Consider the following 57,671-nt stretch of genomic DNA (forward strand, 5'->3'; position numbering starts at 1 on the left):
CATGTGTTGTTCGCACGCTCGCCTCGACCGCGGTCCCATCAAGATCAAGCCGCAGCGGCAGGGTATTGATGAACAGCCCCATGGCGCGGTCGCCACCCGCACCCCCATGCATGCGGCCGAACAGCACTGTGCCGAACACCACCTGCTCGCGGCCGCTGCTGCGCGCCACCACCTGACCCCAGGCCAGATGGCACAGGCTCGCCAGGCTCACCCCAAGCCGTCGCGCCTGGCTGCGCAGCCGCGCGTTCAGCTGCTGCGGCAGCATCCGCTGCGCCTCGCTGATCCCGCTGCCGTCGCCGCGCACCTCGCGCAAGCCGAACGGCGTGGTCGGCTCGTCGATGTCGGCCAGCCACCCCCGGAAGAACGCTTCATCCGCCTTGGCATCACCGCCGAGATGCGCCTGCGCCACCAGGTTGCGGAACGGCTGTGGCTCGGTCAGCTCATGCGCCCGCCCCTCCAGCTCGGCCCGGACCTCGGCATGCATCACCTCCAGTGTGGTGTGGTCCCCGATCAGATGATGCTGCAGCTCCAACAGCAGCCAGCGCGCGCTGCCGGGCTCGCGCGCGATCACAAACCGCAACAAGGGCGCTTGGCCAAGATCGATGCGGTGCTGGCGCGGATCAAACCGATCCTTAAGCTGCGCGGCGCCAGGACCAGCAGACGCGTCCAGCTCGACCTCGCTCACCTCCAGCGGTGCGTGGCGCCACACCACCTGGGCCGGGCGCGACAGGCCCTCCCAGACGAACGAGGTGCGCAGAATGTCGTGCCGATCCACCACCCGCTGGACCGCGGCAAGATAGCGGTCCAACACGCCACGGTCGGCAAACGCCATCTGCGACACCAGCAGGTACGGATCGCCCTTTGTCGCCAACAGATGATGGAACAGGATGCCGTCCTGCAGCGGCGACAAGCCATAAATGTCCTGGATGTTGCCGACCCCGCCGGGTACTGTGGCGAGGATCCGATCGATCTCGCCCTGCGTCAGCTCGATCAGCGGCAGCATCTCTGGCGTGATCACCGTACTCTGTTCGGTGATCCGGTTGGCCGGGACCGCCACCTCCTGATGACTGCCCAGGCTCACGGCCAGATCGGCCAGCACCGGCCTGGCGAACAGCGTCTGCACGTCAACCCCCAGCGACTGCCGCCGCAGACGCTCCATCAGTTGCACCGCCACCAGCGAGTGCCCGCCGAGTGCAAAGAAGTTGTCGTGGCGTCCGACCCGCTCAACACCCAGAAGCTCCGCCCAGATCTCGGCCAGCGCCGTCTCGATCTCGCCTTGCGGCGGCTCATAGGCGCGATGCGCATACGCCTCATCATCCGGCGCCGGCAGCGCCTTGCGGTCGAGCTTGCCGTTCACCGTCAGCGGCAGCGCCGCCAGCCGGACGAACGCCGATGGCACCATGTAGTCCGGCAGGTGCGCACTTAGGTGGGCGCGCAAGGCGCCGGCAAGCTCGCTTCCATCCAGCCCGTTCGAAGCTGCTTCCGGCGCGCACACCACATAGCCGACAAGACGCTTCTCGCCGCCGGGGCTCTCGTGCGCCACCACCACCGCCTCGCGCACCAACGCGTGCTCGCAAAGCCGCGCCGCGATCTCCCCCGGCTCGATCCGGAAGCCGCGGATCTTCACCTGGTCGTCGTTGCGGCCCAAAAACTCCAGATTGCCGTCCGGCAGATAGCGCGCCAGATCGCCGGTCTTGTACAGCCGGTCGCCGTCCACAAAGGGACTGGCGATGAACCGCTCCGCGGTCAGCTCGGGCCGGTTCAGGTAGCCCCGCGCCACCCCCGCCCCGCCGACGTAGAGCTCTCCCACCGCGCCAAACGGAACCGGCGCACCATGACCGTCAAGCAGATAGACCACCGAATTCCGGATTGGTCGTCCCAGTGGCACCCGTTGCTGGCCATCGAAGCCAGCAGGCACCGGGTAGCAGAGACTGAAGGTGGTGTTCTCTGTCGGGCCGTAGCCATTTGAGATCCGCAGCGTCGGATGTCGCTTCTGACATGCTCTGATGGAAGTGATTGAGACCTCTTCGCCCCCGACCAGCAGTTGCTGCAGCCCACTGGTGCTCCGCCCCTCCCCGACATAGACGTCGAACAACCGCGCAGTCATCCAAGCGATGGTGATGCCTTGGTCTTGGATGATCCGGGCCAGCGTTGCCGTCGAGAGATAGCGTTCAGGATAGAGCACAACACTGGCGCCGTTCGCGAAGGCTCCCCAGACTTCGAACGTGGTCGCATCGAATGTCGGCGAGGAAGCGTTGAGAAAAACGTCCTGCGGCGAGATCTCGACGAAATCGTTCCCCGCCACCAGACGCACCACTCCGCGATGCTCGACCATGACCCCCTTGGGGGTGCCTGTTGATCCCGAGGTGTAGATCACATAAGCGAGATGGCGTGAGGTGAGGCCAAGCGCGCGTGGGTCCGGATCCGACGCCGGCAGATTTACCCATTCCGGCGTCGCCGCCAGATCCACCACCGTCAGATCGAGTAGCGCATCGTCGCCCAGCGCCGATCGCCCCGCCGCATCGGCCAGCAGCACTCGCGGCGCCGCATCGTCGAGAATCTGCCGCAGCCGCGCCGGCGGATAGGCCGGGTCCAGCGGCAGATAGGCGCCCCCCGCTTTGAGGATCGCCAAAAGCCCGACCACCATCGCCACGCTGCGCGCAACGCAGATCGCCACCGGCTGGTCCAGCTTCACCCCGAGCCCGATCAGATGATGCGCCAGGCGGTTGGCCCGCGCATTGAGCTCGCGATAGCTTAGCCGCTCCTCCTCATGGACCACCGCCACCGCGTCCGGCGCACGGCGAACCTGTGCCTCGAACAGCTCGTGGATGCACAGGTCCGACGGATAGGCCGATGCCGTCCGGTTCAGCTCCTCCAGCAGATACGCGCGCTCAGCGGATGACAAGAGTTCAATCCGCCCCACCGGCTGCCGCGGATCAACCTTCACAGCACCCAACAAATTTTGCAAATGCTCGGTCATACGGTCGATCTGCTTGGGCTCCAAGCGACTTGCATCAAAGTGCCATCGAAAGCTCCCATCTCGAGCGCAAACCTCAAATGTTAACGCCTCACCAGGCAGGGCTGCCTCAGAAGTCGGGCTCGAAGCTAGGTCACCAGTGGCAGACTCCCCACTTACAGTAACCATCACGCCAACCGGCCAGGGGCGGCGCAATCGTAACGCCTCCATACCGAGCAACGTGGGGCAGCGCGCGATAAGATCCCGCGCGAAGCTATCCTGCTCCTTCAGCTGAGCGAATTCGGCCGCGACCGCCGTGCGCGCCTCTGCAAAATCATTGTCGAGATCGATGGTAATTGCCATCGGCACAACAGAAGCGACAAGCACCTCGAGCGCTTTCAAGCCCGCTCGCGATCCACTGGGTGCGGGAGTCCATCCCAATTGAAGCTCTACTTCTCCCGTGATGCGGGCTAGGTAGATCAGCCAAGCCGTTAGCAAGAATTCCGTGCGATCACTGGGAGACAACTCAGCCAAAGCACCTGGAATTCGCCACGAACTCGACTGCCATTGAGGTGCAGCCAAAGCTACTGAAGACGACAAAACAGAAAGCTGGGATGTTTTGAACTGCTCAAGCCGCCGTCGCCAAAAACTCTCACGATGCGCCAAAATTTCATGCGCAACCGTTATGCTCCGCGCCTCGTCATCGCTCAGAATCGGGAGGCGGTCGCCTACATGGGAATCAGAACGCCTCGCGAGTGCCTGCGCGTCCAGAGCCTTACCATCCAAGCTGCTAAACCAAACATCAACATCCTCTGTCCCTGTCGCCACACGCCAGTGGCTGGGGTGGATCTCAACTAGAGACCCCGCAGCAAAGCCCGAGCGCCGAGCCGTCACCTCCAAGCGCCTGACGGCGACAACGTCATCGCCAACGAGAGCCTTGGACAACCCCACTGGATTGGCATGATACGGGCCAAAGTCTAAGGCGCGCGTCATCGCTTCCAGATCTTGTGCGGATCGATCCCATCGCAGACAGCCCGCAGCATCTGGGCGTCGACCTCTCGGGAAAAACCTTCGGTCCGTTAGCGCTTGCGGAGGAGCACTAAGCTCTCCATTTGTTAAGCCAGTTAGAAGCTCGCGGAAGCCATCGATAGCAGCCTCATAACATTTGAGGTTCAGCGTCAGCGCCGTATCGCTCGTCGCAGTCAACACTTGGCGTTGGACGACCAGCTCACCAGTATCAACACCGTGATCGATACGATGCCACGTGATGCTATGTTCGGTCTCTCGGGCAAGAAGCGCCGAAGACGTCGCATGAGTTCCAGCATATCGCGGTAACGGACCGTCGTGGTAATTGAAAGCGCCTCTACGCGCTTGCCCAAACACATCTGCTGGCAATATGAACGGATTGGCAACGGAAAATATCCACTCGACTGGCTCGGCGTTGAGCAGCGCAGATAGCTCTTCAATGCTCGTCACACACAAGATATCGGCGAGAGCGGCCCAATCGCGGAATATGGCGTCGGCACACAGCGCCGCCCGGATCACGTGGCCCATCTCCATCACTAGCTGAGCACATCTAATAGCTAGCGTACCACCACCAACAAAGATGCAAGAGCCAACCGGCGAGGCCGCAGGTTGTTGCACATCCCAATCGCCCAATTCGGAATTCGACGAGGGCAAGATTCTCACCTCGTAATTTTCGTGCTCCGCATCCACGACAAAGCCCCCGCGTGTGCCACGAGTGCGGCAATCCACTTCCATAGTCCAGCGCTTAAGAACCCAAGCCGAGATAGTCCGCACAGGAGCTCGGAGAATCTGCGACAATCAGCGATTGGCCAACCGTCGTAACGGATCACCCCGCATTTCAAGCAATCGACGTGCCAATGACGTTCTGCGAGCGTTTCCTGAAGAAACAACGCGCGCCTCGCTCGGAATGCTGCCGTCGGACTTGGGACATCGACGTCCTGAACCAGACCAGCTCAGCACAACAATACAGACGTCAATGGCGACGATCAGCGCATGGGCGTCCGCAAAGGTCATCGAAAGCTCTGCAACAGCCGCCGTCATCACCGCACGTACAGCAGAATCTCCTTGGTACTTACGTTAAGTAACGGACGCGCCAATGATCTTCTGCGAGCTCATTCTGAAGAAAACAATTCGCTTCTCGCCGGGTCGGCAGAATTTTGCCGTCATGCCGTCGCGCTTGGGACATTAACGTCTTTGAACCGAACAGAGCTCAACACAACAGCACGCGCCGTCAACAGCGACGACCACTCAAAAGATCGATTGCCCGCAATCGCCTTCGAGCCAGAATGCTCGCCGCTGCTTTCTCCAGGTGGTCTGCTCGTCGAGTGAGAGAGTGTCGTGCGACAGGGATTCCGCTCGATGTTGCAAAGTTCGCCACGGATCGCGTTTTCGCAGACTGGCCGGTGCTCGGCACTAAGTAGCGCTTTCGCTTAATGCCCGCCGACTTCCGCTGGCACGGCCCTTGCTCGTGAGGCGACGAAAGCGACGAAGAACGGGTCCGCGGCGAATGTCGCAACCACAATTGACTCCTGATCTCTCACATCGGCGCATGCTGTTGACTTTTGGGTGCAGCGGCTTGGATGTGACTTCCGTGATTGAGGCACTCAGTCGAGACTGTGTCATTTTGATTCGTAACGTCTCACCGAGCGAGGCGGACGGCCTCGTATATCAAATTGCCGGTGAACTAGGATTGCAAAAAAAGCTAGAGCTGGAGGCCGGCTTTTCCGATTTTCTTGGTCACCGACGACGGATCAACAAATACTTCATGAGCGTTAATTCCCGGGATGATTATCAGTTTGTCACCCCGCATTCCGAAGGAGATAGGATATCTAATATGCAGTTGTCGTGCTTTTATTGTTTCGAGAATAGTAAAGACGGAGGAGAAACAATCTTATTGAACATCGACGACACAAGTGAAGCATGGGCACTTTTACGGGAAAAAACGACAAAAATACTACCCGGATCAACACCATTGTCTCGGGGCATGATCACTCGTGCGAAAGCACTTTATCGTCTGAGCTCGCCGGATGACTATTTGGTACCAGATGACCAAATAGTTGCCGAGGTGAAATCCGAGATCCCGGGCCTTTTGCTGGCGATTGTTATGGCAAGGCCGAAAAGAAGCTTTTCCGTTCTCCTAGGCCGCGATGTGAATGTTCTTTGGGATAACATTGGTAGTGTTGACCAAAGCTGTCTTCACTTTTTTGTTCGGATGTTGCAGGAGCGCGAACTTCTCAAGGCCCCACCGGACGGTTTTGAGTTGCACCAACTGGACCCCGTTAATGCAGGACGGAGCTGGTGTTCAGGCGCTGATTACGAGAAACTTTTTTGTGACGAGATTATTCTCAAGTTGAAACCAGGGGACCTTGTTATTCTGAACAACCTAACTTGGGCCCATGCGGTGAACAATTGGACATCGGGACCGGGCACACGAAGGATAGCCGTAGCATTGGCCTAGCCTAGTACCCACTTTTCCTGAAAATTGAGTCGCGCTTCAAGGGTGCATGAGCAGCATCCCTGAAGCGACAGCGACGCGCCGAGCCCGAAGGCTCGGCGCGCTCGAAGCAGGCGGAACACCGGATGCGCCAGCGGGCGCGGATCGTGGTGATGGCAGCGGACGGTGTGGCCACGCGCGCGATTGGCCGTGCGGTCGGCTGCACGACCGGCACGGCCTCGAATTGGCGAGTGCGCTACGCCTAGCGGCGGCTAGGCGGCCTCGACGAGACCGGCGATCGGGGCGCCGAGCCAAAGTACACCGCAGCGCCCGATAAGCGCATTCTGAGGCTGTTGGATCAATCGCCGCCAACAGGCTATGCCCGCTGGTCTGGACCACTGCTGGCCGCGGCGCTCGGCGATGTCGATGTGCAGCATGTCTGGCGCTTCCTGCGCGCCCCATCTTGTCGGACGAAATTCGCGGTGCGAGAGCAACGATCCGGAATTCGCTGCAAAGGCTGCTGACGTGGTTGGGCTGTACATGGCGCCGCCTGTCATCTGTCTCGATGAAAAGCTCTCGATCCCGGCACTGGAGCGTGCGCAGGGCTATCTGAAGTTCTCCAACGGCCGGGCTGACCCGCTGACCGGCCATAGCCGCGACTAGAGCGGTAGCCGATCAGGTTGCAAATAGCCGGCGGCAGCAAAATAGTTTGAGGATTCCGTTGGTGTATAGGTGCGATGATGCGTCCGATAGCGTCCCAGAGGCCGCCGACAGTGCGTTCGGCGGCCCTTCGCAAATTTGCTTTGAGCTTGGCGAAGGCGTTCTCGATCGGGTTGAGGTCGGGGCTATAGGGCGGAAGGTAGAGGAGCGTCGCGCCGGCAGCCTCGATCATCTCACGTATGCGCGGCCCTTTGTGGCTGGAGAGGTTGTCCATGATAACGATGGCGTCGGCTGGAAGCTCTGGGACGAGCACCTTTCCGACATAGGTCTCGAAGGCATCGCGGTTGATGGGACCATCAAGCACCCACTTCGCGATGATGCCGCGCATGGTGAGAGCGGCCACGCAGGTTGTCGTTTTCCAATGGCCGTGAGGAACGCTGGCCCGCAGGCGTTCGCCGCGCTGGCAGCGACCATGCGTTCGCGCCATGTTGGTCGATGCCCAGGTCTCGTCAATGAAGACGAGCCGATCCCGGTCGAGCTTGCCCTGGCCTTCACGCCAAGCCTCGCGTCGGGTCAAGACGTCCGGGCGATCTTGCTCTGTGGCATGGGCGGTCTTTTTTTACGCGTGATCTTGTGGCGCTCGAAGAAGCGGCGGATCGTGCCATAGCCGAACGACAGGCCTTTTTTGCTCAAGCCATCACGCAATTCCTCGATGGTGATATCGGGCGTTGCCTTCAGCAAAGCCATGATCGTCGCCCGATGGGCATCAATCCGATGCGATTTGCGATCTCCGCCCTGAGCTCTCGGCTGCGCATCGCCTTGTTCCCGCTCGCGCGTTCGCCAGCGGCTCACGCTCGCTGCACTTACCCCAAATCGCTCGGCAGCCTGCCGGCCCGAAACGCCGCTCGCAATACAGGCAAGCACACGTTCGCGAAGATCCATCGACAGCGGTTTGGCCATGCCCGCCGGCCTCCAGCCCCGGCGAACAGCTTGAATCACCAAAACGCTGATTTGTGAATCCCCGACGATTCAATCGGATCGGCCAACGCTCTAGGGCGCTGGCGGAGTTCATGTCTAGGACCGTCCGGGCGTTCCCTATTCGCTGGCACGTCAGACCCCAATACAGTGCGACTTGCTCGGAGCCAGAAGCATCCACAGAAGACAGACGCCTCCACGCCCGGCGAGATCATCCCGGAATGGTGGCGAAATCATCTCGCAGGCCGCAGCGCGTCGGTACACGCGCGGGAGATCGTCGGAATTCGCAGTTTCGCTGCCATGGGATGTTGGGGGCATCGAAACGAAGAACTCGGGGACTCCCAGCGCAAGCGCGTTCTTCAGTCACTTTGAGGGTGATAGATGAGATAAACGACGTGGCCGGATCCCAAGATCGCGTTACTTTGCCTGCTCCTCAACTCGGCCGTGTAGAGCTCACCGTTTATGGTGAACTCTATCCGCCGGTTCTGCGGGGTCGGAAGTAGGTTCCACGTGTTCAGTATGTACAACATGCCGCTGTGCGAGACCTCTCGGCCCCGCCCTTGATTGTCCCAGCGGCTGTGGTTCCAATCGTCGCCGAGAAAAGGTCCGATATCCGGTAAGTCCGCTCGGCAGCCATAGGCCCCTGATGATCCGGGAGACGACGAGCCGGCGCCCCGCACCGGCTGAGTATGGTCACTCAACTCGGACCGTGTGATTGGATTGAGATCAACCAGTGATTCAACACTGCCATAAACGTCTGAGGGAGCGCTGGCTGACGACGATGACGCAGGCTCCTGGAGCGGCTGACGGGATCTTTGGACTTCACTCATCTGGCTAGCGCGCGGGTGATGGATGAGTTGAACGTCGCTGCGTCCTCCCGGTCCCAACGTGGCCGAGTAAAGCTGACGCTCGATGGTGAACTGTGTTGGGCCGAACTGATTCGGCAAGAGACCGACGTTACCGAGTATGTCGATCAGGGCGTCCGAGGCAGGTTGGGAACGGTGGCTCCAGTTGTCGACCATATGTCCGATTTCCGCTAGCTCTTGAGGGGGCAATGATGGCCCGATGAACGACGGTGGTCTGGCGATACCACGCGCCGGCGCAGAGTGCGCATCGTCACGCAACTCAGACACTGTGGGCGCATTCGGATCAGGCACTGGCTCAAGGCCGCCGTAGATATTTGACGGCGCAGCCCTGGCAGACGACGATGGCTCGGGTTGTTGCACCTGTTCCCTAAGCCAGTCCCAATAGCTGGGCTGCGAGCCACGGTACGGCGTGGACGATGTCGGAGTGGGTTCTTGCATCTGCTCTCTGAACCAATCCCAAGCTCCCGTGCTCGGGGTAGCCGGCGTTGCCGGAAGCTCCTGATACGAACTGGGCTGCAGGCCACGGTGTGGTGTGGACGATGGAGTGGGTTCTTGCATCACTTCCGTAAACAAATCCCACGCTCCCGCGCTCGGGGTGGCTGGCGTTGCCGGAAGCTCCTGATACGAGCTGGGCTGCAGGCCAGGGTGTGGTGTGGACGATGGAGTGGGTTCTTGCATCTGCTCTCTGAACCAATCCCAAGCTCCCGTGCTCGGGGTAGCCGGCGTTGCCGGAAGCTCCTGATACGAGCTGGGCTGCAGGCCACGGTGTGGTGTGGACGATGGAGTGGGTTCTTGCATCACTTCCGTAAACAAATCCCACGCTCCCGCGCTCGGGGTGGCTGGCGTTGCCGGAAGCTCCTGATACGAGCTGGGCTGCAAGCCACGGTGTGGTGCGGACGATGACGGAGCTGGTTCTTGCATCACGTCCCTAAACCAATCCCACGCTCCCTCGCTCGGGGTAGCGGGCGTTGCCGCAAGCTCATCAAGCGAACTCGGCTGCGGAGCGCCTTGCCCGGCGAGCGAGCCCGCTTGTTCCGGTGGACCCAACCCCAGCGCTCGGTTCGCCTCGACAGCTTGTTGATATTGCCGGAGCCTTGGCAACGCCGTCCTGAGAAGATTGCGCAAGCGAACGTCATCGCCCGCAAACTCGTCGGCCTCGGCACGTAAAGCCTCTAGATTCTCAACTCGACCGGTGATTGAGGCCTTCTGTGTCGCCTGAAGCCAGGCGCTGAACTGGCGAAGTGCCCACAGGTTCACGCCGATTTTCGGGGCCACCTCGTTGAAGCCGAGAAAAAGCGCCTCGTCATCCGCGCTGGGGGAAACTTCCTGAGGCGGGAACGGCTGCGGCGCGTTGGCGCGTTGTCGGTAGTCCTGAAGAAGATTCCACGCGCGTGGAAACTCTCTAAGATACGAGCCCTTCCCAGAGTTAATATAGCGGTCTCGCTCCTCGGGGCCAGCCTGAGTAATGCTCACCCCGCGCTTGTTGAGCCACCTACCGAAGCTGTTAAGAGCCCTACGGTACTCCTGCATGGTTACCGCCGCAAAGCCGCGCTTAACGCCATCGTCACACGCAGCGTTGATGAGCGCCTCGTCCTCGGGGACAAGAGCCTCGACCCGCGGGCCGCCCCGCGGCAACGTCATCACCGACGCTCCGACTGCGGTGACGGGAGCCTCAACCGGCCGGCCGCCCCGCGTCAACGTTGTCACCGGCGCTCCGACTGTGAATTGCTCGAGCCTTGTCAACGCTGCCTCGATACGAGCGGCCAAGCGAACATCATTGGCCGCAAACTCGTTCCCCTCGGCACGCAATGCCTGAAGATTCTCTAGTTGGCTGCTGATTGGTGGCTTCTGCTTCGCCTGACGCCAGGCGCTGAAGTTGCGCAGTACCTCTAGATCCCTTCGGATCGTGCGATCGCTTGGTCCGCTTTTCTTGGCTTCCTCGCGGATCGTGCCATCGCTGGCTCGGCTTTTCTTTGATGCCTCGCGGAATCTAGAAAAAAGCTCCTCGTCCGGGCCATCGTTCTCGCGGCTTCGCTTGGACGGCACTTCAGTCGAACGGCCGAAGGGAGTATGGGGTATGTCTACGCTTTGGCGCGTGTTGCTGAATGAGTGGCCCTGAATGGGCGGCACCTGCATCGAACCGCCGACATCAGTGCGCCGATTCGCTTCACCTCCGTCTGCGGTTTGCCCATCAGGCGAACCCGCTTCTGCGGAGCTCTCATAAAACGCACTGTGCTGCAGCTCGCTCAGCTGCTGCTCAAACCTCGCTTGCTGGCTCGTATTGCCTGGTTCTTGCTCCTGCTGCTGCAGCGGGGCGTTGTACGCCTGAAACTCACCAGGGCTGAATGGGTTGATGTTGTTGCGGTCCACTCTAATCGTCCTTGAGAATGTCGATTGTGCGCAAATCCGCCAGCTCAGCTCGGACGTGTGCACGGCTCAAGGCGAGGGAGGTTTCAACAGCAAATCTCGTTGTCCAATCGAAAACAGCAACAACAAGAAATTGGCGCAGCTGCAAGCCGCGATCCTCCGATTACATCGAGCCCATCCGACTACACGGAGAACCGCGCGCTGCCACGTCCATTCCATTTGCGCTCACTAGGCCGCCTCGCCCTCGAGGTTCCGGTTCTCATTTTAGGATGGTTAGCTTTCTAGAAGCTGACGAGTTCTCAGGATGATTCAATTGTGCGGTTCTGCTTCGTCTGTACTGAAGAGCGGTGACAGCGAAAGGCATAACGGTACCCGCGACGAGCCAATGCTACTCGACGATGGGCCAATGCGCGATTATCTCGCCTGGCGACATATCTATGACGGGAGCTCGCTTTATCGATCAAGCTCCATCACCAATGGGCGCACCAAGTAAGTGTCGCGTCCTTGGACGCACCAAAGGCGATCTTTAGCTAGCGGAACGGCACCTCGACATTGTTTGCCGCTTTTGAGGTCGCCACCGGCAAGTTGACGGCCGCTCACAAGACGCGCCGGCGACGCGACCCGAGCGAATTCAACGGAAACCGGATCTCGGCCGTGTGGCGACAGAGGGATCAAAACCTCCGCGACCGCACTCGAGCAATACGCCCGCCAAGTCGAGTCGGCCGTACTTGTGATCCGCCGCTATTCGGTCGATCGCTCACGACATTCGCCCTGCCTCACTGCGGTCGAGCCGCGGCGCTTGCACTGCCCTGAATGTCACCTCAAAAGACGATGACGGCGTGCGCTCCGGCTGCGTGATCACGTCAACCTCACGCGACGTGACGTTATCAGTCCATCGGCCAAGCCTTGCCAGGCTGGTCCGGGCGCGGTCAGTCGCCGGCCTCTGAATGAACAAATCTGTCCACAGCATGGCGTCTCAGATAATGTAGCCGCCTGGCGAGCGATCACCGCGCGAAGTAGGCGATTTCCTGTGGCCTGCGCCACGTACGCATCCTGTCAGAATACAAGCGCGCTTCATGTCTGAAACTCGCCTCCAACTGACTTCGAAAGCCACATTGCGCCAAAGGACGCGAGCGTGCCCCTTCTACAGTGCTGGCCCAAATCCTGCACCGCCTCTCCGCGTCAGGGCGGCGGCAGCAAGATGGGAGTCGTGTTTGGGCCTCGATCTGTCGATCGACAATGTGGTTGCCGCACCGGAGGTCGTCCGTCTGGACCACGCTGGGGGACGGAAGACGCTCCTGCTTGCCACGGCCTCGCGCGGCTGACGGTTGCTTGCTCACCCTGAAGAGAGGCGTCAATACATGGTCGATGAATTGGATCTGCGAACCTTCACGCCACATCCGCAACGCGAGGCCGTGCTCGGCGAAGTCCACGCGCGCCCTTTCACGCGCCTTGTTTCGCCATTCAGCGTGATCCACTTGGCTTTTCTTGCGCAGGGTGAGGCGGCCACAAGCGATCGCTGCCGTTTTATCGATTTTTGCCTCGAGCGCAATCTTCCGCCGCCTGAGCAATCGGCGAAACTTCATCAGATTGTCATCGGGCCCGCTACGCTACGCTGGGAGCAGCATTCGGAATTCACAACATTCACCTGGATCTGGAGTAACACAAATGGTTCTCCCGCAGACCGATTTGACGAAGTTGATGGTACCGTCCTATCGCTGATCCGCGCGTTGCGTCAGACCGGACAGTTGCTAGTCGCGATCAGGCTAGAAGTGGAGCAGGACTCCTCGCCGACCAGGCGCGCCGAACAGGTTTTTGACAAGAACAGTCTGGCTATGGTTGCCACAAAGAGCGGCGCAGGCGTTGCCGCTTCAGACTTCCGCGTAGACGAAAAAGGCTTTACGAAAATCCTCGTCTGCGACCTCGGATTGACGTCGCACGATCTCGGAGCGCTGGTGCAACGGCTCCTGGAGATCGAGACCTACCGTCCACTGGCGCTGCTTGGCCTGTCGGCGGCCCTTGAGCTTGCACCTTCCGTTGATCGCATCGACCGCCGTCTTGTTGAGGCGCTCGAAAAAATGCAAAGCAGTGAGGGGCTGCAGTTCAACAACCATCTGCTTGCCGAGCTGACGGCGCTGGCGGCCTCCTTCGAAAAAGGCGCGACCGGCAGCCTGTTTCGCTTCGGCGCCAGCAGGGCCTACAACGAGCTGGTCCAATCGCGACTGTCCATCATTGAAGGCAACGATGTCTCGGGTTATCCAACCTGGTCGTCGTTTCTGGCGCGCCGCATGGCGCCCGCAATGCGAACCTGCGCGACCGTAGAGGATCGTCAGGCGGCTCTGTCGGTCAAGCTCGCGCGTGCCGCCGATCTGTTGCGAACCCGTGTCGACGTCGAAATCGAACGACAGCATCGTGACCTGTTGCAGGCTATCAACGAGCGCGCGAGACAGCAACTTCGGCTGCAGTGCACGGTCGAAGGATTGTCGGTTGGGGCGATAGGATATTATGTGGTCAGCTTATTTAGCTATCTTGCCAAGGGCGCGCATGATGTCGGACTGCGAGTAGAGCCCTCGTTCCTGACCGCAGCCTTCGTGCCGATCGCAATCGGCGTGATCTGGCTGGTGAGTTACAATGTCCGAAAGCGACACCTCAAGCACGACGACACGCCCTCGGTTGCTTGCGACTGAAGCTCCTTGAGGGAATCAGTGCGTCCATCCTGCGAAGCTCGCATGGTCGTGGTGCGACGCTGCCGCAAGATCGCGGCCGGCTCCTGCGCACCCACCATCCTGACCAGCGGCACGCACGATCTCCTGCTTAGCAACACGGTACGCGTTCATCGCAAGCTGCGGCAAAGCCATGTGGAGGCGCAGCTACAGGTCTTCGAAGGATAAAGATGCGCGGCTAGCACGTGATGCGGCGCGGCTGCGCGTGAAAGGCGATCGCAGCACCACCGGCGTGGACATAGTGCAGGAGACGCGCAATGCCAGGCGACGCGTTCCTCCTCGCGCGGGTGAAGCGTCCGGGGCCGGTGGTAGCCTAGAAAATGTCCTCCACGGATGCGGGAAACCGGTCGAACAGCCTTTCCGCAAGACCGTGTAGCTGCGCCAAACCGTTATTGGTCAGCGGCTCGAACCATTCGAGATAACGGCGCATCTGGCGCCGGGTCGAATACACCTCAAAGGAATCGGCGCCCGCGATATCGGTCAGCCGGTCCTGATGCTCGAGCGCCAGCTTTTCGATCCCCCCGGCGGCGGGAGCTATTTCGAGGCTCACCGCAGGAAGGATCTCGGGGAGCAGTGAGAGCAGGTAGAGCTCGAGCAGGTTCCCATGCGCCCAGCTGCGCGTCTTGTTCGAGCCGGTATTGAGGTCATAGAGCGACAAGAGCCGGGCCATCGTCCAAAGGGCCTGGGGGTTCTTCTCCTGTCGTCCGGCAATAGCATCGGGGGTGGCGGCGGACTGGTTCGCGAGTTCCGGGACGCGTTGAAGGACGAGATCGAGCGAGAGGTATTGAACGACCGCCCAGTGATTGGCGCGATCGAGCATGAACGAATTCCAGTAACAATCGCGAGCCTCGACCAGCAGCTTGCCGGATTCCGATCGGTATTCCTCCTGCTTGTCGCCGAAGTCGACGTGCCGGCTCGCGGCATACAGGATCTCCGCCTGGCGCTTGTCGCTGCTCGCCAGCAATCCGTAGATGCGCGCCTGCTGGTCGGGAATGCACGTCAACAGGGCCTTCAGCCGCTGCCGCGACCTTTCGATTCTCGTGTTGGCGGTCTTGAACACTTCGGTGCTCTCAGCCGTAGCGCTCCACTGCCTGGTTTTCCTGCCGATCCGGTCCGACAACCGGCGAGTCAATTCGTCGGCATAATTCATTGCGGCGTTGATGCTGCGCATGGCGCTTTCGATCTGAACGCCGGACAGCTCCTGCTCGAACCTCGGTGGCAGCGACGCGTAGACCGTCAGGGCCGCCCAATCGTGCCGTTCGCGAAATTGGCTGTAGAGCCGGCGGCGCAGATCATAGACCAGCGTGCGCGGGTCCTCGCCCCAAAGCAGCCCTTCATACAGCACCTCGACCAGACGTACCGAGCCGTCGAACGACAGCGGGAACTGCCCCGCCACGACCATCCCGATCCCGGCTTCGTGCAGGGCGTGCGCAACGCTCGAGCCGGCGCCGGCGACAGACCCGACATTGGCCGAATCGCAGCTTGCCAGCGTGACGACCGCGGGCTTTGCCAGCTTGCGCCCCCAGTTCTCGCTTGCGGCGCACAGCGCGGCAGCCAGACGCGTCCCGCTCACATAGTCCAGCCGGTTTGGGTCGCGCGCGTCGTGCAGCGCAACGTAGTAGCGGTAATCATGCGCCTCAGGCCGCTTGATACCATGCGCCAGAATATGGACATGCGTGAAGTTGCCGGTGGCGCAATGCTTTTCGATCGCCTCGACCGAGGCATCGGGTAGGAAAGTTAGATGCTCGCCGACCGCCTCGGCCCGCTTCTGGCTGTTGGCCGGATCGAAATATTTCACCCATGGCTGGATCAGTTTGCGCAACGCGAGCAGGTGCGATTGCACCGGGATCTCACCCACCTGCGGCGGCGCCGCCGCGGCGAACAGGATGCGCGGCCGGTCGGGCCAGCGAAGCTCGTCCTCGGGCGAGCGCCGGATCTCCCGGGTCAGGCAAACCGGCGTCTCCGACTGCAGCAGGAGATATTGTCCGGCGCCGGGGCAACCGGCGGGAGACAGCGCCAGTTCGAACGGAAGCAGCGCTAGTTCGGACGCCGAAATGATCAGCCTTAGATGGGTGAGCGTTTCGCCTGGCTGCCCTCGTCGGTTGGCTTCCGCCGTCAGTCCCGGAATTTTCCCAAGCATCTCGCCTATGACCGCGGCGGTGTCCCGAAGCTGGAACAGGCGTGATTGCTCCTGCAACTGATAACCCAGTGCATCCAGGCGATGCAGAAACTGATTGTGCTCGAACGGCACATGAAGCGTCTCGGCACCGTGATTCTCGCACAGCGCCAGATAGGGAGTGAGTGGCGAGAGCAGCTGATTGTGTGCCGGCCCATGCCGGAGCAATTCCAGGGTGATCGTACGCATGGCGCCCTATCCCGCCGGCTTGGTGAAATTTGCGTTCGGCATTGCCACGAGCCCAGCCGCATCGTCCCAATGCATCAGCTCTCCCTTCGTCCCCGCGGGGGTCGAGCGGATCGCTACGACGGTGCGCCGCTTGAGGATCAGGCCGGGGAATGTGTCGAGGGCCGCCATCGATCCGGCGGCGAACACGTCATAGACCTGCGAGAACTTATCCGCGCTGGCGAGGACGTCGGCCTCTAGCCGGATGAGACGAGCCCATGTGCCGCTGTTGAAGTACCAGCCTCCGGATTGGTTCCGTTTCAGCGCCCGTTCCAGGTGGGTATGACCGGTCAGGAGAAAATCGACATCGGCACCAACCTGCTTGTCGAACTGCTGGAACGTATCGTCCGTCTGCTTGAAATCGAAGCTGCGGTCCTTCTGCAGGCCGTCCAGCCCTTTACGCAGCGATTCGCGCACGTCACTTCCGAACACGAAGCTGGTGATGGCGCCTCCGATTCCCAGATATTGGCCGCGCTGATCCAGCGGCACCAGCGAGATCGGCTCGACGCCCTCCGCCAGTTGCAGCTCGACGGCATCGAGCAGCTGCTCGCGACTGATGCGTGGCGTCGTAGGCAGGGTTCGTAGCGGGGTCAACTGTTCTGGTCCTCCCTCCTCCTGCTCATCAGCGCCGAGCAGTCCGACGGAACGGCGGACTTTGTCGAGACCGAGATGGAAGGCGGCCGGCAATGCGGCAAAGATGCGACTGCGCTGCTCCGGAGCGATCGCCACCAGGGTCGGGATGACGCCCTCGAGCTCGGGCTTAAGCAGATCGACGAACGGGAATTTCTGCTTGATGCTGTTCATGACATCGACGACGAGCTGAGTGCCGGCATTCGGCACCCAGGTCTCGACCGGACGTCCCTGCTGAACGTCGCGGCCATAGCGGCGGATGGTCTCGTGATCGGCGATATTCCAGGTATCGACCTCGTTGCCGTGCACGCACAGTACGCGGGCATTTCCGATCCGGCAGAGAAAGCCGGTGCCGTCGAACGCCAGTGTCAGGCGCGCGCGTGCACGCTCGTCAGCGCCGGTCAGCAGCTCGGTGAGGTGATCGCGCACCCAGGGCAACGCCAGCTCAAGGTCGTGATTGCCGAGTGTAATCGCGAGATGGCGGCCCTTGGTCCGCACAAACTTAGTGAGCGCAGTCCAGCCGGGTGCGAAGGCCGCGTCGCCGACGATCCGGTCGAGCTTGCGCACAGCGCCGGCCGGATCGAACGCGACGGCGTCCGGCTCAGCGAGAAAGTCGACCAGATCGCCATTGATGACCAGAGCCACGCTGGCGGCAGGCAATGTCCGGACATGCTCGATGAAAGCCGCGAGCGCGTCGCCAGAATTGAAGATCTGGAAGCCGGTCCGGCCACCCATATGCAGATCGGAGATCGAATAAAGCTCGTCGAACTCCGCGAGTTGCTCCGGTGCCAAGTGAACACTGGCCGCCATCCGACACTCCATCCTCGGCTGCCCATCCGGTCGCAACAGCCAGAAGTTGATCGCCCTCAAGTCTGCGTTCCGTGACCTTGAAGGTCAACATCAATTATAGGCGGCGCGCGCGTTCGGCCCTTTTCTGACCTGGACTGTGGCCCATTTCGGCGCATGGCCTTCGAAGAAGGCCCCCCGGCGCCAAGGTAGCGCGCGAGCCGCTCGCGTCGAGCGCGCGTGCCGGAAAAACTGCCCAATCCAGGCATTGCGAATGGGACGGCCGTGGTCAGGATAGAGGACATTCCACGTGAGGTGGTCACCAAATTCCTTCCAGTATTTTGCTGGACTGGGATTGGCCTCATGTTGCTTCACGAACCAAACGTACCAGCGACCTGCAAGCGCTATAGCGTTGAGACGGGTGAGGTTGACCTTCGCCATTCTTCTGCGCTCGAAGCGCCGCGATGCGCGTTTCACTCTCGGCCAACCACTCGCCATGCTGGGTCTTCGCAAAGGGGGCTGGAGTGCCTTCCGGGATGCGGAGTTGCGCTTCCCGTCGAACCTTGTAGAGGCGCGCGTACTCATCACGGACGTCGGCTGGGATGCTCTTGCGAGCAATGAAGCCGCCACCTTTCGCTCCAACTAGACCGACCATACGCAATGCCAATTGTAGCGCCTTTTGTATTTTGCAAGGCGCAAAAACGTCAGGTCTGTCAGCAAGATACTGGAACTGCAGGGTGATAACTGTGGTACAGTTGGGTGGGCTCGAACCACCGACCTCCTGTTCCACAGATAGGATCACGCTGAGTCCGACGCAAAACGAGTACAACGGCCCATTTTGGATTATTCGAACCTGAGGCCAAATAATCGCCGATACTTCGCAGACAATAATTTGCTAGTAATTTCAACAAACTAAATGGCGAGCCCGGAACGATTCGAACGTCCGACGTAGTTTCAAGGCCTTGAAGACGGACAAAACGACCGAATTGGCTGGCTCTGGGTGGAGAGCTCTTTGACATTCGATGCAGGACATCTACGTGAGCAGCAAGACTACCCAAAGCGCGTTCAATACACCCCCTATCTGGTGCTGCTCTGCGCGCATCCCCTGGCGGACGCACCGGGATCAGCCAAAAAGCCGAGCCTATCGGCAGGGCCGCACCTAATTGTCCAGTTCGCCGCCGGGTTCGCAACACCATGCGTCTTGAGATCTTCGCCAGGTCCGTGACGAAACCTGTCGCCGTTAACGTGCGCGGCGGCAGCTTTCAAAAGTGCCATGATCGAGGCGAAAACGCTAGGCTGCATCCGGGTTAACAGGATTATCGACGCTTCGCGATTTGGGCGGTCGTGCGTTGCGTCTTGAATTGTTTGGCGCAGAGTTGTGCTGGCGTTCATCGATCGATGATGAGACCGCTCGACACTCAAGCCTCCGCTCCAGATCAGCCAATCCTGCCTTACATTCGGCGACAACCGATTGGGCGCGAAGCAGCTTGACCTTGAGCTCGTCCTTTTGCCTGAGTATTTTCTCAAGATCCCAATCGTTCTGCATTGACTCATTGACCATCTGCAAGCACCGATGCAAGGCCGGCTCTTAGCTTTAAGAACGCAGGCTCCGCATGTCGCAGATGCCCCACCCTGAGCCATGGGCTAAAGCGATCTAACGATCGTCCCTGAGGACGCCTTTACGCTCGCGTTCTTGTTGAGAACCACCCATTCGTTGCAAGCCCCCTTACAAGACAATCAGCTTCTGCCCGGCAAACCGGAGCGCGATCCGAAGATGGCAGAGTTCGCAAGGCATGCGCCCGGTTTGGAAAGCGCATCATGGGACCTCTGCCATGATCAAGCGGGCAAGCTTCGTCTGAATACGTCAGCCGGATGCTGAACGAGCATCATAGTCACAAGTGGTTTCGTCACATCTTCAAGCAACCGGCATGCCAATGCCCGTTGAGCGTATTTATGAAGAAACGATGTCGGTTTTCCCGCAGCACGTAGTTGCAGGCGGTGCTGTTGTCGCGCTTGAAACAAACGACGTCTTGAACGAGACAGCCAAAGCCGCAAACACGAGCGTCCGCGCGCAATTTCTAATGAAACTCTGGCAGGACTGGATCGAGTTCTTCCTGCTCGAGCGTCTTGGCTCCATCTTTCGCCAGGTACGCTGCCAGAGCTGCGATACCGGAGTCCGGTGGACATCGAGCGGGTGCCGATTTTTTGAACGGCACTTGTCCCAACCGCTCGGCAAGTTCGACGCTCATGAGGTGCGGACGGATCGGTCGATCGACGGCGCGCTCGATGGTGTGTAAGATCCAGGTGCCGTCCGGATCGATGTCCGACCAATGAAAGATCGGCGTCTGTTCGGATACCAATCCTGCGATCGTCCGCAGCGCCCGCTGGGTGGCAAGCGAGGGGTACCCGCCGACATACATGGTCGTTCCTAATCGGCCGGGGTCCGCCTCGGCGATGTGCCGGTTGAAGCTTGCGAAGTTTTCGATCGTTAGAACGTAGGCCGGCGGCTCCCGGAAGCGGACGCGATCTGCTTCCTTGGGAGTGATTCCGAGATACAGCGGAGAGATTCCGGAGAGGTCGGCTCCATCGAGGTCGATCTTGCCCGCGATCAGCAGCGGTGGCGCGAAGCGCTCAAGGCCGATTGCCCGGAGCGCCTCGCGTGGCCGCGCGCCGGGCGGAAACTCCAGGATGCCGCTCAGGAGCCGCACGACCGCGCCTTCGATCCGTTCGAGCGTTTTGCTGTGCCCCACCGTTCGTCTCGAGAAGGTCTTGTAGTCGACGCCAAGGTGCTTGTTGGCCAGGATGGCCTGGGCGAGAACGAACGCATCGCGCAGTGTCTCGACATCGGACGAAGCGAACCCGTGCCACGTTTTCCCCCGCCCCCATATCTCGGCGACCTGGGAAGCGCTGTTCTTCAGAGAGTCGTGCATCACCGACCCGGCGACAAGCCGCACGGCGGCGTCCTCGGCGATGCGCGACGCCGGAGTACGGTGGAGATATCGGTATAGGATGTCCGCCGAGGCCAGCCGCACATGTGCCACTTGGTCGCGCATGGGGCCGCGCCCCCAACCAAGGGAGACCGCGCCGGCACTTTCGGCTTCCCTGATCTGTTTCAGGAAGGCGTCCGCCGCGACTACTGATAGGAACGCGGGGTAGTCCGGGTGGGCGATCGGGCTTGCGGCCCCGGCCTCGAAGCGGTTGAGCAGGTCGTTCAGCAGGCCGATCGCATCCGTGAAACGCCGAGCCATGGCTACTCGGCGGCCAGACGGCTGGCGAGCTCATCTTCGGACATCAGGTCCGGATCGATGGCCATCAGCTCGCGCTTGGCCTTCTCTTTCAGTTCCACCACAGTAGCCCTGGACTGCTCGCCGATCCGGTCCACCTCCACGATGGTGTCCATGTGCTCGAGCACGGCGACGCGCTTCTCGAACGGCGCCGCGATCACGAACTGCAGGCCGAGGTTTTTGTAAAAGCTCATCATCTGCCGCTGGTTCTTGCCGTCCATCTTGGAGAAGGCCTCGTCGAACATGGCGAGGGCGAAGCCGGCGGGCTTGCCGGCACGGCGTTCCGCGCTGCCGTAGACGGCGGCCAGCGAAGCGCCGATGGCAACGTAGATGGGCACCTGCTGTTCGGCGCCAGACCCGGTGCCGCGCCGCTGCTCCCAGCGGGTCGAGCGGCCGGTGGCAACATCCTCCATGTGGATCTCGAAGGTGTAGAAGTTGCGGTAATCCTCGAACTGGGTGAAATCCTTGTCGGGATCCTCGAGCAGTGCCTCGAGTGCGATGATCGTATCCTTGTGCGGGAAGTCATCGGGCACGTCGCCCCGGAACAGCATATCGAGCGCCTCCGGAGAGGTTTTGGCGATCTCGATGATCTTCAGAATGGGCTGGAATTCCACCATTTGGGTGCGATGGAACGAATATCGCTCGTTATGGAAGGGATGTGCGTAGAGGCTACGGTTCAACGATTGCAGCTCCCGCTCCATCTTTCCGATCCGGGCCGTGAGCGCGTTGATGAACTCGCCGCGCAGCAGGGTAGAGGCCTTTTCCGCCGCTTCCCGCGCCTGCCTTTCGTACTGGCGCAACTCATTGGATTCGATATCCGAGATGAGCTGCTCCATCCATGGCTTCACCTCCCGCAGCGGCTCGCTTTCCGCGCCGACCTGCGAACTCATCCCGAACTGGTCGAAATAATCGTAAAGAAGCTCGCGGATCCGTCGCTCGATCCGGGCGCGCTCGCTGTCGGACGCGTTCGCATCCTTCAAGGCCTTCTCGGCGATGGCCCGGTGTTTCTCCGCGAAGCCTTTTTGGACTGCGGCATCGAGGCGGTCGCGGTAGACGGCCCTGCCTTTCGCGGTGGAGTAGAGTGGGAAGAACTTGCCGTATATCGACCGGGCGACCCTGAGGTTGAGTTCGGAGCCGGGCACGTTCTCGCCCTCTCCGAGCCTCCTCTCCGCCGACCTGACCTCGCCGTCATGCTCGCCGAACGCCTTCTGCTGTGTCTTTCTCTCCTCCAGCCTCTTCTCCTTCAGCTTTTGCTGCGCCCTCTTTTTGTCGCGAAGCCCGCCGTCCCCCGCACCGTCGAGGGCATCGAGCCTGGCCTGAGCTTCAGCGACCTCAATCTGCGCGGCCGCGAAGGTGGCCGCGCAAGCCCCCAGGTCATTGCGTCCCTCGCAGATGTTCTTCAGAGCGGCAAAAGCCTGCTCCGCGGCATGGGCCTCCTTCCCCTTGTCGGTCAGGATCCGACCCAGCTCCTCGGCCTGATCCTGCAGGGATCGCAGGGCGTTCGCCTGCGCTGCCTTTCCAATCTTGTGCTGCGAGGCTTCGATCCAGCGATGCGTCCTGACGAGTCCGTCGTCGTAGAGGCCGTCCTTCATAATCGCCCGGCCGGGCCTGTTGAATTGGTCCAGCGTGTCGGCGAGACGGACATTGCCGTAGCGGCGCATGATGAAGGCCATCGCGTCCGGATCTTGGCTCCGGAAGATCGAGGGGAAAGTGCCGCGCTCCGGCTTGGCCCTGAACTGCTCGAGCTTATTTAGGCTCACGAGCGATGCATGGCGAAACTCGCGGCGACCTTCCTTGAAGATTGACGTGGCGGCGCTGATATCCGCTCTGTCCACGAACACGGCTTCCCGATCGCGGCCGAGGAGCGCCTCGGCGGCTCCCACCCACTCGGGTTCGGCGACTTCGATGATGTCGCAGAGCACGCGCGGGACCATTCCCCTCTGCCGCAGCCTGCGGCAGAGGAGTTCAGTGTCGTCGCCAAGATAGGCGCGCGCCCCTCCAGCGGCGTGCTGTCGGATCCGTTCGAGCACCTCGTCGCGCCGGCCGCGGAGCCCGGAAAGCTCCGCGATAATCGTTTGACGCGCTTCGTCGATCTTCGGCAGCCATTTGGCGCCGCTTGCCGCGAAGAATTTCTCGGCCGCGGAGACCTCGTCGGAGACGCCCCCGATGTCGGCCCCGGCGGTGGCGGTCAGAAGACGCTCAAGCGCAGGAACGAAGTCCTCGAAACCGTCCGCGCACATCGTCCTTAGCGGCTCCAGGAGACGGATGTTCTCCATGCGAGCCTTGAAGTCCGCCGAGGCGCGGTGCGCCGCCTGCCCGGCCACATCGGCGGTCTGTTGCAGGGACTTTCTGCCGGTCTTGGCATCGTGCTCGGCGATCGCGGCCGTGAGACGTTCGATCTCGTTATCGATGGCCTTGACGTCGGCGTCAATGAAGTCGAGTTCTTTTGCTGCGGCGTCCCGGCGCGCCATCTCGGTACGCCGCTTGGTCTTGAAGTCCAAGTTTGTCGCGCGCGCCGCGAGCCAAGTCGCGCGTTTTGCGATCCACTCCTCCCTGAACTTGGTCTCGAGCGCCTCTTCAAGCGCGGCGAGGACGCCCCGAAGCGCCCTCAGGGCTTCGAGTCTGAGGCGCATTTTCCGGATGGTCTCGCTGATGTTGCGGTAGGTCTGGATCGACTCGCGCAGCTCCTTGATGCCGATCGGACTGTCCTCGAGGATGTAGTTGCGCACGAACTGCGTGGCCGTCTGGTTGTGGTCGAGCGTCATCGCGTTGACGATTGATTTCTGCAGGGCGCTGGCGTTCTGCTCGCCATAGGGCGAATGCGGCAGAAGATGGCGCATGTACTCGCGGACGTAGTCGCTCGCCCGGTCGCGATGATTGACGAAGTTGCCTTCGCCGACCGCCGCGACGATCCGGGCGCGCACGTCCTCCCACTGCGCCGGGAATTGCGACTTTCCTCGCTGCTCGATGAAGTCCTTGGAGCTCAGAACGGTCCCGACGGCGACGAACAGTGCCAGTACGGTCTCCCTGCTGTCGGACTTTCTCGCCTCTAGCGCCATGCCGATCGTGACCGGTGGCCGGGCGCCTTCGGTGTCTTCGAACCCTAGCGCGATATAGGTGCGCGCCTCGTCGCGCCGGCGCTGATCTTCGCCGAGCGCCCCAAGGCAGTAGTCGACGACGCTGCGCTTCGAGCCGCTGCGCGACTTTCCGCTGTCGCCGGCGACCGCATTCAGGCGCAGGAACCGCCGGCTGCCGCCGGTGAGTACGACCTGCGCCATATCGAGGATGGTCGATTTGCCGGACCGATTCTCGCCCAGGACGCCGACGTGTCCCGTCACCTCGATGTCGGCGACATCGAACAGGTGCCAGTTCACCATCGTCAGGTGGCGTAGCTCCATCATGCCTCGTCTCCTGCGGGCTGCGGAAACCGCGCCTCCTCGCTACGGACGTAGCGCTCAAGCCGTTGGAGGGCATCGCCGCCACTGATCAGCTTAATCATCGGGCGGATCCTGATCTCGCAGTCCTGCTGCTCGTCGTCAAAATCACCGATCTCGACCAAACTGCGTTGGGCGGCCTCGCGCAGGATGTCCCGGAAGCGGGCGGGCGAGATCGCGCCTCCGCCGCCGTGTTGCGCCATCTCGCGGTAGCGATCGAACAGGTCGTTCAAAGTGGCCACTACGACGGCCCGGTCCTCGACTGCTCCGACGTTCACCTCCTGCTGCCAGTATGCCGCCAGCACGAGCATGACGATGGTTTCGTCGAGCTTCATCCGGGGCAGCGGCACGTCCTCGTCCATGGCGACGATGCCGGCCCACTGCGCCTCCGGATCGCGGTGGACGCGGTATCCGCAACTATCGAAGAAGCCGTCGACTACGTCGCGGAAGCGGCCATCCATGATCGTGTTGTAGACTGTCCCGGTCCGGGGATCTCCCGCGAACACGAACTGCCGCCGTAGCAGGAAGTGCAGCGCCTTGCGGAGGTCGGTCGCCTTTTCCGCGCCGAAGGAGCGCTCGACGTTTTCGAACTCACTGAGCACGGGCTGCCTCTGCCTTCCGGAGGGGGCCGGATCGCCTGACAAGGAAGTTTGCACACCGAAGCCATTCGCTGTCGTGGGGCGGCGTGTCGGGGCACGGTTCGAGTTCAAACCCGGCCGCGACCTGCGCCGGAACCTCGCCCGTCAACGCATATCGGCGGGCGCAATCGAAGGCGAGAAAGTCGTCCACGGTATCGATTTCCATGAAGCGGGCTTCCCTGGTCGCGAATGGCGGCACCTGGCCCTCGAGGAATTGTCTGACATCCTCGGGGCGGGGCGCGATGCGAGCGATGTACTCGAGGCGGAGCTTCTTGCGCAGTTCATACAACGGATCCGAAGGCGGCTCGGCGAGCTCCCTTGCTTCGACAGGACGGCGTGGCTGTCTGGCGGTTGCCTGATGGTGCTCCGACCAGGGGGACCGCAGCGGTTCGATGCTCCATTCGATTGTCGCCTTGTGGTGTCTGCCGTCCCGCAGGAGGGCATCCAGGCGCCGCACCAGGTCGCCGGCCCGGCCAACGAGTCCCTGCCCGCCCCGCTCGGCGTACTTAATGGTGTTGCGGACCCGGGCTTCGAGCTGCCTGCGGAAGGCTTCGATCCTATCGAACATCTCCCCGATCTGATCGAAGATGCTTTCGATGGCCAGCAGGTCGTCGGCCGCGGCCATTCGACCGTCCTCGATGTCGGCTGCCATGCTGGAAGCTGTGTACTCCTCGGCGAGGACCTGCATGGTTTCCGGGGTGTAGGAGATCCTCCGCGCGAGATCGACGATCGCGTCGCGGAAGCGGTACGGATGGTTGACGGTGAGGATGGACTCGAAATCCTTCAGCAGGAGCTGTTCGACGAACTCCTCGAAAAAGGCTTCCAGCCGGGTAGCGACTGTTTTCGACTCCATGACGGTCCGTCGGACGCGCTTCAGGTCGGCCAGAATGGCCCGCAGGCTCTTAGTGAACTGGTCGGCCTGATTGCGCGCCTCGCGGACGGCGAGCGCAGCTTCGCGCTGCTTGCGGTCGGTGATCTCAGGCCTCAGTTTTTCGACGGCCTCCAGGTTGAGGCGGATTTGCACGATCAAGCCGCCGAATCGCTGCGAGAGATCCTTGTTGAGGCTCGCGAGCCGCTGGATCACGAGCAGCGGTCCCATAGCCATGTCCACGGTAACGCGAAGCCCGTATTCCTCCTCTTCAAGCCATCCCCAGGCGAGCAGCCGGGCGTACAGTTGTCGGGCAAGACCGAGCGCCTTGTCGCCCCTCTCGGAAGCGAGTGCGACGTCGGCCTTCCGCATCCGGCGGCGTCCCGCGGAAATCATTTCCGGCAGGCTGCCGAAATCGTCGCCCTCGTTCCAGAGGACGGGGTTGGCGCGCATGACGTCGTAGATGGCGTGGACCACCTGCTGCGGCGTCGGGAACGACGGCGCGCCTGAAAAGAAGCGTTCGTGTAGATCGAGCAGACACGCTGCGTACAGGTGCTTGTGATCGCGCGAAAAAGCTAAAAAGGCGTCGTCATGCAAATGGCGAAACAAGGTCAACGACGCGGCTCCTGGGCCCGACTTCATCCTGAGTTGGCGACGCTAAACGCGTGATGTGCCGGACAACATTGTTATTGAGAGTGGGCCTTGAAAATACAACCAGAAGATCTGTTCTTAGTATGTTCTAGCATCGTTTTCCAGCTCAATCGCTGTCGAGGCTCGAAAAGTCCGATCGGAAGCTAGTGTCCGGTCTTAGATACGGAATAATCCAGCCTCAAGTCATTGAATTTGTTGTGGTTACTATTGCGACAAAATGGAATATAAGGAGTTGCTTGGCACGATAGTGATACGAACGTTCGACATGTCGCGGAGGCTCTCTCGCCCACGGGCAGATTCGAGCCACCAGCTCTACAGCGATCATCAGCTTAGGTTTTTTGGTAATTTCAATAAGAGAGGCAGTGGGATCGCGGGGCCTTATACGCAATGCGTACTATGCATAAATATACGCGAGAACGTATAACCGCGAGATATTCGCGGTCGCGTATATTGACTCGATATACGCATTCGCGTATGCTGTTTTATGGATACGATTGCCCGCACCCCCCAACAGATTGGCGCCGGGATCAGGCGCTACCGGCGGCAGAAGAAGTTCACCCAGGCTGGCCTCGGTGAGAAGATGCATGCGCGTCAAGCGACGGTCTCGAAGCTGGAAGCTGGTGCACCTGCAACGCAGCTGCGCATTTTGATGGATGCGCTGGCCGCGCTCGACCTCGAGTTGGTCATCCGGCCGCGCACCAAATCGACGGCTGAAGCGATTGAGGATCTGTTCTGATGGCGCGTCGTCCTGCCCGCGCGCCGATAACGTCTATCTCAACGCACGGCTGGTCGGGCGGCTGCGGCGCGAGAGCAGCGGCGCAACCGATTTCCAGTACGACAAGCAGGGGCTCGCGTGGGAAAATGCCATCCCCGTTTCGGTGTCGCTGCCATTGCGGGAGGATCGTTATATCGGCGATCCCGTCGTCGCTGTTTTGACAATCTTCTGCCTGACAATGACGACATCCGCCGTTGCTGATGGCGCCGACGCTTACAGCCTGCTCTCCGCAATTGGCCGCGATTGCATCGGCGCGCTGCAATTCCTTCCCGACGGTGCCGCACCCGGCGCTGCCGGCATCATTGATGGCCGTGCCGCTAGCGATCAGGAGATCGCCGCCATTCTGGGCAATCTTGCTAGCAATCCGCTCGGCATCGGCCCTGACCAGGACTTCCGCATTTCTCTCGCGGGCGCGCAAGAAAAGACAGCGCTGCTTTACTGGAAAGACAAGTGGCACGTGCCTCATGGCATGACCGCAACTACGCACATTATCAAGCCGCAGATCGGGAAGTTGCCGAACGGAATCGACCTGACCGGCAGTGTTGAAAACGAGCACCTCTGCCTTGAGCTGGTTGCGGCACTCGGTTTGCCTGTCGCCAAATCAAGCATCATCGATTTCGCCGGGCGTCGCGTGCTCGCAGTTGAGCGGTTCGATCGCATCTGGACGCGCGACGGCCGCCTGTTGCGGCTGCCGCAGGAAGACTGCTGCCAGGCGCTGTCCGTTCCACCCGCGCGAAAGTATGAATCCGATGGCGGACCCGGCATCCGTAAAATCTCGGATTTCCTCAAGGGCAGCGATACGCCTGAGGACGACCAGGCCATTTTCTTCAAGGCGCAGATTGTGTGCTGGCTGCTTGCCGCCACCGATGGCCACGCGAAGAATTTTAGCATTCATTTGGCGCCGGGCGGACGTTTTCATCTTGCCCCCCTTTACGACATCATTTCGACCCAACCGAGCTTGGACGCTGGACAGATCAGCCAAAACCAAATGAAGCTGGCCATGGCGATCGGCAGCAACCGGCATTACGTCGTCCACACGGTTCTCGGCCGACATTTCGTGCAGACTGCGAAAAGCTGCGGTCTACCCGACAAAACAGTCAAGGTTGTCATCCAGCAGCTCGGCGATACAGCCGCAAAAGCCATAGATCAGGTGCTGAATGCGCTTCCAAAAGGATTTCCGGAGAAGATGGCCATATCGATTGCCGATGGCGCGAAGCGCCGTGTGAGTTCGCTGGCTGTGCTCAACAATCGTGAATGATCGCCGGTTTGCGCAAGCTGCCAGCCGGCTACGATGACCTCCGTGAACGGTGGTGGCAGGAAGACCGGATCGACCAATCCGAACCTGGAAGCTGCCTACCGGAGGAGCAGCAGCGCGATCAGCAACAGGGAGCGTTGCCCGAAAGCAGCCAACCAGCGGCTCAGCCAGTCGGCGTTGGCATCCGACAGAACCCGCTTCTTGTGGCCGCCGATCTGGCCGGGCGCCAGCCCACCGGTATCACGCCTCAGGTTCTTCCACTTCGTCACGCAGGAGGGGCTGATCTGGAGCGCCTCTGCGATCGAACGAACCGTCTCGCCCGCGTCAGCGCGAGCCAAGGCGCGTTCACGATGTCTTCCGAATAGGGACCGTCATCCATGCTGGCCTCCGCCCTCCAGCATGGAGGTTGAATCAGAAATCGTTCCCGGTGGGAATCCCGATTCCAGTCAAAAACAACATGCTCTCTAGTCATCTGGAACGCAAGTTCGTGACATTAGTTGATCGCTCGAATCTCTAGAGAGGAGAGCGCTCGTTGCGAATGCAGGTGTGAAAGGCCGGCCGATCGCGCCGTTGTTGCTGAGTCCGCAGGAGCGGGCGTACTTGGAGAGGCAAGTTCGTCGTCATCGCGTAGCCCGATCGCTATCTGAGCGGTGCCGCGCGATCCTGCAGTGTGCAGATGGTCTGCCAAGCAAGTCTGTGGCTGCCTTGGCATCCATGAACACACCGTTGGCAAGTGGCGCCGCCGATTCTTGAAGGATCGCTGTGATGGTCTGCTTGACGAAGCCCGCCCTGGCCGTCCTCGAACCATCGACGACGATCAGGTTGCTGAGGTAATCGAGCGGACATTGCGTACGACGCCGCCCGACGCGACGCGATCCGCTCGATGGCTGCGGAACGCTCGATGGCTGCGGAAACTGGCTTTTCTCACACCACGATCCGCCGGATGTGGGCGGCGTTCGGCTTGCAGCCGCACCGCAGCCAGACATTTAAACTGTCGAGCGATCCGCTATTCGTCGATAAGGTGCGCGATATTGTCGGGCTTTACCTGTCCCCACCGAACCGAGCCGTTGTCCTCAGTGTCGATGAGAAAAGCCAGATCCAGGCACTCGATCGCGAGCAGCCAGTCTTGCCGATGATGCCTGGGGTGCCGGAACGTCGCACGCACAGCTATGTGCGGCATGGTACGACCACGCTGTTTGCCGCGCTCGATGTCGCTTCCGGCTTCGTCATTGGCAAATGCTACAAGCGCCATCGGGCGGTCGAGTTCTTGAAGTTCCTCAAAGAGATCGACGCTCAAATCCCTGAGGGGCTCGCTGTCCATATCGTCATGGACAACTACGCCACCCACAAGACGCCCAGGATCAAAGCGTGGCTCGCTCGCCGGCCGCACTATCATGTCCACTTCACGCCGACTTCCGCCTCATGGATCAATCAGATCGAGCGCTGGTTCGCTGAACTCACGAGAAAGCAGATCCAGCGAGGTGTTCACACCTCCGTCAGGCAGCTCGAGGCCGACATCCGTACCTTCATCGAACGGCACAACGATAGCCCGAAGCCCTTCAAATGGACCAAGTCCGCAGACCAGATCTTGGCTTCCCGTCAAACGCTTCTGCCACAAAGCCCAGCAGACTTTATGTGGCGAACTTTAGGTTCACGTGACCAGGGCGCGGACTTATAATGCGCGGCCAGCCATAGGCGGATAGATGCGAGTTGGACGAAGGCAAGGTAGTATCCTGCAAGCCTGTCGTAGCGCGTCGCACCCGACGGCACTGCTTGATCCTGTTGAAGAACCGTTCGACGAGGTTGCGAGCGCGATAGAGGTACGGGCTAAAGCAGATGGATCGCTGTGATTGCTTTTCGGCGGGATGTTGGCCCACGCGCCCTTCTTCATGGCAAGCTCCCTAATCCAGTCGGCGTCATAGCCACGGTCGGCAAGGAGCATTGATCCGGATTTGAGACGAGATAGCAGTTTTCCGGCAAGTCGAACATCGTGCGCCTCGCCGGGGCTCAACGCAAGCCCTATCGGTAGATCATTGCTATCGACCACCGCGTGGATTTTGCTTGTAAGACCGTCGCGTGACCTTCCCATCGATTGGCGCTGGTTTCTTGTGATACAGGCCCCATGTTGATGGACGCGAACAATGGACGTATCGATCATCTGCACGGCAGCATCATGGGCACCACCCAGTACGCTCAGGAGCTTGGGCCACACGCCCGCCCGTCGCCAGCGAACGAACCGATTGTAGCAGGTCGTGTACGGATCGAAGCTTTCCGGCAGGTCGCGCCACAGTGCCCCGGATCGCAAGACCCAGAAGATGCCATTGAGGACACGACGGTCATTCGCTCGTGGCACGCCGCGGGATTTATTCGGCAGCATCGGCTTAATGGCAAACCACACTTAGTCCGTGAGTTCGTAGCGCATGATTCGAGCCCTTCCGATGGATGGCTTGAATCATGGCTCGGCTGGCAGGCTCAACTGGTCGTTATGCACCCGAAAGCGGACCTATTATACTCACCTTGAGTTTTGTAGTTCGTGACCCTTAGCGGGCGCGACCAGCTTGCGCGGTTAAGAGCCCAAGGAGGGTCAATCTGAGATCTTTCTCCAAGCGCCGTCAATTTTCTGCCAGGTGCCGCTAGGTTGGCACGGATTGTTCGGATTCGGCCTCATCCGTATTGTACTGACTCCGGGTCCAATCATCCCCGGCCCAAAATTTTCCGGTCTAAACGACAGGTCGACCGGGTCACACTCTGCCAGACGCGCGCTGTTCTTCTGTTCATTCGGCGCAATGAATTCTGTTGCGCCGCGACCGCCGGGCACGGGTGCAACCGGAATGAGGATTCCTCTCAAGTCCTTATAGACATCAAGTTTACACTTCCTGACATCGTCGAGAGTTGCTCGGAGTTCCTCTCGTCCGACGCTGTCGTATGCGCTCTTCGATACGTCGGGAGACACCGTAACACCAAGGTCGCCTAACTTCTTAAGGAGGCCGCTGACTTCTACTTGCACCTGCCCCTTTATCTTCATGTCGCTTGAGCTGCCGCGCGTCGCGACTATGCCGCAGATCTTGTCGGCGGTGGTCGTGATATGGTCTAGGGCTTTTGCAATATCCTGCGCTTGCGCACCACAAACCCAAATAGGGGCCAAGCCGCACGCAGCAGCAATAAGTCCACCTGCGAGCATGCGTTGCACCATATCTGGCACTCCATGCTATGAAGGACGAGGTAGCCTATCTGATTGCAACCATCTGTTGCAATAGCGAAACCGGGCCCTACGCGACCGCAGAGATTGAAGCCCGGCCGTTAGCGATCCTCATTCTGGGGACGACTGCTGCTTTTGGCCCATCTGCGAAGTGACGGCACGTTTGAGTGAGGTCCGGTCCGTGGGGCATTGCGGACCTGATTTACTCAGGTTGAGTTCGTCGCATTTGACCCCAAGCAGACGAATTCGCACGGGTTGCCATTGGCAGAAGTGTCGACGTGAGCGATTTCCTACCGACGCGGATCGCCCCGCCGACCTGCCGACACCTTACCGGCCCCGCGACCGCGGACACGTGACTTCACAGACCACACAAGTAGCCGCGCAAACAATTCCGTATTCAGCAATTCCCAGTGGTCCCTGCGCAGCCGGGCTTAGGCGCGCAGCTATGACAATCTTCACACGGACTACTGACGCTGTTCCTTCTTTGGCACGGACCGCAGCCGAGGTTTTGATCAGGCCAGCCTCCACACGGACTGTCCGCAAAGGCCGAGCGCGAGAAGGCGGAGGCGAAGGCCGCGAAAGCTGCTGCGCGCACAAGGAGGGGCCAAAGAGCCCGACGCGAGGTGGTGGTGCTCTGCAAGCCATCCTGATTATTGAGAACGGTGGCCTTTCTTGCAAATGCGACGACATGTGCGAGCCACAGGGCGGTTAGTGCGAAGGCACCAGTCATAACGAACGGGAATAGTGCAGCCCAATTTGCCCAACCGGCGAGAGCTGTCAGTGACCACCCCGCGCCGGCCGCTAGGAAGGCCTTGCGAATACAATTCGGACATTGACCAAGACTTCCAACGAGAGATGCGGTTGAGCGAGCCAATACAGCGTTCATGTTACCCTCCACAAGAGCACCGACGAGAAAGGTAATCGTTGTCACGCCTTTTCGATTTCAAAATGCTGCACTTGCAATATGTTCACGCAACAACTCTCAGGAATATACCGCCAGTGGTTTGTTGGATTACTTGAATTCAATCAGAGAGACTATTAGTCGCAGACCGGTCAGCGCGACTTACGCAAGCGTCGGGTGGGATCATTCGGATCCGCTACTGCGAAGGTTGATGGTTGGCAAAGCAAAGCGGCTGGGTTATCGATCCCCAGAACAAAAACCGTATCCCGACCCGGTTGGCGGAAATGATTGCGCGTGCCATGCCGCAAGTGTCGGACACTCGGGTCGCTACTATCCGCGCACGCATGGTCGTGCGGCAAATGAAGGTTTCTCGCACACTGCGATGTCGTCGCCCGTGATCTTTGGGCGCCTTACTGGGATGTCTTGATGGTGCTGTCTACGGTCCTGCGTATCAAGCGAACGCGGGATGGAAGAGAGATTGATGATGAGATCATTGCTGACGTCGCGACGCGCAAGTCGATGGCGATTGAGCAGAACCGCCGGGCCGAGTGGCGCGAGGCCGAGCTTGCCGCCGGGCGCTTTCGTGCCACATGTGACCACGCTGAGGTCGCACGGCTGTCATCGTCTGCACACGATCCGGTGCGCTAATTTTAGCCACCGAGATCGGAAGTCATGGCGGACGCACCCGCACAGATGAACTTGGAACAGCCCGACGCGGGACACCGTTGAGCCTTCTCCTTAATCGGCCTACATGCACCGGATGATCTGGTGGTGGCTGTGAGCCCCGTCACGCGAGCTGTCTACTTCATTTGGTAAATGCCTCATATGCAGCCTGCATGAGCTGCTTCAGCAAATCGCGATGCTTCGTGACATCGCTAGTTTCCAACGAAAGTCTGTACGCGCCATAGTTAGCGAAGCTCAGCTGCTCTATTCCTGCTGCTTCTATTTTCTGATCGATTTCATCTGTGCGCTCTAACCGGATCGCAATATTCACGGTGCTTTTCCTAGGTCTGAATGTACAAAAGTTGAGCGGCTGGCCGTTCTTATACATCCCGATGTAGTGCTTGTTGTAGGACAGCACCAACGACGGATCGATTTCGCGTGCAATCTCCAGCAGATTATCCGCGAGCTGAACTGTGGCCTTCGAAGCTCGTTTTTCCCAGTCTGCGCGATCTGTTGGTGGAGGCGGCGGACCTTCCTCCAGCCCGCGTTTCAGCTCATCCACTATTTTGGTAAATATCACAGTGTTATGTTGGCCCACTTTTAGAGCCTGCATTTGCAATGCGATTAATGGAATACTCCCATTGAAAAGTGAGATCACGTTGAAAAAGCGGCTGGTGATATCCTCAGCTATCAGAACCGCACAGTGATCGTATTGCGGGTAGCGTTTCCGCTCAATGTCCCAATATTCGATCGTACGTATTATGTGCGCTTCGTCAGTAGGTCCGAGTTGGATTTCGACCTCGTAACGGCGTTCTGCTTCAGGATCAGGATCTTCAAGCAGCAAATCCAGCCTACCGGCTCTCGGCTGCATGCGCTCTTTGTCACGAAGAACCAATTCTCCCAATCCCAAGATTGACGGTTTGTCCGCAATCAGCGCTTGAACCCATTTTTCATTGAGCTCTGGATGCAGCTTCAGGGATATCCGCTCTGCGCGTACGAAATTGGCCGTAAAGTCATTGGCTTTTTCCAACATGTGATCCCCCGGAAATGGGCGGATTTTAGCTCCGCCGCTCTCTTCGTCATCAATGCGCCTTTAGCTTAGCAAAGTTTGGCTGACAGACACCTCTAAATCTCGCGATCGAGGGCGCAGCCTGCATATGGGAGGCTGGCGATCCCTACCATCATCACTTATTGCTCCGATCTTAGAACTCGCGCTTCATCGCCGGGTGCTGCCGGGTCTTCACCTTCATCCAGTGCTTGGTCCTGCCGTCCTGATACGGCCTCAAGCCCCAGTTTGCATCCAGCTCGAAAGAGATCAGGCCCAAGCTCGCCACGTTCGAAAGGGATTGATGAAGACGCCCTCGGGGCGCCGCGCCAGCAGTCGCTCCAAGTTCGCCTTCCGCATCGACGACGGGAGCATGCGGAAATCATCACCGCTGTCCGCGAGAATATCGAAGGCACAGAACTGTACCTCGTGGTCATGGCTTGCGCGAGTGCAGCGCGTTGAAATCTGAGACGCCAGCGACACCCAGCACGACCGCCTCGCCGTCGAGCACGAACTGCTTCTGGCGGACCTTGCGTGCGGCTTCGACGATCCATGGATAGCGGCTAGTCCAATTGTAACCGCCGCGCGTGATCAGGCGCACGCGATCGCCATCGCGCTCTAGAAGCAAGCGATAGCCGTCGTACTTCACCTCGTGAAGCCAATCGGGGCCGCTCGGGACCGCAATGCCCTTCGTCGGCAGGCAAAACTCAAATGAACGCATTCGGGATAAATGGGCATTTTCGGCTGATTTGCGAAATGCGGCCTCAATCGAGGGCGCAAGTTCGAAATCAAGTTCACGGCTTGGACGGCAGATCGGGAGCGATATCGCTGCGACCGCTGTCGGCAATAACTCGCTCTACTTCCGACGCGAGCACATCAAGGTGTTCGGCCAATCTGGCAAACAACTCGCGCTTCCTGGCATCGGTCGCCAAGTCGCGAATATGAGCGCACTCAGCGGCGTCTCGGGAAAGCTTCTCGAACTGGCCTGCATGTCCTTTATTTTGCGGCCCCCATGTTCCGGCGCGGGAACACTACAAATACTTGTTCAGTCCACAAGTGCACAGAGTGAAATCACCGATTGGGACTAGCGTTCGATGGCATGGCGCACTCCTCACGCGCCAGCCGTCGGACCGCCTGCCCCTATGTCCCCTCCAGCCTCGTAAGGAGGGCAGGCTGGTCCGAGGAGGTTGCGCAAGTGTCAGTCATGATTGCTCCATACGTGGATAGGGCTGGCACGCGTAGCGAACAACCTCCTGTCAGGCTGCTGAGGTTATGAGGCAGCTCCTAGGCACACCGGGCCTCGCTTTAGGGCCTTCCTATTGACCCTTGGGTCGAGATCATTGGTGACACTCGGCATGGGCACCAAAGATTATGCGGACGATCCTCAGGATACGAACAGTTCCAGAATTAACTCGCAACAGCAACATCAAGCTTAATTCCAGAGTGTGATTGCGACCGCGCTCCGGCGCCTTAATGTCTTGCAGACCGGAAATTGCCCTGTCCGGTCCACACCGGAGAAGTCGCCGCGCCATTATACTCGGTGCGGTGGCTTCGCCACAGGTTAGCCACGCGAGCTTCAATTGAGAGAGCGGCCGGAACGCGAAACGCTTGATCTCATCGACATGCGTCGCCAACTTACGGCGCTCCGTTCTAAACATTCGAACAATCTTCTGATTACTTCGCTGTTGAACCGCTTTTTCGTGAAGGTCGCCTTTCTGATAGAGCCAACAGACCTCGCGCCCGAACGGTATCTTCGGTTGGAATTCGTACGAACGTTGCTAAAGGTCAAGAGATCGCGGCACGGACGAAATCTGAATAAGCCCCTTGTGATGTCGGTTGTCGTCGGTAGAGCGGACGCGGGGCCACGCTCGCTTCGACGCCTGCTGACCCTGGCTGTGTGAAAAGTCGCGAGTCGGGTACGATTCCTCCGTTTCCAGACGGGGGATACGGATGGGACGTTTCGTTGAAGGCGCGGACAGATCCCAACTGACGCTCTTGCCGGAATGCCTGGAGGATTGGGTAAGCGAGGACAATGCGGTCCATGTGATCGATGCGTTTGTCGAGGCGCTGGACCTCCATGGAATGGGGTTCGAGCGTGTAGTCGCCAAGGAGACGGGCCGGCCCTCCTATCATCCGGCAGTCCTTCTGAAGCTTTACATCTACGGTTATCTCAATCGGGTGCAATCCAGCCGGCGCCTTGAACGCGAGGCGTGCCGCAATGTCGAGGTGATGTGGCTGATTGGCCGCCTGGCTCCTGATCACAAGACGGTCGCCGATTTCCGGAAAGACAATGGCGCGGCGATCCGGAAGGTTTGTGCGAAGTTCATTGCCCTATGCCGGCAGATGGGCCTGTTGCAGATCCCGAGCGTCGCAATCGACGGCAGCAAGTTCAAGGCGGTGAACAACCGCGACCGCAACTTCACGCATGCCAAGATGGCGAGGCGGATAGCGCAGATCGAGGAAAGCGTCGGTCGATATCTGCGTCAACTCGATAGCGCCGATCGGCAGGAGCCATCGGAAGCGATCAGCATCAAGACGACGAGGATTAAGGAAAAGATCGCTCGGCTGAAGCAGGAGATGAGCCGCCTGGAAGTCCTTGATGCGCAGATGCGCAACACGCCGGATCAACAGATATCGCTCACCGATCCGGACGCCCGTTCGATGGCCACCAGCGGACGCGGATCGGGCGTCGTCGGCTACAATGTCCAGGTCGCCGTGGACACCGAACACCATCTGATTGTTACGCACGAGGTTATAAGCGTCGGCAACGACCGTGGACAGCTTGCTCGGATGTCGAAGCAAGCCAAAGAAGTGCTCGAAGTGGACAAACTCGAGGCGGTCGCCGACCGTGGCTACTTCGACGGAGAGGAGATATTGGCCTGCGAAGAGGCTGGCGTTGCAGTCACCTTGCCCAAGCCCATGACGTCGAACGCCAAGGCGGAGGGCCGGTTCGGCAAACAGGACTTCGCGTACCTGCCTGATGAGGACGTCTACCGCTGCCCTTCCGGCCAGCTGCTGCCCTATCACTACACCAACATCGAGCATGGAATGACGCTGCGCCGTTACTGGTCGACAGCGGCGTGCCAATGCTGCGAGATCAAGAGCCAATGTACGCCGTCCAAGGAGCGCCGCATCACGCGCTGGGAGCATGAGCATGTGGTCGAGGAGGTCCAGAGACGGCTCGATTCCGATCCCGACGCCATGCGGAGGCGGCGCGAGACGGTCGAGCATCCCTTCGGCACGATCAAAGCCCGTATGGGTGCGACCCACTTCCTGATGAAGCGCCTACCGAACGTCGCCGCCGAGATGGCGCTGCATGTTCTCGCCTATAACCTCACACGGGTGATGAACATCGTCGGCAAACCGGGCCTGATTGCAGCCATCCGCGCCGCCTGAAGGCCGAAAAGTGCGTCCATAGCGCAATACCACTCGCGATACCCACTTTGGCCGGTCATTGGACGATCCGATGCGAGAACATCGAACGCCTGCAATGATTGGCGATCACGGTCGCGTACTGACCATCTGTTTGCACACCACCAAGACCCAATGGAGACATTCCGGCCATTGCGTTCGATGCTATAATTGGAGCACCAACGGTAGCGTAGCACCTGGATTTGGGGAGTTCCATTGACGCCTAAAAACGAGTCGGGACTTCAAAACAAGGCTCTCGTCAGCGAGCCGGCTCTGGAACGTGCCGAACGCTTGGCCAATCTGCTGGCCTCGATAGTCGAGTCTAGCGACGATGCGATCGTTAGCAAGAATCTAGATGGCATTATCACAAGCTGGAACAAGGCGGCTGAGCGCATCTTCGGCTACTCGGCCCCCGAGGCGATCGGCCGGCCTATTACACTTGTGATCCCGGAGGACCGGCAAAGCGAAGAACGCGACATTTTGACCCGCATCCGACGAGGTGAGCGCATCGACCATTTTGAGACTGTTCGGCGACGGAAGGATGGTAGCTCGATCATCGTTTCGTTGACCATTTCTCCCGTCAAAGACGGCAACGGCAACGTCGTTGGCGCATCAAAGATTGCTAGAGATATTACCGAACGGAAGCAAACTCAGGAGCAGATTAGTATTCTGGCTCGCGAGGCGGAGCACCGAAGCAAGAACATCCTCGCGAACGTACAGGCAGTCATCAATCTTTCTCAGTCCGACACCTCCGAGGGCCTCAAGGAAGTGATCAGCGGGCGCATCCAAGCGATGGCAAATGTTCACTCGCTGTTTGTTGAAGCGCGGTGGATAGGAGCCGAAGTCTCGGCCATCGCCAAGCAGGAGCTCGCCCCTTATCTCGAAGAGGGCGACGACAAGCGGATCGTGATGGAGGGTCTGCAGACCGTGTTAGACCCCACCGCTGCGCAGGCGGTTGCTGTGGTCTTGCATGAATTAGCAACCAATGCTTCCAAGTATGGAGCGCTATCTAACGCGAAAGGCCGCATTGGATTGGCCTGGTCGCGCACCGAGGATGGACAGCTAATGCTCCGGTGGACGGAATTTGGCGGTCCGAGGGTAAATGCGCCCGAACGCAAGGGCTTTGGTAGTCGCCTCATCGAAGGAACGATCAGCCCGCTTGGCGGCAAGGTGCTCTTTGATTGGCGCGCGGAAGGGCTTGTTTGCGACATCACCGTTCCGACATAAAATCCCAGTCGAGCTTGGCTTCGCCGCTCTCGCTCGGCAACTTCTCCTCATGGCCCATATCGTCGCTAGAGCGGACGCGGGGCCACGCTCGCTTCGACGGCCGCTTGTGACCCGCACCGACCTCGGGCGACATTTCAATGCCCGCGCGGCGGCGGGTCTCCGATGTCACGACAGGCGTCGTCCAAATCTCGCCGAGCGTGTAAAAAGGCTCCGGCGACCGAGACGGGATTGGTAACATTTCGTGATTAAACTGCTTAACTCTCTAATCGACTAATGATTATTTCGAGAAAATCATAGGAGCCGCCATGTCCTCTCCAGAAGAAGACGATCGGCGCGAATTTTTAAGATCCTGCGGCAGGTTCGCCTCCGTAACACCTCCCACTATTACAGCGTTGCTTTCGACCTCACTTGGTAGCAGCGCAATTACCAGCTCGAACGGCCGGCGTCGTGTATGCCTAATAACTATCGCTGAGAGCAGAAGGCCGCACGAGAGGCAGCCTTAGACTGTCACCGGTATTTGCCGCCGGGTAATGAAGCGAGAAGCTGGACAATCGCGGCGACTTGCACTTTCGGGTTTTAGCCCGCGAGCATCGGCCGCATGTGCTCTACGAGCGCTCCGATTGCCGTAGCCTCTCTCGCATTTCCCCGCTGTTCATTGATCAATCAGGTAGGCGGCTGCTTACTTGACCGCATCTTTCCGTTCGGACGCGTCTGCTGATGGCCCATCGGCGAAGTCGCGGCTGGCGTCATGGAGGTCCGGATTTTGAGGCAGAGCGGACCAGATTTGCTCATTCTGAGTTCTTCGCAGTTTGACCCACAGCCGACTTGCACGAAGCTTCAGAGAGGCGCTCTCGCCTTCATCAAAACGAACAGGTGAGAACCGGCAGCGATTAGGGAGAAAATGACTATCCCTAATTCAGCACTGTGCACATGCTGCGGCGCATATGTTGAAGCCAGCCAAATGAAGAGCCTGACGACCGCCATGAAGGCAATCATTCCCCACATAGCGAGCCATTTTGGCGCGTACCAAGTTGGCTCTCCATTTGGACCCCACTGCATAGCAATGCGCTCGCTTGCGACACGCGGGCCAAGATAAAGGTTTAACCCAACGACCAACGCGATAGCGAAGCCAAAGACGTAGTCTGCTGGCACCATGCTTTCCGCCTTCAAACACCAGCCGAGACTATCCAGAGACGGACAAGCAATCCACTCTTGTTTAGGTGGAGCCGTTTGCGTCTCGTTCCTTATGGTTGCCGATAGATTGACTGGACGCTACGACCGCTTCTGGCCCTCTTCGGAAGTCCGACAGCGTCCGCTTTCGTGCCGCTGTTGGATGAGAAGCGGACATCACGCGCGCCTTCTCTTAGCAGCAGATTTTATGATGGGGTGGACGCCCCGCCGACGGCATCGATGTGCCAAAGTGGACGTGTGGGTTAGCATAATCGGTCTGGATATCGCCAAGCATGTTTTCCACGTTCATGGCGCGGACGGGAAAGGACGGACTTTGTTCAGCAAACGGATCAGCCGGGGAAAGTTGCTGGATTTCTTCGCGGCTCAGCCGATTTGCACAGTAGCCTTAGAGGCATGTGGAGGAGCTCATCACTGGGCTCGGCAGCTCGCGCAGCTTGGCCATAGCGTTTGGCCGATCCCTTCCCGCCTATGTAAAGCCAATTTGTGAAGCGACAAAAGAACGACGCAATTGATCGAAGCCGCGCAGCGGCCCAGCATGCGGTTCGTTGCCGTAAAGAGCGAGGAGCAACAGGCTGCGGGCTTGGTATTTCGAACCCGTGACCTGTTAGTGCGGGAACGAACCCAGCTCATCAACGCGATCCGAGGACACTTCACGGAGTATGGCTGGATTGCGCCCAAGGGGCCATCACATGTGGCGAAACTTACCGATCACATCGAAGAAGAAAGCCATGGCCAGTTCACTTCCCGAAGCGGCCCGCCCCATGTTACGAATGATGCTAGACCTGCTCGCCGAGTTGAATGGCAAGATCGCATATCTCGACCGGGAGATCGCTCGGCGCGCTTGCGAAGACGAGGTATCGCGCAGGCTGATGACCATTCCTGGCATTGGCCCAATCTGCGCCACCGCGATCGCCGCTCTAGCGCCGCCGGCCGAGACCTTTTCCAAAGGCCGTGACTTCGCGGCATGGGCTCGGTCTCACGCCTCTTCAAAGATCGACAGGCGGCAAGCAGAAGCTCGGTGCGACATCCAATATGGGCGAACGCACGCTTAGGCGCCTCCTCATCATCGGCAGCAGCGCGGTTGTGCAACAGGCGAGCAAAACGCGGTGCGCCAAGTGGTTCGTGGCTCGAACAGATGCTGGCTCGCAAACCACGCATGCTGGTAATGGTCGCGCTCGCCAACAAGATGGCGCGGATCGTCTGGGCGCTACTTATCAAGCAGGAGAATTACAGGGCTCCGGTCGCAGCTAAGGCGTGATCCTGGCGGACCTGAGGTCGTCGGAGGTGTAGTCGGTCGAAGGAGAGTATGGCGCAACAATCGGCGAGACGAGGCCGGAAGAACCAGGCGTACTCATCGTGCCCAGAGCACGCTTTTATGATTGGTTCCGGTCTGCGAACTCCCATACGGGCCCGCAGCTTCATCGCTGCACCATCAGAGGCTGGACAGATGGCAGCATCCGACTACGTGCCGATCTTCTTCAAAAATCGCTTGCATCTCGCGGGGCGTCCACCGATGAGTACGCACCCTAAGACATGAGCGACGTCCTACACGCTCGACGCGCTGAGGCCGCCAGTTAACTGCCCCTTGAGCCTCTTCCGCTCACGCCGAGGTCCCAGAATGATACCGGTGCGGCGCTGAGCGCCGCCTGCGCGAATTCCTGCGCGATCTCCGGCGTGCTCTTGGCCGCCATACAGCCCCTTCCCGGCCAACGCCGACTGGTATCCACTACAGCCGTCGTCATCCCTATAAGATTTAGTGAATGGATCAATTTCGGCGAGGATTGCATCCTCGCTAAATCTGAAAGTCCGCGGAAGAGGCGGTAAGGGCGCATCGCGATGCTGCCCGTGAGAACGCCTCGTCTGCAGTCAGACGTGCGCTCAGAGCTCAAGGCGCGCTTGCGTCAGTCCGCAGAACGAAGGGCCTCTGAGTGCGATTGGCGCAATGAGTTGCACCTGGGCCGCTGCCGCGCGCCTCCGCGGTCACCTTTCGGGGAGATCGAGCGCCGCCATGTCCGTAGATCTGCCGGCCGAGGGTTTTCAACAAGCGCCCCATTCAGCGTGCCGGCATCCGAAAACAACAGGAGGTAGCGACGCCCGGGTGGAAGCAAAATTGACGCTCCTCGTAATTGGATGGCCGCTTCACAGCTCAAGCCCGTGGTCCCCAAGCACTTGGCGCATCAGAGGGCCCTTGATCTCGCGGGCGATCTCCTCGCCGATCTGGGCCCCGAATTGCACCTCGGCATCGCTATCTCCGGTTAGCTGATGCTCGGCGAGCCGTTGCTCAAGGCGGCTCGGAAACTCCTCGTCCATCGCCTGCCTGAGCCGGCCCTCCATCTGTGCATAGGCTTGTGGGGCGATCCGGCTCACCACCATCTCCCAGGGCTGCCAGCGAGTTGCCAGATAGTCGGCGAACCCGGCCGCCTCCTCATTGCGCACCTGGATCTCGGCTGCGGTGATGTCGTCTTCAGTGACGTGGGCGACATCAAAGAATCGCATGTCCGGAGCGATGAGCTGCAGGTCCAGCCGCTCACGTAGCTTGACCTGATAGGCGAGATAGACCTCGATCTCGTCGACGAACCCGAGCGAGTCGACCTTCTGACGGGCGATCGGCTCGAGTGCGTTCAGGCGGAACAGGACCCGCGCCTGCTGGATGAGTTCGCCAAGCCGATCGTCATAGGCTCCGTCCTCGACATCAGCCTTCAGACGTGCGGTCTGCATGCCGTTCCAGGTCAGGGTGACTCGATCCTGGCAGGTCTCGCTCGCCCCGTAGGCCAGCTCGAAAAACTGCCGCCGCAATTCCGGCCTGATCGCTGCCTGCCGTAGATCCTCGGCCACCGCCTCCCGGAATTCGGGATTGTCATAATTCACAGTCTTCTGCAGCTTGTCGAGGAAGAGCGCGTATTCCGGGGCCCCCTCCTCGTGGGCGAAGTTCTGCCAGGCGGCGATCGCCTCCGGCTCGCCCTTCAACCAGTCCGCGACCGCATCGGCCAGCGGCCGTTCCTGGACCACCATTGTCCCCTCATCCATTGAAAAGAAGACGCGCGGGCCGGCATAGCTCGGCGCATTCAGGGCTGCCGCCAAATTCGTCCGCACCTGCTCGGGCAATGCATTATCCTCCACATAAACCATGCACCCAGAACCTAGCCGGGTTAGCAGGGTCTCCGGCAGGCTGGTCAGCCGATTGTTGCGTGCCTCGAGCACCTGGAGCTCGGTCGGGAGGTTCTCGGGCAAGCTCGACAGGCTGTTGCCGCTGACGTGGAGTCTCTGGAGCTCAGTCGGGAGGGTCTCGGGCAGGCTGTTCAGCCGGTTATCGCGGGCGAAGAGCAACAGGAGCTCGGCCGGGAGAGTGTCGGGCAGGCTGGTCAGCCGGTTGCCGTCGGCTTCGAGCTCTTTGAGTTCGGGCGGGAGAGTGTCGGGTAGACTGGTCAACCGGTTGCTGCCGAGGGCAAGCGACTGAAGCCCGGTCGGTAGGGTGTCGGGTAGGCGGGTCAGCAAGTTGCCGCGGACATCGAGGTCCTGGAGCCCGGCCGGCAGGTTGTCTGGCAGGCTGGTCAGCCGATTGCTGCAGACGGCGAGTGTCGAAAGGCTCTCCGGAAGCGTTTCGGGAAGCCCGGTCAGCTGGTTGCCGCCGATGACCAGAGATTGGAGTCCGGTCGGGAGGGTGTCGGGCAGGCGGGTTAGCCGGTTGTTGCTGGCACCAAGCGTCCGGAGTCCGGACGGGAGGGTGTCAGGCAGGCGCACCAGCTCGTTATCGCTGACATTGAGCGACTGGAGCCCGGGCGGAAGGGCGGCGGGCAGTGTCGTCAGGCCCAGATCATGCAGCTCCAGCCCTGTATAGACGTCGCCGGCCTCTGCCCAGGCTCTAATTCGTCTTACGGCCTCTCGGCGGTCTTCGTCTTCCGTCTGCCCCTCCTCGGCGGCCCAGTTGTCCAAGATGTGGTCGAGCCGCGATTGCCTGAGGACGGGGTCTTCAAGGTCCGTCGTACTGCCATCGCCTGGCCGGAGCTGTCGGCCGAAGATTGATGCTCCGAGATTTTGCTGCCAAGGAATTGCCGGGGTGGTTGGCCACTCAGGCACCACATCAGCGGGCCACCAATGCTCCTCCTGATCGAAACTTTGCGTCGGCCAATTGGCGGCTGCATCCAGGCCGTGCCAACTATCCGTCAGACTGAAACTACCGGCTGGCAACTGGCCACCGCGATCCGCGGCCGCAAAAAGCAGATCTTGATTGACCCCGTGTCCAGAGAAGGCGGGCGAATCCGAGGGCAACCGCGAGGTGCCTTGTCCGACGCGATCCCCGTGCGGCATTCTCAAAAAATCTGCATCTCTGTTCGACACAACGTCGCGGTCGCCGAGACTATTTGAATGCTGGGGCGGGCGCTCGTGCGGATGCAACTCGTTCAGGTGCTGCTGAAACCCCGCTTGGTACTCCTGCTGCTGTTCCAGCTCGTCGTCGTACGCCCGCTCGACATCTGGGGCCTCGAATGGGTGGAGGTGGTTGAACGGATCCATCCAATTCTCCTGACAAATCTGAGCAGCTAATGTCGAACCTGGATAAACACGTTCTCGCTACGCGGCTTAGCTTTCGAGAAGCTGACGAGGAATCAGAATGATTGTAACTGCCCTGTTAGATCTCCGTGGGAGGCTTAGCGCTTGAATGCCCGTACCGCAGTTCGGCATGCCGAGTCCGGACCATCTCGGGGTTTCGAGAAGCCGATTTTTGAGCCTCTCAAGAACGTCCGCGCTTGTGCGCGCCGGAAGCTGGGAAGCATCGCAATGTCGGTACCAGTCTGGTCTACTGAACGTAAGGTCATATGTCCGCCGCTGCATGGTCCATATCTTCCGACACCGCCTTGCTAGCGACCTTCTCCGGTCCGGCGCGACTTTGTCGCAGAGCGGCCAATTGCTCCGAAGCGAGAGCCATGACCTAAGCGGCATCTTTGACGAAGGTAGAAATCCAAAGACTCGCATATTGACCCTGCCGGGGCTGGTACGCATCCACTGACCCCTTCCGCGATTCGCAACGCGAGCGGGCCAAGCGTTTGGACACAAGGATTTGGCCGCAAGAGTTTGGAGACAACGACCAGCATGAGGCGTGGCGGCTTGCCGAGTTCGTCTCCTTGATGGCGAAGAAGGCCACGACCATCAGCACGAAGCTCGCCGCAGCCTGGGCGCTCTGCCACTCGATCGGCACGCATCAGGCCTTGCGATAAACCGCCGTTTGCGGTTTCGCGCACCACGTCGCGAATATCGTGCCGGAGCAGACATCTTGCTATCCTGCGCGCCGCGCCAAGCTACATAAGCACGATGCGAAGATCGGGGCCTGCTGGGCGAAATCCTTGTCGTCGTCTTCGAGTAGCGCCTCGAGTGCGATGATCGTATCGTTGTGCGGACATTCATCGGTCACGTCCCCCCGCGAGCCTTGAGCGCAGATGTGCAGCCACATTTTCAGGCGGTGAGGCAGGCGGGCTCGGCGACATGCGTCTATTCCTAGGGCGATGGGGCTGCTGCGCCTTCCGGCGCTGGCGCCGCTTGCTTCAGGCGCTCTAGGTAGCCGCGTGCTCGCGAAATAACCGCCTCGACCACTGTGTCCAGGACGGGATCGCCGCCGGCAGGCATGGCTTCGACCTCGGCCTTGGCCGCCATTGCATGGTGCGTCACGGCCTGAGCAATCTCCGAGACGCGCCGGATCGTCTGCGCTGGAGAGAGCTTGCAGTCGATGGCGAAGCGCTCCCAGTGGTTGCGTCCGAGCTGGTCGGCCTGCTTCTGCCCGCCGATCTTCTGAGCCATGTTGCGGGTGATCTTCGGATATGGCGCCGCACAGACGATGTCGTAGCCTGGCGCCATGGCGGCGCCGCGCGCCGATAGCATCAGCGAGTAATTTTTGGCATGGGAATCCGTATTCCACACTATCGGATTGAAAATGGCAAGATCGACGAAGCGGGCGGTCTCCTGTGCTGTCATGTGGCGCTGGGTCACGCCGACCATGTCGGCCAATGATGGTCCTTTTAGTCCTCTATCGTTGTTCTGGTACTTGGCAGCTGGCGGTCGGCCCAGGGCTTGGCAGAAGTCCTCCTGATGCAGCCGCCGCCACCTCTTGCCGTCATGACGGCGGTCATAGCGCTCAACCAGCAGGTAGCTACGTTCGCCTGCCGTCCCGGTCGTCACCTTCGGCGTCGGGATTCCGATCATGCGCGCGAGCGTCAGGCAGAATGCCTCGTTCTGGACGGCGCCAGGCAAGCGCTCGCCATCGGGCTTGATGATGTGGGTCGATGGCGCGCCGTCGATCGGTATGTAGAGGGTGTCGCCATCCAGAGCGACGGCGAGCTTCGTCTGCACACCGGCAAGCGACATCGACACGCCATCTTCCCCGACGAGAAAGGGCTTGTGGGGTAGCTCATTGAGGATGCGCTCGAGCGAGGCCTTGTCGGGAATCTCTCGCCATTTGCCGGCGATCAGCCCGGTGCCAGGCTGTCCGACGGAGAGCGCGCCGGCGGTGTCGCGGCCCATCTCGGCAAGAAGGCCGATGACATCGGCCGGGGACTTGCCGAGCATATGACCTACGATCCCCAGAGTTGCGTTCTCCGGCAGCAGATTTGCCGCCCATACCAGAATTGCCGAAGCATCATGCGACGCCTGCGAGAGCGGCATGGTGAGCGACACAGGGAAGGCGCCGGTCAGCCCGCGCCAGGATTCGGCATAGGTGAAGCCTGACGCTTCGTCGGCGGCCGTGATCCAACCGACCTCTCGCGTTTCAAAGTAGACGGGAAGACGGTCCATGAGGCTCCTCCTCGTCGCTGTCGGGAATGTCCGGTGTCTCGGAAGTGTTCGCGCGGCGGACTTGCGCATCCTTGAGAACCTCCTCGATGCGCAGCCCAAGCACGTTTGCCACGTGCAGGCTGCGCCCGAGCTGACAGGTGCTTTTTCCGGCCTCGAGGTCGACGATGAAGCGCTTTCCTGTCCCGCTCACCATGGCCAGCTCGTCCTGCCGGAGGCCCTGGCGTTTGCGTTCTTCCTGGATGAGGCGACCGAATGCTGCAGCGAACTCGGCGGCTCGGCGTGCGACACCGGTCTCGCCAGGAGCCTCGTTTCCGCCCGAGGGGGGATTGCGTTTTGGAGGCGTGTTCATAGCTCTCTCGCCGTAAGTTACCGAGCGGGAACTTTATGGGTTGAAACAGCAAATGTCCAGAGGAAAGTTACCGAACGGGAACTTTTCGCCGATCCGATGGATAGAGGATAAAAGTTACCGAGCGGGAACATTTACCTCGAGCCGAGGCTAAGCGATCCGGAAAGTTACCGATCGGGAATTCTGCGCCGGGCAACTGGGTTCATTGAAGAGGAGATCGACGGCGACCGTGCGCCGGGAAATCCGAGCCCGATCGAGCGAAGCATGGTCCTTAGCGTCCGCTCGGTGTCGAGCGGCGTTGCCGGCCCACAACGATCTCCGCGACTGGCAGCGGATGGGGGATATAGGAGACGAGCTCGCTGCGACGAGAAACCGCGTCAAAACATGAGGCGCTAGGTGATCCGGGCGTGCCCATGATTGCCAGCGCACTTCCCATTCGTGTGAAAGGCCGGATGATTCGAGCCACGCAGTTCAAGATCAATGGAGAAGCTATGACCAAGCGCCAAATGATCCAAGGAACGCAATCCCGGTTGCAATCTGACACCAAACTAGGGTGGCTCTGCGCAGCCGAAGGCCGCCTCCTCGATACATGCGCCATGTCGGCGGCAGACCTCGTCGAGGTCGCGAACGGGTCCGAGGCAATCGGGAAGCCGCCCTGCAGGCGGTTTGTCATGAACCGCGAAGATCGAAGGCGAGAGCCCGATGCGACGCCCCGGCCGTTGTCCGCATACGCTCGCCGTTGGCCGAGATCGCCGCGCGCCCAGCTGAAGCGGGCGATGAAGAATTCCATCGTTCGATGCAAAATTATCGTTAGGTCGAGCAGATAGTCGATAAACAGGCGGGAGCGCCCATCCGCTCCGGTCGCGATCTGTTGCGCAAACTCTCGCGCAACGTCGATTCCGTGCTTGAGTTCACCCGGATCTCGACTCGGTGAATCAGAATTTGCCGAATTTGAGAATGCCCTCAAGACCACACAGGACTGTGTAGTGATTGTGATCTCGATGCTGGATGCGCGCGCGGCGCTAGCACGTGGCGCGGCGGACAGAGCCCTGGTATGGCGCTCGCTGCGCATGGGGCTATCGGCTGCATTCCTTCCGTGGGCGCCGATTATGGTTTTTGCCGGTGCAGGGCGAGCAAATCGTGCTTGCGCTCGGCCACGAACAAGCGATCGCGCTTCTAGCAATATCTGTTCGGGCTGGCATGGGGCATCTTGCCGACATTGTGGCTCCTGGCGAATCCGCAGTTTCATGGCGGCGGTCAACTACCCGACGCCAGGCTTGTGGATCACTCTCGCCGCCATCCCGACCAACGCACTCTGTTGATCAGGCCAATTCGGCTTGCCGCAACCGGCCTTGTGAACAGTGCGACTTTCGTTGCCGGGATTTGGTTCGGCGACCCGGGACGCCGGTTTCGGTGCCGTTTTCGGGCCTTTTTTTCGCAACGGCGCTTCCGATGGGTGTGATCAGCACGACAGCCGTTGCCGCCCATCAGATTGCCTTCCAACTCGCAATTGCCTTTTCATGATTCCGTTCTGCATCGGGATGGCGGTGAGCGTACGGCGGATTGACAACATTCATCTTCGCCTGTCTGCAGAAGCGTGGTGATGCCCGCGTAGGTCCGGCGGCCCCGATGGCTGTGCGCACGTGCATCTTGATGACGGAGGAGTCGTTTAGCATTTCGTGTAAACCGTCAGATCGTCAGATTTAGTTGCCACTGGCCGCGCAGAAATTGATGATGGCAAGCGAGCAATTCCCACGATCACCCTTCTTTTTGTTGTTTGCTCCGTTGCCTGCGCTTTGACGCTATCGGAAACCCGTCTTGTGGAGTTGCACAAACAGTCCCATAGCAAGCCTTCTCACCCTTGTAGTTGGCCAGCGCTTCGACCAACGTCGACGTGACGTCCTGTTTCAGTTCGTCGGGGATAGGCTGAGGACCGCCTAGCGAGTTCAACGCCACCTCGATCAATTCGATTGCGCGATCCTTGTTGCCGCTCTCATAATAATACTGAGCGACCGTCCCATAGGACAGGTACTTGAAGCCACCGTCCCCTTGCGGAGGATTCAGCGCAAGAATGTGTTCGGACAACTCTTTGCCCATCGCGAGGCGCTCGGCAGACGGGAAGTGGGAGTTGTCATTCGCCGGATCAAAGAGTTGGCGCAGCGCCCACTCCATCCACTGCTCATCGTTTTTGTCGATCGCGTCGCGAGCGAATTGCCTCAAAACCGGCAAGCCGGTCTGCAAGTTGCGCAGTTTGTGAAGCAACAGTTCCGCATGGAGTGCGCGGAAGCGGAGATCGTCCGGCATCACCGCGACGGCCTCTTCGACCGCCGAAACCGCCTTTGCCCAATCCTCCGCCTCCATCGCCGGCCGAAGCTTGGCGAGAATCGACTCAGTCAGCGTCCTTTCGCGCATTTCGCGTCGTCCGCTGTCGATCCGCTCTGTATCGGCGGCTTTGGCTTCATCGCTGGTCCGCCAACTGCCGTTAAGAACTTTCGGCAAGACGTCATCGAGCTCCATCGGATGACCGATAAAGGCGATGTGGCCGTCACGGTCAACGACGAACGAGGTGGGAATCCCGACAGAAAAGCTGGAGTCCATCCAAAGCTTGTTCATTTCGCCTGTGGAATCGAACCCGATCCGATAGTTCAGGTTCGAGAACTTGTCGGTCAACCACGCGTCCAACGTTGTTCGGGCCTCGTTCGCCGTTGGAGCTTGTTCGCAAGCTGCGACGCCGAGCAGCTCAAGTCCGCTGTCTTTGTATTTCTCTTGCAGCTCTACTAGATGAGGCATGACTTCCGCACATGGTCCGCACCAAGTTGCCCAAAATTCGACGATGTACACCTTCCCGGGCTGGAAGCTCGTGAGGGGCTCGCCGCGCAGCCAGTTCTCCACCTTGATCGGAGGAGCTGGGGACTCCATGCGCAGCACCATGTTGCTCTCCAAAACTATTGCCACTCGTTGCGCGACTTTGTGCGCTTGCCTGTTTCTCTCATACGGAGCACACAGGTTGGAGAGCATCACGCGTTTTGCGCATCTTGTGTGCGCTCAGCCCTCACTCCGTGTTTCTGCATCCCAACAGCAAAAGGCGTGCCATCTCGGTTCGCACGCGTCAAACGCCTGACTACGCTTTGAAAACTCCAAGACACCCCAAACACAGCCGGTGTTTTGAACCTGACGGACTTTGTCCCATGTCAGAAGTTGGACACGAAATCCTTGTCGGTGAGCACTTGGTCATGCGAGCCGATCCGGCAAGATCTCGCGTCTAGAACTGCCGCCGCCCGAACGCATCATGTAGCAAGGGCAGTTAGGATCGATTTCGCAAGTGAGGCGCGCTCCCGCTCCGGGTGACCAGCACAAGTATTTGAATAGGTCTTCCCACCGCCTTCGGCGAGACGATTGAGACGTCGGCTTTGATGATGCCCTCTGAGCGGAGCCTATTCAGTCGTCGTTGACAGGGTGGTAGCAGAAAGCCCGGCTACTTCGCCGAGCACCTCGGAAGTTAAGCGGTTGTTCTTTTGCACAATCTCAAGGATGTGGACGTCTACTCGATCGTATCGCATGATCAGCTCCCGCCTGAGGTGAATTCCGCCGCGATATTGAATCGCCATGAGGTATCGGTGATGACGGACGAACAGCACGAGCTGGAACACTGCAAGCAAGAGATTGCTCGTCTCAAACAGCTGGTTGTGTACCTTTCTGCAATTGTGTTGCGCAACGTCGTAAGAGACGGCGAGAACCGAAAGGAACGCGCGTGAGTCTCTGGCCGCCCACCGAACGCCAGCCACGCGAGGGTGTGTGGGCGTGCATCGAGATAGTTTGAATAGAGGCAGCGCCCTGCCTGGCAATCATTCCGGCGCTTTCGAGCGAGTAATACCTGTTCATTCCAGAACTGAGCTACACACGATTGAAATAAGTTGGCTGCCATTCGCCCCAGTCCAGCACTTAAGTATTCATTGCATTGAAACCGATTATCTGCCCTGCCTGGTGGTGCCAAGCGTAAAGGTCTATGATGCGATCTACAAGAAGCTGATCAGTCGGCTCGACTTTGCTGACGTCAGCTCGTTCATTAGCATGGAAGTGCTGAAGTTTACGACCACGGTGCCGTTGGCCTTTAGGGTGCGCCTTCCGGTGGCTCGGGGCAAAGCCGCCTGGATGCATAAGTGTATTCCAGAGCCAGCCGGCGTGCACGCTCGATGAGATTTGCGGCAGTACTGTGCCCCCCGTCGATGTTCTCAAAGTAGAAATAAGATTCACCGAGCGCAGCGAGCTTCGCGGCGGCCTTACGGCCGTGCGCAGGATGCACGCGGTCGTCCTTGGTGGAGGTAAGAATGAAAGGCTCCGGGTAGGTCTTGCCCGGGTACCAGCATTTGGTACGGCGAGTAGGCTTCGATCCACTCTCGTTGTTCGGGAATGGCCGGGTCGCCATACTCGGCGGTCCAGGACGCGCCCGCGCCCAAGTAGGTGATCGAAGCATGTCCAACAGCGGCGCCCCTATGATCGCCGCGTTGAAAAGCTCGGGGCGCTGGGTTATTGCAGCGCCGACCAGCAGGCCCCCTTGGCTGGCGCCGATCACGCCGAGCCGGCGCGGACTTGTGACTTTCCGACGGATCAGATCGTCAGCGACGGCGATAAAATCATCCCACGTCTTTTGCTTCGTTGCTCCCTGGCCAGCCCGGTGCCATGGTGGACCGAACTCGCCGCCTCCCCGCAGGTTGGCAACAACATACGCATTCCCCTGCTCAAGCCAAAGCCGCCCCAGAGGTCCCTCATAGGAAGGGAGGCGCGGAACCTGAAACCCGCCATAACCATCGAGAAGCGTCGGGGTCGACCCGTCGAATCTTGCGCTCCTGGGCCGCACCAGAGAGTACGGGATCCGCGTGCCATCGCGCGAAGTCACCTCGAGCTGCTCCACGACATGCTTCGATGCGTCGAACGTCGCAGGTGCCGTCTTCAAGAGCTCGAGCCGTTTGCTTTCGGCATCAAAGTACCAAAGCGATGTTGGCGTGAGATAGTTCGAGACGGTAAACGTCATTTCATCGTTTTGCGCGGAAGTGACTGATAGCCTTACGGTCGCATTCTTTGGCAGTGGGACTGGTGTGGCATGCCATGCACCTTGATCGTACCTGTAGACGAACGCCTTGCTTTGAACGTTGTCAAGAATGGTCACGACCAGGAAATTCCTGGTGGTGCCAAATCCGCTGAGTGCCTGCCGGCAGTTGGGCTGGAAAACGACAGAGGGTTTCGCACGCAGCGGATCCTGCTTCCATTCGGCCAAATCATACGAGATCATTGAGCCGGCCTTGAAGCTGGTATCGCCGGAGCGGATCCAGTCTTCGTCCAGTTTGACAAGTAGCCGGCCACTCGCGATCCCGACGATCAAGGCCTTCTTTGGCAGATCGAGTTCGATCGGCCCGGCGGGCCCGAACAGCACATACTGCCGCTCGAAGAAGTTGATTTGACGGACCACGCCGGTTACATCCATCCGCCCTGCTCCGAGCACAAAGGGCAAGGTCTTGAAGTCGGTGTGCTGGCCGCGAAAGACTTCGCGCGCCTTATCGAGCGGCTGAGCTCGCTTGAGTTCCTTCAACACGAACGGGAAGCCGGCCTCGGTCGTGGTCCCCTCGCCCCAATCACGTGCAACAAGGACGGTGTCACGATCAATCCAGCTGACGCTCTGCTTGCCCTCGGGCAGTTGGAATCCACCTGCAACAAAGCTTTTGGCTTCGCTGTCGAACTCGCGTATGGACAGGCCATCCTTGCCACCGTCGGAGAGTTTGACGAGGCAGCGCCGCCCAAGGCAGCTGCGACCCTTGTAGACCCAGTTCTTGTTCTCGGCGAGAGCGAGCGCGTCAAAGTCCAGGATGGTCTCCCATCGGGGATCCTGGCCACGGTAGCTCTCAAGCGTAGTGCGCCGCCAGATGCCGCGCACGGGCTCTCGTCTTGCCAGAAAGTTTCGAGACCTTGCCGTTTCAGCGAAACGGACGGAATCCGATCTTTTGCCTGGAGGATCGTCAGCGCGTCCCGGTAAAAGCGATCGTAGCGAGGATCCGATTGCAGCAAGCCGAGTGTCTTTTCGTTCTCGGCCTGTGCCCAGGCCAATGCGCGCGGCCCCTCGACCTCCTCGAGCCAGAGGAACGGATCGTCCACTGGGGCCGCACCAGACTGCCCGTGGAGCAGCGCGACTGTGAGACACATCATCCAGAGCAACGCGACGCGCACAAGGGACTTTTTCATTTGGCTTATCCTCAGACCAGGCACGCAGGCCGAGCCCGCAAGTTCTTGCGTAGCGAAATTCGTGTTGGGATCGTGCACGCGCCGTGTCGCGCCGCCCGCAGCTCGATCTGTGCAAGCAGCATGCCGCCGACAAACAGCAGGTTTCCGCCGCATCGTGCCGCATCGCCATGCCAGGCTCCCGACATTGGCTCTGAAGCTGACAATCAGGTGTCCGCCGAGTAACGTTTCGCCGTCACCCTTTGAAGCCGCCGCCGGAGCGCATCAGCAGCGCGATGTTGCGGCGGGGCTGCACGCTTGCGTTCCGACAGAGGGCGTGTGGGCTGTTAGCCGCCTGAGTGTTGGCGGCGTGATTTGCGAGCGAGCACCGTGCGATAAAGAGAGCTCGTTGAGCAGTAGCCAAATCGCCGTCGGGAAAAGGCCGTGTTCATGGCACATCTGCGAACGCTGATTTGACGATAACGCAACAGGACACTACCAGCTTAGTTTCGTTGAGACGCTGGAAAGCAACGTGAAGCGAGGGCCACACTTATCTATCTCCTTCCAAGCGCAGGGATTTAGGGATGCGCTGCGCTTTTGCGCCTGAGATAACGGACACGCGTACGCGATCACCCGATATAATTGACGATCAATTCCATGTAACGGCCCCCCAACCGTGCCGTGTCGGACCAGCCGGGCGCCCTTGAGGCTTACGAGTACTGGCGCGGGCGATCTCGCCCTACATCGGCGAATTCAGATTGAAGCCTTAGTTAAGTGCTGGAGTGGGGATAGGGACTTTCCAGGCTTCCAGCTAGATCGCCGTTCTCATGACCTCCAATCAGCCGATCCTGATAGTTCTGATCGACCGGGATTCGGAGTTTGCATCTTAGAGCGCTTCGGCCCGGCGGCGTGCACTTCGCGGCGCGTTGGTCACGAGCGTAGGGTTCGGGCCGTTCGTGGCGGCTGGAATATCTTGCCACGCCCACACTGCGACCGCGCTCGCAACGCCTGTAACTCTGACGGCAGTGATCGATCGACGGCCTCAACAGACAGCCTCATGGCTGGAAGAGACCGTCGAAAGGCCAAACGCCCGGCGCGCCGTCACAAGGCATCGCCCGACGAGTGCGAGATCACGCTTTGCAGAGAGCGATTTCCGGAGGCGAGGCGGATCAGCCGACCCGGAGATCCTCAGCTGACATCTTACCCGTACGCCCGGCCTTGAGCTGATAACTTACCCGGGCCCCCTCTTCGAGGGTGGTGTAACCGGCTTTTTCGACGGCACTGATGTGCACGAAGACGTCGGGACTTCCGTCCTCAGGCCTGATGAACCCATAACCTTTGGTCGAATTGAACCACTTCACAATACCCATTGCCACGGCGGCATCTCCATAGTGAACCGTTGTGATCTAGCGAACAGTCTCCCGGCCATCAAGAGGGTCGGCAAGAGACGAGTCGCTGCGCTGGCCACGTGCTCGTTTTTATCGCGTGCTCTAGCTGCGGCCTCATTGTGCAAGCGACAAAAGCGGCCTGACGTCGACGACACTTCGCCTCAAGGCTTCAGCCCGGATGACGTTTGACCTTCGCTTCACTCGTCGCTCGCCACCGGCTTACAGAAGACGTGCGGAGCCTCGAACATGCCGCGCTCATCCAGAGCCGGCGAATGCTTTCGACGTTGAACAACAGGGCAGTCGTGAACTCCTTTGCGCAGCGTCGCGCAGGATTATCAATGCGCGCATGCCTGCATTGAAGCTCCCTGAAATTCTTTCTCAAGCACGAAGACGCCCGCAGGGCTGTGCTTTGACTGTTCGTCTTCGGATGTCAACCGCGCGTCGCGCCCTGTCGAACGAGCAGGATCTGCCGAGACAATCGGAAGCGCAATTTGGCAAGTTATCCGCTTGTCATGTTGTGTTTGGGAAGCCGGAAAACCCGCTCGGCAACGGTGGATCCTGTTGAAACCGGTAACTTGCGCATCTGACGAACTTCGTCGCGCCGCTGGCGGCTCTTCAGCCTCTCGCTTTGGGTTCGACGAATTCAGCTGAGAATCGTGAAGACGTTGAGATAACCAATGGCTTCTTTTTTATCGGCTTCGATCAGCCCGTCCACTGAATTTACTCAGAACAAAGCCGCCTCGATGCATAGGTGTATTCAAGGGCCAGTTGACGCGCATATTCCCTGAGGTTGGCGGCGGCGCTGTGCCCCCCGTCGATGTTCTCGTAATAGAAGTAAGGCTGGCCCAGCGCGGCGAGCTTCGCGGCAGCCTTGCGGCCGTGCGCTGGATGCACGCGGTCGTCCTTGGTCGAGGTAAGAATTAAGGGAACAGGATAAGTCTTGCCCGCCACCAGCTTCTGGTAAGGCGAGTAGCCTTCGATCCAGGCACGCTGCTCGGCAATGGCGGGGTCACCGTACTCGCCGATCCAGGAGGCGCCCGCGCCCAGTTTGGTGTATCGAAGCATGTCAAACAGCGGCACCTTGATGATCGCCGCGTTGAAGAGCTCGGGACGTTGGGTGATTGCGGCGCCAACGAGCAGGCCGCCCTGGCTCCCGCCAATGACTCCTAGCCGGCGTGGACCCGTGATCTTGCGGCTGATCAGGTCCTCGGCGACGGCAATGAAATCATCCCATGTGGTCTGCTTTGTTGCCCCCTGGGCGGCTTGATGCCATTGTGGGCCGAACTCGCCGCCCCCGCGCAGGTTCGCAACGACATAGGCATTGCCCTGTTCCAGCCATAGCCGGCCCTCCGGTCCCAGATACGAGGGCAGAAGCGAAACCTGGAAACCGCCATAGCCATAGAGAAGCGTCGGGAGCGTGCCATCAAACCTTGCGTTCTTGGGCCGCACCAGAAAATAGGGAATTGACGTGCCATCACGCGAAGTGGCTTCGAGCTGCTCCACGATATGGTTGGACGCATCGAAGGCAGACGGTGTCTTCTTCAATTCCTCAAGGCTTTTGCTTTCGCCATCAAAATACCAGAGTGAGGTTGGTCTGAGATAGCTCGAGACCGCGAACATCGCCTGGTCCGCTCCATCGGAGCTGGCCGACAGGCTGATATTTGCATGTTCCGGCAGCGAGATCGGCGTCGCCGACCAAGCTCCTTGATCGTACTTATAAGCGAACGCTTTGCTCTGAACGTTCTCAAGGATCGTCATGATCAACAAATTCTTTGTAACGCCTAACCCGCTCAGGGCTTGGCGGGGCCCAGGTTGAAAGACGAGCGAGGCTTTGGCGCGCAGCGGATCCTGTTGCCATTCGGCCAGATCATACGAAATCAGCGATGCGGCGGCGAAGCTGATATCGCCTGGCGGCCTCCAATCTTCATCAAGCCTTACGAGCAGGCGACCACGTACCAGACCGACTATTGCGGCCTTCTTCGGCAGATTGAGCTTGACGGGCCCATCGGGGCGGAAGACCACATACTCGGACTCGAAAGAGCTGATTGCGCGGATCGCGCCGGTCGCGTGAATATTGCCGTCGCTGTCACGAAGCACGAAGGGGGACGCCCTAACGTCGGAGGGCTCGCCACGAAAGATCTCGCGAGCCTCACTGAGCGGCTGAGCGCGTTTGAGCTCCTTCACCACAAAGGGGTAGCCGGCTTGCGTCAAAGTCCCCTCGCCCCAGTCCCGTGCAACAAGGAGTGTGTCACGATCAACCCAGCTGACGTGCTGCTTGCCCTCAGGGAGATAGAAGCCACCCGCAACGAAGGTCTTGGTGTCGCAGTCGAACTCTCGTATGGTCGCGGCATCCTTGCCGCCATCGGAAAGACTAATCAGGCAGAGGCGCTCTTCAGGCGGAAGGCATCTGCTACCATGAAAGATCCAATTCCTGTTCTCGGCGACCGCCAAGGCGTCCACGTCGAGAATGGTTTCCCACTGTGGGTCTTTGCTACGATAGCTCTCGAGCGTGGTGCGCCGCCAGACCCCGCGCACCTGGTTCTCGTCTTGCCAGAAATTCTCCAAGCCGCGCCGTTTCAAT

Annotated in this window: 30 protein-coding genes and 9 pseudogenes (1 of these 39 running past the window's edge); 14 read left to right on the forward strand and 25 right to left on the reverse strand. The window is 59.9% G+C overall.

Annotation, left to right across the window (positions count from 1 at the left end; genetic code table 11):
* Together HZZ13_RS23205 and HZZ13_RS37655 are read right to left on the reverse strand one after the other, a co-directional pair.
* A partial coding sequence (locus tag HZZ13_RS23205; RefSeq protein WP_246504527.1) for a non-ribosomal peptide synthetase occupies nucleotides 1–2,980 on the reverse strand: 2,980 nt, incomplete at its 3' end.
* Between the two features lie 1,137 nt (nucleotides 2,981–4,117).
* Nucleotides 4,118–4,717 (reverse strand): annotated as a pseudogene (locus HZZ13_RS37655) (formyltransferase family protein); the annotation flags it as partial.
* 258 nt (nucleotides 4,718–4,975) lie between these two features.
* Between HZZ13_RS37655 and HZZ13_RS23210 the strand changes: the two are divergent.
* From HZZ13_RS23210 to HZZ13_RS36915, 3 genes and pseudogenes are all read left to right on the forward strand, one after another.
* Nucleotides 4,976–5,311, forward strand: a complete 336-nt coding sequence (locus HZZ13_RS23210; RefSeq protein WP_197961848.1) for a hypothetical protein — start codon at nucleotides 4,976–4,978, stop codon at nucleotides 5,309–5,311.
* A gap of 262 nt (nucleotides 5,312–5,573) precedes the next feature.
* Entirely contained in the window at nucleotides 5,574–6,440 is an 867-nt protein-coding gene (locus HZZ13_RS23215; RefSeq protein WP_197961849.1) for a hypothetical protein, read from the forward strand.
* A gap of 59 nt (nucleotides 6,441–6,499) precedes the next feature.
* A pseudogene (locus tag HZZ13_RS36915) lies at nucleotides 6,500–7,076 on the forward strand (helix-turn-helix domain-containing protein); the annotation flags it as partial.
* Here HZZ13_RS36915 and HZZ13_RS23235 read toward each other — a convergent pair.
* Both HZZ13_RS23235 and HZZ13_RS23240 read right to left on the reverse strand, forming a co-directional pair.
* Nucleotides 7,076–8,036 (reverse strand): annotated as a pseudogene (locus HZZ13_RS23235) (IS630 family transposase). The pseudogenes HZZ13_RS36915 and HZZ13_RS23235 overlap by 1 nt on opposite strands.
* A gap of 374 nt (nucleotides 8,037–8,410) precedes the next feature.
* Entirely contained in the window at nucleotides 8,411–11,287 is a 2,877-nt protein-coding gene (locus HZZ13_RS23240; RefSeq protein ID WP_197961853.1) for a hypothetical protein, read from the reverse strand.
* Between the two features lie 1,358 nt (nucleotides 11,288–12,645).
* Here HZZ13_RS23240 and HZZ13_RS23245 point away from each other — a divergent pair.
* Both HZZ13_RS23245 and HZZ13_RS23250 read left to right on the forward strand, forming a co-directional pair.
* The gene (locus tag HZZ13_RS23245) at nucleotides 12,646–13,971 is read left to right on the forward strand and encodes a DUF3422 family protein (protein WP_197961854.1); all 1,326 of its coding nucleotides are present in this window, start codon (nucleotides 12,646–12,648) and stop codon (nucleotides 13,969–13,971) included.
* A 90-nt stretch (nucleotides 13,972–14,061) separates the two neighbouring features.
* A pseudogene (locus HZZ13_RS23250) lies at nucleotides 14,062–14,172 on the forward strand (alpha/beta hydrolase); the annotation flags it as partial.
* A gap of 148 nt (nucleotides 14,173–14,320) precedes the next feature.
* Here the strand turns inward: HZZ13_RS23250 and HZZ13_RS23255 are convergent.
* From HZZ13_RS23255 to HZZ13_RS23265, 3 genes are read right to left on the reverse strand one after another with little or no spacing between them, the layout of a single operon-like run.
* Nucleotides 14,321–16,372, reverse strand: a complete 2,052-nt coding sequence (locus HZZ13_RS23255; protein WP_197961855.1) for a CHAT domain-containing protein — start codon at nucleotides 16,370–16,372, stop codon at nucleotides 14,321–14,323.
* 6 nt (nucleotides 16,373–16,378) lie between these two features.
* Entirely contained in the window at nucleotides 16,379–17,908 is a 1,530-nt protein-coding gene (locus HZZ13_RS23260) for a metallophosphoesterase (RefSeq protein WP_197961856.1), read from the reverse strand.
* Nucleotides 17,909–17,938: 30 nt separating this feature from the next.
* The gene (locus HZZ13_RS23265) at nucleotides 17,939–18,265 is read right to left on the reverse strand and encodes a hypothetical protein (protein ID WP_197961857.1); all 327 of its coding nucleotides are present in this window, start codon (nucleotides 18,263–18,265) and stop codon (nucleotides 17,939–17,941) included.
* On the opposite strand from HZZ13_RS23265, the gene HZZ13_RS23270 reads away from it, so the two are divergent.
* Entirely contained in the window at nucleotides 18,252–18,470 is a 219-nt protein-coding gene (locus HZZ13_RS23270) for a hypothetical protein (RefSeq protein ID WP_197961858.1), read from the forward strand. The genes HZZ13_RS23265 and HZZ13_RS23270 overlap by 14 nt on opposite strands.
* Nucleotides 18,471–19,902: 1,432 nt before the next feature.
* On the opposite strand, the gene HZZ13_RS23275 is transcribed toward HZZ13_RS23270, so the two are convergent.
* From HZZ13_RS23275 to HZZ13_RS23290, 4 genes are read right to left on the reverse strand one after another with little or no spacing between them, the layout of a single operon-like run.
* A complete protein-coding gene (locus HZZ13_RS23275) occupies nucleotides 19,903–21,072 on the reverse strand; it encodes a Wadjet anti-phage system protein JetD domain-containing protein (RefSeq protein WP_197961859.1) in 1,170 nt (389 codons plus the stop codon).
* 2 nt (nucleotides 21,073–21,074) lie between these two features.
* Nucleotides 21,075–24,509: an SbcC/MukB-like Walker B domain-containing protein gene (locus HZZ13_RS23280; protein ID WP_197961860.1), complete on the reverse strand. Its 3,435-nt coding sequence runs from the start codon at nucleotides 24,507–24,509 to the stop codon at nucleotides 21,075–21,077.
* Nucleotides 24,506–25,144, reverse strand: coding sequence for a DUF4194 domain-containing protein (locus tag HZZ13_RS23285; RefSeq protein ID WP_197961861.1), 639 nt, complete (start codon nucleotides 25,142–25,144; stop codon nucleotides 24,506–24,508). The genes HZZ13_RS23280 and HZZ13_RS23285 overlap by 4 nt, the downstream gene beginning before the upstream one ends.
* Nucleotides 25,134–26,663: a Wadjet anti-phage system protein JetA family protein gene (locus HZZ13_RS23290; protein ID WP_246504528.1), complete on the reverse strand. Its 1,530-nt coding sequence runs from the start codon at nucleotides 26,661–26,663 to the stop codon at nucleotides 25,134–25,136. The genes HZZ13_RS23285 and HZZ13_RS23290 overlap by 11 nt, the downstream gene beginning before the upstream one ends.
* A 520-nt stretch (nucleotides 26,664–27,183) precedes the next feature.
* Here HZZ13_RS23290 and HZZ13_RS23295 point away from each other — a divergent pair.
* The gene (locus HZZ13_RS23295; protein WP_197961863.1) at nucleotides 27,184–27,435 is read left to right on the forward strand and encodes a helix-turn-helix domain-containing protein; all 252 of its coding nucleotides are present in this window, start codon (nucleotides 27,184–27,186) and stop codon (nucleotides 27,433–27,435) included.
* A complete protein-coding gene (locus HZZ13_RS23300; RefSeq protein WP_246504529.1) occupies nucleotides 27,419–28,732 on the forward strand; it encodes a type II toxin-antitoxin system HipA family toxin in 1,314 nt (437 codons plus the stop codon). Before HZZ13_RS23295 ends, HZZ13_RS23300 begins: the two co-directional genes overlap by 17 nt.
* A 95-nt stretch (nucleotides 28,733–28,827) precedes the next feature.
* Here the strand turns inward: HZZ13_RS23300 and HZZ13_RS36920 are convergent.
* A pseudogene (locus HZZ13_RS36920) lies at nucleotides 28,828–29,073 on the reverse strand (helix-turn-helix domain-containing protein); the annotation flags it as partial.
* Nucleotides 29,074–29,275: 202 nt separating this feature from the next.
* On the opposite strand from HZZ13_RS36920, the pseudogene HZZ13_RS23310 reads away from it, so the two are divergent.
* Nucleotides 29,276–30,378, forward strand: a pseudogene (locus tag HZZ13_RS23310) (IS630 family transposase).
* Between the two features lie 16 nt (nucleotides 30,379–30,394).
* Here the strand turns inward: HZZ13_RS23310 and HZZ13_RS23315 are convergent.
* Together HZZ13_RS23315 and HZZ13_RS23320 are read right to left on the reverse strand one after the other, a co-directional pair.
* Nucleotides 30,395–31,106 (reverse strand): annotated as a pseudogene (locus HZZ13_RS23315) (IS5 family transposase); the annotation flags it as partial.
* Between the two features lie 207 nt (nucleotides 31,107–31,313).
* A complete protein-coding gene (locus HZZ13_RS23320) occupies nucleotides 31,314–31,922 on the reverse strand; it encodes a hypothetical protein (RefSeq protein WP_197961864.1) in 609 nt (202 codons plus the stop codon).
* Between the two features lie 1,333 nt (nucleotides 31,923–33,255).
* Between HZZ13_RS23320 and HZZ13_RS23325 the strand changes: the two genes are divergently transcribed.
* A complete protein-coding gene (locus HZZ13_RS23325; protein ID WP_197961865.1) occupies nucleotides 33,256–33,477 on the forward strand; it encodes a hypothetical protein in 222 nt (73 codons plus the stop codon).
* Nucleotides 33,478–33,634: 157 nt separating this feature from the next.
* On the opposite strand, the gene HZZ13_RS23330 is transcribed toward HZZ13_RS23325, so the two are convergent.
* Both HZZ13_RS23330 and HZZ13_RS36925 read right to left on the reverse strand, forming a co-directional pair.
* Nucleotides 33,635–34,525, reverse strand: coding sequence for a DUF5655 domain-containing protein (locus tag HZZ13_RS23330; protein ID WP_197961866.1), 891 nt, complete (start codon nucleotides 34,523–34,525; stop codon nucleotides 33,635–33,637).
* Nucleotides 34,526–34,970: 445 nt separating this feature from the next.
* Nucleotides 34,971–35,384 (reverse strand): ATP-dependent DNA ligase, encoded by a 414-nt coding sequence (locus HZZ13_RS36925; protein WP_246504531.1) that lies wholly within the window; start codon nucleotides 35,382–35,384, stop codon nucleotides 34,971–34,973.
* Between the two features lie 1,103 nt (nucleotides 35,385–36,487).
* Between HZZ13_RS36925 and HZZ13_RS23340 the strand changes: the two genes are divergently transcribed.
* Together HZZ13_RS23340 and HZZ13_RS23345 are read left to right on the forward strand one after the other, a co-directional pair.
* The gene (locus tag HZZ13_RS23340) at nucleotides 36,488–37,933 is read left to right on the forward strand and encodes an IS1182 family transposase (protein WP_197961867.1); all 1,446 of its coding nucleotides are present in this window, start codon (nucleotides 36,488–36,490) and stop codon (nucleotides 37,931–37,933) included.
* A gap of 231 nt (nucleotides 37,934–38,164) precedes the next feature.
* A complete protein-coding gene (locus HZZ13_RS23345; RefSeq protein ID WP_210349446.1) occupies nucleotides 38,165–39,175 on the forward strand; it encodes a PAS domain S-box protein in 1,011 nt (336 codons plus the stop codon).
* A gap of 837 nt (nucleotides 39,176–40,012) precedes the next feature.
* On the opposite strand, the gene HZZ13_RS23350 is transcribed toward HZZ13_RS23345, so the two are convergent.
* Entirely contained in the window at nucleotides 40,013–40,330 is a 318-nt protein-coding gene (locus tag HZZ13_RS23350; RefSeq protein ID WP_197961868.1) for a DUF1648 domain-containing protein, read from the reverse strand.
* Nucleotides 40,331–40,556: 226 nt separating this feature from the next.
* On the opposite strand from HZZ13_RS23350, the pseudogene HZZ13_RS23355 reads away from it, so the two are divergent.
* Nucleotides 40,557–41,624 (forward strand): annotated as a pseudogene (locus HZZ13_RS23355) (IS110 family RNA-guided transposase).
* A gap of 881 nt (nucleotides 41,625–42,505) precedes the next feature.
* On the opposite strand, the gene HZZ13_RS23360 reads toward HZZ13_RS23355, so the two are convergent.
* The gene (locus HZZ13_RS23360; protein ID WP_246504532.1) at nucleotides 42,506–44,878 is read right to left on the reverse strand and encodes an NEL-type E3 ubiquitin ligase domain-containing protein; all 2,373 of its coding nucleotides are present in this window, start codon (nucleotides 44,876–44,878) and stop codon (nucleotides 42,506–42,508) included.
* A 530-nt stretch (nucleotides 44,879–45,408) separates the two neighbouring features.
* Here HZZ13_RS23360 and HZZ13_RS23365 point away from each other — a divergent pair.
* A complete protein-coding gene (locus HZZ13_RS23365) occupies nucleotides 45,409–45,579 on the forward strand; it encodes a hypothetical protein (RefSeq protein ID WP_197961869.1) in 171 nt (56 codons plus the stop codon).
* A gap of 277 nt (nucleotides 45,580–45,856) precedes the next feature.
* On the opposite strand, the gene HZZ13_RS23370 is transcribed toward HZZ13_RS23365, so the two are convergent.
* The 7 genes and pseudogenes from HZZ13_RS23370 to HZZ13_RS23400 form a co-directional block, all read right to left on the reverse strand.
* The gene (locus HZZ13_RS23370) at nucleotides 45,857–47,146 is read right to left on the reverse strand and encodes a type II toxin-antitoxin system HipA family toxin (RefSeq protein WP_210349447.1); all 1,290 of its coding nucleotides are present in this window, start codon (nucleotides 47,144–47,146) and stop codon (nucleotides 45,857–45,859) included.
* Nucleotides 47,121–47,495, reverse strand: coding sequence for a helix-turn-helix domain-containing protein (locus tag HZZ13_RS37415; protein WP_197961871.1), 375 nt, complete (start codon nucleotides 47,493–47,495; stop codon nucleotides 47,121–47,123). Before HZZ13_RS37415 ends, HZZ13_RS23370 begins: the two co-directional genes overlap by 26 nt.
* A 1,755-nt stretch (nucleotides 47,496–49,250) precedes the next feature.
* Nucleotides 49,251–50,423 carry a TlpA disulfide reductase family protein gene (locus HZZ13_RS23380; RefSeq protein ID WP_197961872.1) on the reverse strand — a complete coding sequence of 391 codons (1,173 nt, stop codon included), beginning with the start codon at nucleotides 50,421–50,423 and terminating at the stop codon, nucleotides 49,251–49,253.
* A gap of 365 nt (nucleotides 50,424–50,788) precedes the next feature.
* A pseudogene (locus HZZ13_RS23385) lies at nucleotides 50,789–51,052 on the reverse strand (winged helix-turn-helix transcriptional regulator); the annotation flags it as partial.
* A gap of 551 nt (nucleotides 51,053–51,603) precedes the next feature.
* A complete protein-coding gene (locus tag HZZ13_RS23390; RefSeq protein ID WP_311972748.1) occupies nucleotides 51,604–53,421 on the reverse strand; it encodes a prolyl oligopeptidase family serine peptidase in 1,818 nt (605 codons plus the stop codon).
* Nucleotides 53,422–54,871: 1,450 nt separating this feature from the next.
* Nucleotides 54,872–55,078, reverse strand: coding sequence for a cold-shock protein (locus HZZ13_RS23395; protein ID WP_027575593.1), 207 nt, complete (start codon nucleotides 55,076–55,078; stop codon nucleotides 54,872–54,874).
* Between the two features lie 732 nt (nucleotides 55,079–55,810).
* Nucleotides 55,811–57,671, reverse strand: the 3' portion of a protein-coding gene (locus HZZ13_RS23400) for a prolyl oligopeptidase family serine peptidase (RefSeq protein ID WP_197961873.1). It continues 254 nt past the right edge of the window; only the last 1,861 of its 2,115 coding nucleotides appear in the window; its start codon lies off the right edge, out of view; the stop codon is at nucleotides 55,811–55,813.

Source organism: Bradyrhizobium agreste (assembly GCF_016031625.1).
GTDB classification, from domain to species: domain Bacteria; phylum Pseudomonadota; class Alphaproteobacteria; order Rhizobiales; family Xanthobacteraceae; genus Bradyrhizobium; species Bradyrhizobium agreste.

Bases quoted from the DNA above. Each gene is read 5' to 3' on its own strand.
- HZZ13_RS23210 (WP_197961848.1), top strand. From the start codon at position 4,976: ATGGGCGTCCGCAAAGGTCATCGAAAGCTCTGCAACAGCCGCCGTCAT.
- HZZ13_RS23245 (WP_197961854.1), top strand. From the start codon at position 12,646: ATGGTCGATGAATTGGATCTGCGAACCTTCACGCCACATCCGCAACGC.
- HZZ13_RS23255 (WP_197961855.1), bottom strand. From the start codon at position 16,372: ATGCGTACGATCACCCTGGAATTGCTCCGGCATGGGCCGGCACACAAT.
- HZZ13_RS23265 (WP_197961857.1), bottom strand. From the start codon at position 18,265: ATGGCGAAGGTCAACCTCACCCGTCTCAACGCTATAGCGCTTGCAGGT.
- HZZ13_RS23275 (WP_197961859.1), bottom strand. From the start codon at position 21,072: ATGGCTCGGCGTTTCACGGATGCGATCGGCCTGCTGAACGACCTGCTC.
- HZZ13_RS23280 (WP_197961860.1), bottom strand. From the start codon at position 24,509: ATGATGGAGCTACGCCACCTGACGATGGTGAACTGGCACCTGTTCGAT.
- HZZ13_RS23295 (WP_197961863.1), top strand. From the start codon at position 27,184: ATGGATACGATTGCCCGCACCCCCCAACAGATTGGCGCCGGGATCAGG.
- HZZ13_RS23320 (WP_197961864.1), bottom strand. From the start codon at position 31,922: ATGGTGCAACGCATGCTCGCAGGTGGACTTATTGCTGCTGCGTGCGGC.
- HZZ13_RS23325 (WP_197961865.1), top strand. From the start codon at position 33,256: ATGGTGCTGTCTACGGTCCTGCGTATCAAGCGAACGCGGGATGGAAGA.
- HZZ13_RS23330 (WP_197961866.1), bottom strand. From the start codon at position 34,525: ATGTTGGAAAAAGCCAATGACTTTACGGCCAATTTCGTACGCGCAGAG.
- HZZ13_RS23340 (WP_197961867.1), top strand. From the start codon at position 36,488: ATGGGACGTTTCGTTGAAGGCGCGGACAGATCCCAACTGACGCTCTTG.
- HZZ13_RS23350 (WP_197961868.1), bottom strand. From the start codon at position 40,330: ATGGTGCCAGCAGACTACGTCTTTGGCTTCGCTATCGCGTTGGTCGTT.
- HZZ13_RS23360 (WP_246504532.1), bottom strand. From the start codon at position 44,878: ATGGATCCGTTCAACCACCTCCACCCATTCGAGGCCCCAGATGTCGAG.
- HZZ13_RS23370 (WP_210349447.1), bottom strand. From the start codon at position 47,146: ATGGACCGTCTTCCCGTCTACTTTGAAACGCGAGAGGTCGGTTGGATC.
- HZZ13_RS37415 (WP_197961871.1), bottom strand. From the start codon at position 47,495: ATGAACACGCCTCCAAAACGCAATCCCCCCTCGGGCGGAAACGAGGCT.
- HZZ13_RS23380 (WP_197961872.1), bottom strand. From the start codon at position 50,423: ATGGTGCTGCGCATGGAGTCCCCAGCTCCTCCGATCAAGGTGGAGAAC.